The sequence below is a fragment of the Enterobacter cloacae complex sp. 394F7 genome (assembly GCF_057320385.1).
The window spans coordinates 455,200-512,870 of the sequence record NZ_JBXWCS010000001.1 but is presented as its reverse complement, the minus strand read 5'-3'; the positions used below and the strand labels follow the sequence as shown (position 1 = coordinate 512,870).

51 protein-coding genes (2 of these 51 only partly in view) are annotated in these 57,671 nt (G+C 55.2%); 17 read left to right on the top strand and 34 right to left on the bottom strand.

Annotated elements, in window-relative coordinates:
- From rcsF to proS, 3 genes are all read left to right on the top strand, one after another.
- Positions 1–349, top strand: partial view of an Rcs stress response system protein RcsF gene (gene rcsF, locus AC2FAK_RS02460; protein ID WP_023621752.1) — the 3' portion only. Its footprint begins 56 nt before the window's first position; the window shows 349 of its 405 coding nt (coding positions 57–405); the start codon falls outside the window, past its left edge; the stop codon is at positions 347–349.
- Positions 346–1,053, top strand: a complete 708-nt coding sequence (gene tsaA / locus AC2FAK_RS02455; protein WP_047352014.1) for a tRNA (N6-threonylcarbamoyladenosine(37)-N6)-methyltransferase TrmO — start codon at positions 346–348, stop codon at positions 1,051–1,053. The genes rcsF and tsaA overlap by 4 nt, the downstream gene beginning before the upstream one ends.
- Positions 1,054–1,166: 113 nt before the next feature.
- Entirely contained in the window at positions 1,167–2,885 is a 1,719-nt protein-coding gene (gene proS / locus AC2FAK_RS02450) for a proline--tRNA ligase (protein ID WP_038418725.1), read from the top strand.
- 49 nt (positions 2,886–2,934) lie between these two features.
- On the opposite strand, the gene nlpE is transcribed toward proS, so the two are convergent.
- Genes nlpE through AC2FAK_RS02435 form a run of 3 tightly spaced genes read right to left on the bottom strand, consistent with a single transcriptional unit; the run spans position 2,935 to position 4,631 of the window.
- Entirely contained in the window at positions 2,935–3,633 is a 699-nt protein-coding gene (gene nlpE / locus AC2FAK_RS02445) for an envelope stress response activation lipoprotein NlpE (protein ID WP_013095674.1), read from the bottom strand.
- A gap of 33 nt (positions 3,634–3,666) precedes the next feature.
- Positions 3,667–4,089, bottom strand: a complete 423-nt coding sequence (gene arfB, locus AC2FAK_RS02440) for an alternative ribosome rescue aminoacyl-tRNA hydrolase ArfB (RefSeq protein ID WP_020688557.1) — start codon at positions 4,087–4,089, stop codon at positions 3,667–3,669.
- Positions 4,086–4,631: a YaeQ family protein gene (locus AC2FAK_RS02435; RefSeq protein ID WP_020688556.1), complete on the bottom strand. Its 546-nt coding sequence runs from the start codon at positions 4,629–4,631 to the stop codon at positions 4,086–4,088. Before AC2FAK_RS02435 ends, arfB begins: the two co-directional genes overlap by 4 nt.
- Positions 4,632–4,827: 196 nt before the next feature.
- On the opposite strand from AC2FAK_RS02435, the gene AC2FAK_RS02430 reads away from it, so the two are divergent.
- Together AC2FAK_RS02430 and rof are read left to right on the top strand one after the other, a co-directional pair.
- Positions 4,828–5,028 (top strand): YaeP family protein, encoded by a 201-nt coding sequence (locus AC2FAK_RS02430; RefSeq protein WP_008501889.1) that lies wholly within the window; start codon positions 4,828–4,830, stop codon positions 5,026–5,028.
- A complete protein-coding gene (gene rof / locus AC2FAK_RS02425) occupies positions 5,015–5,275 on the top strand; it encodes a Rho-binding antiterminator (RefSeq protein ID WP_014830722.1) in 261 nt (86 codons plus the stop codon). The genes AC2FAK_RS02430 and rof overlap by 14 nt, the downstream gene beginning before the upstream one ends.
- Positions 5,276–5,303: 28 nt before the next feature.
- Here rof and tilS read toward each other — a convergent pair whose 3' ends face one another.
- The 20 genes from tilS to rpsB form a co-directional block, all read right to left on the bottom strand.
- Positions 5,304–6,590 carry a tRNA lysidine(34) synthetase TilS gene (tilS, locus tag AC2FAK_RS02420; protein ID WP_095455332.1) on the bottom strand — a complete coding sequence of 429 codons (1,287 nt, stop codon included), beginning with the start codon at positions 6,588–6,590 and terminating at the stop codon, positions 5,304–5,306.
- Positions 6,591–6,648: 58 nt separating this feature from the next.
- On the bottom strand, positions 6,649–7,038 hold the full coding sequence (locus AC2FAK_RS02415) for a VOC family protein (protein WP_013095668.1): 390 nt from the start codon (positions 7,036–7,038) through the stop codon (positions 6,649–6,651).
- A gap of 65 nt (positions 7,039–7,103) precedes the next feature.
- Positions 7,104–9,236, bottom strand: coding sequence for a lysine decarboxylase LdcC (locus AC2FAK_RS02410; RefSeq protein ID WP_095455333.1), 2,133 nt, complete (start codon positions 9,234–9,236; stop codon positions 7,104–7,106).
- Between the two features lie 100 nt (positions 9,237–9,336).
- The gene (gene accA, locus AC2FAK_RS02405) at positions 9,337–10,296 is read right to left on the bottom strand and encodes an acetyl-CoA carboxylase carboxyl transferase subunit alpha (RefSeq protein WP_013095666.1); all 960 of its coding nucleotides are present in this window, start codon (positions 10,294–10,296) and stop codon (positions 9,337–9,339) included.
- A gap of 12 nt (positions 10,297–10,308) precedes the next feature.
- A complete protein-coding gene (dnaE, locus tag AC2FAK_RS02400; RefSeq protein WP_095455334.1) occupies positions 10,309–13,791 on the bottom strand; it encodes a DNA polymerase III subunit alpha in 3,483 nt (1,160 codons plus the stop codon).
- Between the two features lie 38 nt (positions 13,792–13,829).
- Positions 13,830–14,426, bottom strand: coding sequence for a ribonuclease HII (gene rnhB, locus AC2FAK_RS02395; RefSeq protein ID WP_013095664.1), 597 nt, complete (start codon positions 14,424–14,426; stop codon positions 13,830–13,832).
- Complete coding sequence (gene lpxB / locus AC2FAK_RS02390) at positions 14,423–15,571, bottom strand: lipid-A-disaccharide synthase (protein ID WP_013095663.1); 1,149 nt, start codon at positions 15,569–15,571, stop codon at positions 14,423–14,425. Before lpxB ends, rnhB begins: the two co-directional genes overlap by 4 nt.
- Positions 15,571–16,359, bottom strand: a complete 789-nt coding sequence (lpxA, locus tag AC2FAK_RS02385; protein WP_013095662.1) for an acyl-ACP--UDP-N-acetylglucosamine O-acyltransferase — start codon at positions 16,357–16,359, stop codon at positions 15,571–15,573. Before lpxA ends, lpxB begins: the two co-directional genes overlap by 1 nt.
- 3 nt (positions 16,360–16,362) lie before the next feature.
- The gene (fabZ, locus tag AC2FAK_RS02380) at positions 16,363–16,818 is read right to left on the bottom strand and encodes a 3-hydroxyacyl-ACP dehydratase FabZ (protein WP_010426706.1); all 456 of its coding nucleotides are present in this window, start codon (positions 16,816–16,818) and stop codon (positions 16,363–16,365) included.
- Positions 16,819–16,922: 104 nt separating this feature from the next.
- On the bottom strand, positions 16,923–17,948 hold the full coding sequence (gene lpxD, locus AC2FAK_RS02375; protein WP_013095661.1) for a UDP-3-O-(3-hydroxymyristoyl)glucosamine N-acyltransferase: 1,026 nt from the start codon (positions 17,946–17,948) through the stop codon (positions 16,923–16,925).
- 3 nt (positions 17,949–17,951) lie between these two features.
- Entirely contained in the window at positions 17,952–18,446 is a 495-nt protein-coding gene (gene skp, locus AC2FAK_RS02370) for a molecular chaperone Skp (protein WP_013095660.1), read from the bottom strand.
- Positions 18,447–18,568: 122 nt separating this feature from the next.
- Positions 18,569–20,986: an outer membrane protein assembly factor BamA gene (bamA, locus tag AC2FAK_RS02365; protein ID WP_013095659.1), complete on the bottom strand. Its 2,418-nt coding sequence runs from the start codon at positions 20,984–20,986 to the stop codon at positions 18,569–18,571.
- A 31-nt stretch (positions 20,987–21,017) separates the two neighbouring features.
- Positions 21,018–22,370, bottom strand: coding sequence for a sigma E protease regulator RseP (gene rseP, locus AC2FAK_RS02360; RefSeq protein ID WP_014830712.1), 1,353 nt, complete (start codon positions 22,368–22,370; stop codon positions 21,018–21,020).
- An 11-nt stretch (positions 22,371–22,381) separates the two neighbouring features.
- A complete protein-coding gene (cdsA, locus tag AC2FAK_RS02355) occupies positions 22,382–23,239 on the bottom strand; it encodes a phosphatidate cytidylyltransferase (protein WP_013095657.1) in 858 nt (285 codons plus the stop codon).
- A gap of 12 nt (positions 23,240–23,251) precedes the next feature.
- Entirely contained in the window at positions 23,252–24,010 is a 759-nt protein-coding gene (ispU, locus tag AC2FAK_RS02350; RefSeq protein WP_095455335.1) for a (2E,6E)-farnesyl-diphosphate-specific ditrans,polycis-undecaprenyl-diphosphate synthase, read from the bottom strand.
- Between the two features lie 186 nt (positions 24,011–24,196).
- Positions 24,197–25,396, bottom strand: a complete 1,200-nt coding sequence (gene ispC / locus AC2FAK_RS02345) for a 1-deoxy-D-xylulose-5-phosphate reductoisomerase (protein WP_038981256.1) — start codon at positions 25,394–25,396, stop codon at positions 24,197–24,199.
- Between the two features lie 95 nt (positions 25,397–25,491).
- Positions 25,492–26,049, bottom strand: a complete 558-nt coding sequence (frr, locus tag AC2FAK_RS02340; RefSeq protein ID WP_008501909.1) for a ribosome recycling factor — start codon at positions 26,047–26,049, stop codon at positions 25,492–25,494.
- 167 nt (positions 26,050–26,216) lie between these two features.
- Positions 26,217–26,942, bottom strand: coding sequence for a UMP kinase (gene pyrH, locus AC2FAK_RS02335; protein ID WP_003856194.1), 726 nt, complete (start codon positions 26,940–26,942; stop codon positions 26,217–26,219).
- A 151-nt stretch (positions 26,943–27,093) separates the two neighbouring features.
- Complete coding sequence (tsf, locus tag AC2FAK_RS02330; protein WP_008501911.1) at positions 27,094–27,945, bottom strand: translation elongation factor Ts; 852 nt, start codon at positions 27,943–27,945, stop codon at positions 27,094–27,096.
- Positions 27,946–28,062: 117 nt separating this feature from the next.
- Entirely contained in the window at positions 28,063–28,788 is a 726-nt protein-coding gene (gene rpsB / locus AC2FAK_RS02325; protein WP_013095653.1) for a 30S ribosomal protein S2, read from the bottom strand.
- Between the two features lie 321 nt (positions 28,789–29,109).
- On the opposite strand from rpsB, the gene map reads away from it, so the two are divergent.
- From map to AC2FAK_RS02305, 4 genes are all read left to right on the top strand, one after another.
- On the top strand, positions 29,110–29,904 hold the full coding sequence (map, locus tag AC2FAK_RS02320; protein ID WP_013095652.1) for a type I methionyl aminopeptidase: 795 nt from the start codon (positions 29,110–29,112) through the stop codon (positions 29,902–29,904).
- 63 nt (positions 29,905–29,967) lie between these two features.
- Positions 29,968–32,643, top strand: a complete 2,676-nt coding sequence (glnD, locus tag AC2FAK_RS02315) for a bifunctional uridylyltransferase/uridylyl-removing protein GlnD (protein ID WP_013095651.1) — start codon at positions 29,968–29,970, stop codon at positions 32,641–32,643.
- Positions 32,644–32,675: 32 nt separating this feature from the next.
- Positions 32,676–33,500 (top strand): 2,3,4,5-tetrahydropyridine-2,6-dicarboxylate N-succinyltransferase, encoded by an 825-nt coding sequence (gene dapD / locus AC2FAK_RS02310; RefSeq protein ID WP_013095650.1) that lies wholly within the window; start codon positions 32,676–32,678, stop codon positions 33,498–33,500.
- Positions 33,501–33,611: 111 nt separating this feature from the next.
- Complete coding sequence (locus AC2FAK_RS02305) at positions 33,612–34,001, top strand: DUF3461 family protein (RefSeq protein WP_008501916.1); 390 nt, start codon at positions 33,612–33,614, stop codon at positions 33,999–34,001.
- A gap of 104 nt (positions 34,002–34,105) precedes the next feature.
- Here AC2FAK_RS02305 and cdaR read toward each other — a convergent pair whose 3' ends face one another.
- The 3 genes from cdaR to dgt form a co-directional block, all read right to left on the bottom strand.
- A complete protein-coding gene (cdaR, locus tag AC2FAK_RS02300; RefSeq protein ID WP_013095649.1) occupies positions 34,106–35,263 on the bottom strand; it encodes a DNA-binding transcriptional regulator CdaR in 1,158 nt (385 codons plus the stop codon).
- 153 nt (positions 35,264–35,416) lie between these two features.
- Positions 35,417–36,853, bottom strand: coding sequence for a serine endoprotease DegP (gene degP / locus AC2FAK_RS02295; RefSeq protein WP_013095648.1), 1,437 nt, complete (start codon positions 36,851–36,853; stop codon positions 35,417–35,419).
- 131 nt (positions 36,854–36,984) lie between these two features.
- A complete protein-coding gene (gene dgt / locus AC2FAK_RS02290; RefSeq protein WP_095455336.1) occupies positions 36,985–38,499 on the bottom strand; it encodes a dGTPase in 1,515 nt (504 codons plus the stop codon).
- Between the two features lie 82 nt (positions 38,500–38,581).
- Here dgt and mtnN point away from each other — a divergent pair, with 82 nt between their 5' ends.
- From mtnN to AC2FAK_RS02275, 3 genes are read left to right on the top strand one after another with little or no spacing between them, the layout of a single operon-like run.
- Positions 38,582–39,280: a 5'-methylthioadenosine/S-adenosylhomocysteine nucleosidase gene (gene mtnN / locus AC2FAK_RS02285; protein WP_013095646.1), complete on the top strand. Its 699-nt coding sequence runs from the start codon at positions 38,582–38,584 to the stop codon at positions 39,278–39,280.
- The gene (btuF, locus tag AC2FAK_RS02280; RefSeq protein WP_047023380.1) at positions 39,273–40,073 is read left to right on the top strand and encodes a vitamin B12 ABC transporter substrate-binding protein BtuF; all 801 of its coding nucleotides are present in this window, start codon (positions 39,273–39,275) and stop codon (positions 40,071–40,073) included. The genes mtnN and btuF overlap by 8 nt, the downstream gene beginning before the upstream one ends.
- A gap of 27 nt (positions 40,074–40,100) precedes the next feature.
- Entirely contained in the window at positions 40,101–40,724 is a 624-nt protein-coding gene (locus tag AC2FAK_RS02275) for a TRIC cation channel family protein (protein ID WP_013095644.1), read from the top strand.
- A 93-nt stretch (positions 40,725–40,817) separates the two neighbouring features.
- Here AC2FAK_RS02275 and erpA read toward each other — a convergent pair whose 3' ends face one another.
- Both erpA and clcA read right to left on the bottom strand, forming a co-directional pair.
- On the bottom strand, positions 40,818–41,162 hold the full coding sequence (gene erpA, locus AC2FAK_RS02270; protein WP_013095643.1) for an iron-sulfur cluster insertion protein ErpA: 345 nt from the start codon (positions 41,160–41,162) through the stop codon (positions 40,818–40,820).
- An 85-nt stretch (positions 41,163–41,247) separates the two neighbouring features.
- Entirely contained in the window at positions 41,248–42,648 is a 1,401-nt protein-coding gene (gene clcA, locus AC2FAK_RS02265; RefSeq protein WP_038418710.1) for a H(+)/Cl(-) exchange transporter ClcA, read from the bottom strand.
- 177 nt (positions 42,649–42,825) lie between these two features.
- Here clcA and hemL point away from each other — a divergent pair, with 177 nt between their 5' ends.
- Positions 42,826–44,106, top strand: a complete 1,281-nt coding sequence (gene hemL, locus AC2FAK_RS02260) for a glutamate-1-semialdehyde 2,1-aminomutase (RefSeq protein ID WP_061772297.1) — start codon at positions 42,826–42,828, stop codon at positions 44,104–44,106.
- A 94-nt stretch (positions 44,107–44,200) separates the two neighbouring features.
- On the opposite strand, the gene fhuB is transcribed toward hemL, so the two are convergent.
- From fhuB to hrpB, 6 genes are all read right to left on the bottom strand, one after another.
- Complete coding sequence (gene fhuB, locus AC2FAK_RS02255; RefSeq protein ID WP_095455337.1) at positions 44,201–46,183, bottom strand: Fe(3+)-hydroxamate ABC transporter permease FhuB; 1,983 nt, start codon at positions 46,181–46,183, stop codon at positions 44,201–44,203.
- Entirely contained in the window at positions 46,180–47,070 is an 891-nt protein-coding gene (fhuD, locus tag AC2FAK_RS02250; protein WP_095453624.1) for a Fe(3+)-hydroxamate ABC transporter substrate-binding protein FhuD, read from the bottom strand. The genes fhuB and fhuD overlap by 4 nt, the downstream gene beginning before the upstream one ends.
- On the bottom strand, positions 47,070–47,867 hold the full coding sequence (gene fhuC, locus AC2FAK_RS02245; protein ID WP_023620747.1) for a Fe3+-hydroxamate ABC transporter ATP-binding protein FhuC: 798 nt from the start codon (positions 47,865–47,867) through the stop codon (positions 47,070–47,072). Before fhuC ends, fhuD begins: the two co-directional genes overlap by 1 nt.
- 50 nt (positions 47,868–47,917) lie before the next feature.
- Complete coding sequence (fhuA, locus tag AC2FAK_RS02240) at positions 47,918–50,128, bottom strand: ferrichrome porin FhuA (RefSeq protein ID WP_038981238.1); 2,211 nt, start codon at positions 50,126–50,128, stop codon at positions 47,918–47,920.
- Positions 50,129–50,359: 231 nt separating this feature from the next.
- Positions 50,360–52,885, bottom strand: a complete 2,526-nt coding sequence (gene mrcB, locus AC2FAK_RS02235) for a bifunctional glycosyl transferase/transpeptidase (RefSeq protein WP_013095636.1) — start codon at positions 52,883–52,885, stop codon at positions 50,360–50,362.
- Between the two features lie 143 nt (positions 52,886–53,028).
- Positions 53,029–55,458, bottom strand: a complete 2,430-nt coding sequence (gene hrpB / locus AC2FAK_RS02230; RefSeq protein ID WP_095455338.1) for an ATP-dependent helicase HrpB — start codon at positions 55,456–55,458, stop codon at positions 53,029–53,031.
- Positions 55,459–55,531: 73 nt separating this feature from the next.
- Here hrpB and thpR point away from each other — a divergent pair, with 73 nt between their 5' ends.
- From thpR to gluQRS, 4 genes are all read left to right on the top strand, one after another.
- Positions 55,532–56,086, top strand: coding sequence for an RNA 2',3'-cyclic phosphodiesterase (gene thpR / locus AC2FAK_RS02225; RefSeq protein WP_095455339.1), 555 nt, complete (start codon positions 55,532–55,534; stop codon positions 56,084–56,086).
- Positions 56,076–56,780: a DNA/RNA nuclease SfsA gene (sfsA, locus tag AC2FAK_RS02220; RefSeq protein WP_013095633.1), complete on the top strand. Its 705-nt coding sequence runs from the start codon at positions 56,076–56,078 to the stop codon at positions 56,778–56,780. The genes thpR and sfsA overlap by 11 nt, the downstream gene beginning before the upstream one ends.
- Positions 56,781–56,956: 176 nt before the next feature.
- Positions 56,957–57,412, top strand: coding sequence for an RNA polymerase-binding protein DksA (gene dksA / locus AC2FAK_RS02215; protein WP_013095632.1), 456 nt, complete (start codon positions 56,957–56,959; stop codon positions 57,410–57,412).
- 59 nt (positions 57,413–57,471) lie between these two features.
- Positions 57,472–57,671, top strand: the 5' portion of a protein-coding gene (gene gluQRS, locus AC2FAK_RS02210) for a tRNA glutamyl-Q(34) synthetase GluQRS (RefSeq protein WP_095455340.1). It continues 691 nt past the right edge of the window; the window shows 200 of its 891 coding nt (coding positions 1–200); the start codon lies at positions 57,472–57,474; its stop codon lies beyond the right edge, outside the window.

Here is a 57,671-nt window from a genome sequence, read left to right as displayed (position 1 = left end):
AAGCAGATCTCCAGTTGAACCCGTTCAAAGCACTGCAACCCCGCCAAAAGCAGAGCCCGTTAAACCTAAAGCGCCTCGCCCTGCGCCGGTACGTATCATTACCAAAGCCGACGACCTCGTGGGCAAGCCTTTCCGTGAGCTCGGTGAGGTGAGCGGTGAATCCTGTCAGGCTACCAATCAGGACTCCCCACCCAACATTCCGACAGCCCGTAAACGTATGCAGATCAACGCGGCCAAAATGAAAGCTAACGCGGTACTGTTGCACAGCTGTGAGGTCACCAGCGGGACACCAGGCTGCTATCGTCAGGCGGTGTGTATTGGTTCGGCGCTGACCATTTCGGCGAAATGAGTGCCTTTCATTTCGAACAGATAGGCGTTATCCGCTCTCCTTACAAAGAGAAGTTTGCCGTGCCACGCCAGCCGGGTCTGGTCACCAGCGGCAGCGGTGAACTTCACTTGATTGCGCCCTATAATCAGGCCGATGCGGTGCGCGGGCTTGAGGCGTTCAGCCATTTATGGGTTGTTTTTGTGTTTCACCAGACGATGGACGGTGGCTGGCGTCCTACGGTGCGCCCTCCTCGTCTGGGCGGAAATGCCCGGATGGGGGTATTCGCGACCCGCTCAACCTTTCGTCCAAACCCGATCGGCATGTCGCTGGTTGAACTGAAAGGAATACGCTGTCAGAAAGATCAGGTGATACTGGAGTTAGGCAGCCTTGACCTGGTTGATGGCACCCCGGTTATCGACATTAAACCCTATCTGCCTTTTGCCGAAGCGTTGCCAGATGCCCGGGCCAGCTACGCCCAGCAAGCACCGCAGGCGGATATGCCTGTTCACTTTACGCCAGAGCTGCTTACGCAATTTGGCCAACTGGAAAAGCGCTATCCCCGTTTGCGGGACTTTATCGTAGACGTTCTGGCGCAGGATCCGCGTCCAGCCTACCGTAAAGAAGAGGAAGCCGGGAAAACCTACGCCGTCTGGCTGCTGGATTTTAATGTCCGCTGGCGCGTGACAGAGACCGGTTTTGAAGTGTTTGCCCTGGAACCCAGGTAATTTTCTTCTCCTCTCTTTTGGCATCTTTGCCACACTGGTAAACTAAACCACTTTTTTTTGTGTCAGGCTGGTGTTTCAGCCTGTTCCAATCGTCGAAATGGAACCGTAACAACATGCGTACTAGCCAATATCTGCTCTCCACACTGAAGGAGACACCTGCCGACGCCGAAGTCATCAGCCATCAGCTGATGCTGCGCGCCGGGATGATCCGCAAGCTGGCCTCCGGGTTGTACACCTGGCTGCCGACCGGCGTGCGCGTCCTGAAAAAAGTCGAAAACATCGTGCGTGAAGAGATGAATAACGCCGGTGCTATCGAGGTGTCCATGCCCGTGGTTCAGCCCGCTGACCTGTGGCAGGAGAGCGGCCGTTGGGAGCAATATGGCCCTGAACTGCTGCGCTTCGTTGACCGCGGCGAGCGTCCGTTCGTCCTCGGCCCGACGCATGAAGAAGTGATCACCGATCTGATTCGCAATGAGCTGAGCTCTTACAAACAGCTGCCGCTGAACTTCTTCCAGATCCAGACCAAGTTCCGTGACGAAGTTCGCCCACGTTTCGGCGTTATGCGTTCTCGCGAATTCCTGATGAAAGATGCTTACTCTTTCCATACTTCTCAGGAATCTCTGCAAGAGACCTACGACAAAATGTACGAGGCTTACAGCAAAATCTTCTCCCGCATGGGGCTGGATTTCCGTGCTGTGCAGGCCGATACCGGCTCTATCGGTGGTAGCGCGTCCCATGAGTTCCAGGTTCTGGCGCAGAGCGGTGAAGACGATGTGATCTTCTCTGACTCCTCTGACTACGCGGCAAACATTGAATTTGCTGAAGCACTGGCACCAAAAGAACCACGCGGCGCGGCAACCCAGGAAATGACGCTGGTTGACACGCCAAATGCCAAAACCATTGCCGAGCTGGTTGAGCAGTTTGCGCTGCCGATCGAAAAAACCGTTAAAACGCTGCTGGTGAAATCCACTGAAGGCAGTGCATATCCGCTGGTTGCCCTGCTGGTACGTGGTGATCACGAGCTGAACGAAGTGAAAGCTGAGAAGCTGCCACAGGTTGCCAGCCCACTGACCTTCGCAACGGAAGCAGAAATCCGCGCCGTCGTAAACGCAGGCCCAGGCTCTCTGGGTCCGGTGAATATGACTGTGCCTGTTGTGATTGACCGCACGGTTGCGGCGATGAGCGACTTCGCTGCAGGCGCTAATATTGATGGTAAACACTACTTTGGCATCAACTGGGATCGCGATGTGGCAACGCCAGAAGTGGCGGATATCCGCAACGTTGTTGCAGGCGATCCAAGCCCGGATGGCCAGGGCACCCTGATGATTAAACGCGGCATCGAAGTGGGGCATATCTTCCAGCTGGGCGATAAATATTCCCGTGCGCTGAACGCTGCCGTTCAGGGTGAAGATGGCCGTAACCAGATCCTGACCATGGGTTGCTACGGTATCGGGGTCACGCGCGTGGTGGCTGCGGCGATTGAGCAGAACTACGACGAGCGTGGCATTGTCTGGCCGGATAACATCGCGCCGTTCCAGGTGGCGATCCTGCCAATGAACATGCACAAGTCTTACCGTGTGCAGGAGCTGGCTGAGAAACTGTACGCAGAGCTGCGCGCGCAGGGTATCGAAGTGCTGATGGACGACCGTAAAGAACGTCCGGGCGTGATGTTTGCTGATATGGAACTGATTGGTATTCCTCATACCATCGTTATCGGTGACCGTAACCTCGACAGCGACGAGATTGAATATAAATACCGTCGTAGCGGCGAAAAACAGATGATTAAGACCGGTGATATCCTTGATTACCTGGTAAAAGCCATCAAAGGTTAAATAAAAAAACCCCGCTCAGGCGGGGTTTTTTCATGGCGCAAAGCCAGCGTTATTTACTGTTACAGTCTTTGCCTGCCGCGAACTTCGCATCTTTATCTGCCACAAGGGTTTTCACCAACTCGCCGCTATCCGGGTTTGGCTCCAGCGTAAAGTGACCGTCGACCGTCAATAATACCGGCTTACTGTCATTTCCGCGTGCGACCGCATAATCCCGTTCCAGCTGGGCATTGTTCGCCACGCTCACTTTCTTACCCGTTGCGCAATCTGTAAAGATGGCCGCATCAGCCATATAGAAATACATGCCCCGCATCGGCATCGGCGTGGCCGGCAGCGCCGCTTTCACCGGAGCCAGCGTGTAGTTGAACTGGGATTCAATCGGGTTGCCTTCACGGTCGAGCATCTCCATCCCCTCGCCTTTGGCGCGGAAATACGTTTTCTCGCCGCTCGTATCGGTCAACACCAGCTTCTCGGCCGTGCGTGCCCATGTCCCGTAAGTCGCAAAAGAGGAGGGTTCTTTCGCGCCCTGATACCGCTGATTCATGACCCACGTACCGTCTTTTTGCAGGAACAGCGACGTCTCAATGCCTTCACAGTCGGCACAAGGCAGTACGCCGCGCCAGCTCTGCTGCATTGGCTTTAACTCTTCATTCTGCGTGGGCTGCAGGACCTGCGTTTCCGAACGGTTGTTACATCCGAAAAGCGCAAAGAGCGTACTCACTGCCAACGCTGACCATAATGCTTTTTTCACAATGAATTCCTTATGAAATAGTGTTCCTTTTCGTCAATCCAAAGGGCGACGAACTTTACCGCGTAGTGCTTTCACTGTGGATTTCTGAGCCTTTGACGACAACCGACGCTCTTTCGATGCGCGGGTTGGCCGCGTTGCCCGACGGCTTTTTTGCACCGCAGTTAATTCTTTTATCACCGCCACCAGTCTGGCAATTGCCGCTTCCCGGTTTAACTCCTGGCTACGGTACTCCTGCGCCTTGATCACAATGACACCGTCACTGGTGATCAGATGATGGCTGGCAGCGAGCAGACTTTCCTTATAATACTCTGGCAGGCTTGAGGCCCGAATGTCAAAGCGCAAATGGATAGCGGTTGAAGCCTTGTTAACGTGCTGTCCCCCCGCCCCCTGCGCACGGATGGCGGTGATCTCCAGCTCATTGTCCGGGATGCTGACGTTTCGGGACAACACGATCATGAAGCAGGCTGCCACGCCGTCAGATGAATTTCCAGATTATTCTGAGAGTCAGAAAGCCAGATTGCGCCGTCCTGGATCGTCGCCTGCAGAGTCATCGTCCGGCTGGCAAATTCGCTCAGCTGCGCCAGTTGTTCATCATCCAGATACCAGACCGTGAGGTTTTTAAACTGACCGCACTTGCTCTTGTTTTGCTGCCACCAGATTTCCGCAGCGCGTTGGTTGTACGCGAATAGCGCCACTTCCGCAGACTGGGTACACGCCTTTTTGAGGCGGCGCTCATCCGGCAGACCAAGTTCAATCCATAAATCGATACCCAGATGATCGTTACGCAGCCAGGCTTCCGGCTCGTCTTCTGCGCTTAAGCCACGGGTAAACTGCAGACGCTCGTCGGCATATTTAATCCACGCCAGCAGGCGCAGCATCATGCGCTCCTGGGTTTCAGAGGGGTGACGCGCCAGCGTCAGTGACGCATCCAGAAACTGGTTGCGGTCAAGGTCAGCCACATTGACCACCGCTTTATAAATTGTCGCTTTCAGCGCCATGGGAGAACTCCTTTCGAATCAGGCGCACATTGTAGCGAAAACAGCGGCAAAAGGCTGTTACGCCGTGATGAATACGGCGCCATCAAGGCTCTGATATTGCTTAAATGAGTATGGTATAGTCACCTTGCTAAACCGAGTTTATCTTCGTAGGCTTAATGATATCTCACAGTAAGTCAGTGCGCTGGCGGGAGGGGATGTGAATAATTATTGTGAGCTAATTCGCAAACGGTATGCGGAAATCGCCAGCGGAGATCTGGGATATGTCCCGGATGCGTTGGGCTGTGTATTGAAAGTGCTTAATGAAGTGGCCTCTGATGAGAGCCTTTCAGAATCGGTCAGGGAAAAAGCAGCGTATGCTGCGGCGAATTTACTGGTGAGCGATTATGTCGATGAATGATACTTATCAACCCATCAATTGTGATGACTATGACAACCTCGAACTCGCCTGCCAGCATCATTTAATACTGACGCTGGAGTTAAAAGATGGCGAAGTGTTGAAGGCGAAAGCCAGCGACCTGGTTTCACGTAAGAATGTGGAATATCTGATAGTGGAAGACGCCGGTGCGACGCGTGAGCTACGCCTGGACAAAATTGCCAGCTTCAGCCACCCGCAAATCGGCACCGTCGTGGTGAGCGAATCCTGATGACACTAACGGGCAGCCTGGCTGCCCGTTACGCTTTCCACTCCAGACTCACGCCCGATTCTGCCCAGCCCTCTTCTGTAATGAACACCCCTGCCGCCGCAATCAGCGTTTCACCGTAAAAAAGTAACGGCGTGGTATCGCGCAACCAGGGCGGCACATTGCACTCCTGCCAGATTTTTTTGAGCTTCCTTCCACCGTTACGTCCGACAATGTGCAGCATACCGCTGGCCTTAAAGCGCACGGTGACCGGTTCATCGGCTTTCGGTAAACGCACATGGCCTGGCGTCTCCAGAGACAAGCTTCCCATATCCCAGGGCAACAGCAGCGGTTTCACAGGCGATGGCCAGCCGAGCACCACATCTGCAAGCGAGGGGGTCGATTTCACCCACCACAGCTGGCCTTTATAGCGCCTGACGTCAAAACCGTTCAGGTGCACGCACGGCGTTGCATCCTCCCGCGCCTGGGCGACTTCGTCCCAGATACGTCCCAGCATGACACGCGATGGCATCGTGGCACGGTGAGAGGCCAGCCAACGGCGCAGCAGCGCGGCCCGACGAACCGGACTCATCGCCTCCAGCGGTGCGATCGCCAACGCCCCGTTTACCGAAATCAGTTCAGCCAGTTCTTCACTCAGCAGTTCATCCAGCAGGCTCTCCTGTTCGGCACACAACAGGGCGCTTCGTGCTGTTGCGTCTGCAAAGTGCGGCCAGCGTGCGGTCAGTAACGGCAAAACACGCAGACGCAGGAAATTACGATCGTAGCCATCGTCCTGATTGCTCTCATCTTCAATCCAGCTCAGCTGATATTGCTGCGCCCAGGCTTCCAGCGATGCGCGCGACTCGCCAAGCAGCGGACGCAATAATTGCGTCCCGGCAAAATCAGAGCGTTCAGGCATGGCGGAGAGCCCCGCCGGGCCACTTCCCCGTTTTAACGCCAGCAAAAAGGTTTCGCACTGGTCGTCAAGGTGCTGTGCCGTGACCAGCGCTTCGCCGGGCTGTAATGCCGCGGTAAATGCGGCATAGCGCGCTTTACGCGCGTGCGCTTCAATACCGAGCCCTTCATCTCTGAGCACCACCCGTTTAATCTCAAGCGGGATCGCCCAGGCCGAGCACACCGCTTTACAGTGCGCAACCCAGGCGTCGGCATGAGGACTCAGCCCATGATGGATATGCATCGCCCGGAGCTGAACGTCAGGTTGCTGATCGCGCCAGAGCTTGAGGCGATGGAGCAACACCGTAGAATCCAGGCCACCGCTAAATCCCACCAGCAGCTGGCGGTACGGTGAAACGGCTTGCGCAATAGCGGGTAGGGTCATAGAGAATTACACATAAAAAATGCCCGAACAGAGCGGGCATTATCACACAGGATGGCGCTTACTGCTGGTAAAGCTCCAGCGGAAGACCGTCCGGATCGTTGAAAAAAGTAAAACGCTTGTCGGTAAACGGATCGACACGAATCGCTTCGCACTTCACGCCATGTTCTTCAAGATGTTTTACCGCACGGTCAAGATCATCCACGCTAAAAGCCAGATGGCGCAGGCCGCAGGCTTCCGGACGAGACGGACGCGCAGGCGGGAAAGGAAAAGAGAACAGTTCAATGACATACTGCCCGTTTAACGCCAGATCGCCTTTCCAGGAGTCGCGCTCCACACGATAGGCCTCGCTTAACAGCGTAAAGCCCAGAATGTCGCAATAAAAGGCCTTACTTTTGGCGTAATCGGTGGCAATGATCGCAATATGATGAACCTGTTTTAAACCCAGCATAGCTTCTCCTTTTTATGATGCCTGAACGTTACAACCGAAAACCCGCCCCTGGCAAGCAGCCACCTTTATTTTAGGACTCGCACCCAGTAAACCCCATTTTCATCACGTTTCGCACCGTGGATATCCGTCTCGAAGCCCGGGTAGTGACGCCCCACAGAACAGAGCATCAGCAGAAAATCGAGCACCGCACGGCTCTCTTCGGTGATCATCTCTCCCGGCATCAGCAGCGGTACGCCCGGCGGATAAGGCAGGATCATATTGGCCGAGACGCGTCCCACCAGATTTTCCAGCTCAACGGTTTCTACCTCCCCTTTCACCTGTCGCTGCCAGGCTTTGTACGGCGTCAGTTTCATCTCAGGCAAGACGTCAAACGCCTGCAGCATCAGGCGCGGCAGATCGTGCTGGCGGATCAGTTTGTGGATCCCCTGCGCCAGATCCTGTATACGCATATTGCGATAAAAATCAGGATCCTCCGCATAGAGATCCGGCAGCATGTTCTTCACGCGCAGGTTCAGATCGTACGCACGCTTAAACTCCATCAGCCCACGTAGCAGACCCATCGCACGGGTTTTATCAATCCCAATGCTGAACAGGAACAACAGGTTATACGGTCCGGTTTTCTCCACCACCACGCCGCGCTCATCAAGGAATTTCGCCACCAGCGCGGCCGGAATGCCTTCGTCGCTCATGTTGCCCTGTTCATCCATGCCCGGCGTCAGGATGGTCACTTTTACCGGGTCGAGGAACATGTGGTCGGCATCGGCATCACGGAAGCCGTGCCACTCTTCACCCGGCGCGACCGGCCAGCACTCCGCCTCGTCAATCTCTTCCGGCTGCCAGATATCAAAGAACCAGCCCTCAGCCTCATCTTTTAACCGCTGAACCTCTTTGCGGAAATGCAGCGCGCGCTCCACAGAGCGATTGATAAGACGTTTACCCGGATTGCCGCGCAGCATCGCCGCAGCCGTTTCAATGGAGGCCACCAGCGGATAACTTGGTGAGGTGGTGGTGTGCATCATAAACGCTTCGTTAAACGTCTCTTCGTCGTACTCACCTTTGATATGAATAAGCGAGGCCTGGGAAAACGCAGCCAGCATTTTGTGCGTCGATTGCGTTTCGAAAAACACTTTGCCCGGCACGCGTTCGCCACTCATCCCGCTTTTACCCGCGTAGATGGGGTGAAAATTGGTATAAGGCACCCACGCGGAATCAAAGTGGATCGAGGGGACATCCAGCGTCTGTTTGATCCAGTTAGTGTTATACAGCAATCCGTCATAGGTGGAGTTGGTGATCACCGCATGGATCGGCCAGCTTGCGCCGGGGATCGCCGCCACCTTATTTTCTATGGCTGAATGGGTGAATTCACGGCGCGGAATTCCCCCCAGGATCCCCAGCGCGTTACGCGTGGGTGACAGCCAGAGCGGCACGACATCGCTCATCATCAGCAGATGCGCCAGCGACTTATGGCAGTTACGGTCGATGAGTAACGTACTTCCGGCCGGGGCGGCATACATGCCGACGATTTTATTTGACGTCGACGTACCGTTGGTCACCATATAGCTCTGCTCGGCCCCAAAGGTGCGGGCAATGTACTCTTCGGCTTCCAGATGTGGACCGGTGTGATCCAGCAATGAGCCAAGCTCGGTAACCGAAATCGATACATCCGCTTTCAGGGTGTTGCCGCCGAAGAAATCATAGAACAGGCAACCAACCGGGCTTTTTTGATAAGCCGTTCCCGCCATATGACCTGGCGTGCAAAAGGTGTACTTCCCTTCCTTCACATAGGTAAACAGCGCCCGGGTAAACGGTGGCGTGATGTTATCCAGATACTCGCCGGTATATTGCTGAATGCGGGCCGCAATATCTTCGGCCACGCCGAGTGAGTATTCGAAAAACCACAGCGCCATCCGCATATCCTGGGCACTGACGTCCATGGTCGAGTGGGTATTGATAAACGCATACAGCGGGAGATATTCATTCAGCTTGTTGATATCGCTGCACAGCTCCAGGTCGTACTCATCCCAGTCGAAGATCACGCCACAGATCCGCGGGTTGTGCTCAATGAACTTCAGCAGGTCAGCGCTGTTGTGCGGCCAGATCAGCTGATAGCCACGTGACTGCAGGGCCTGCTCCAGCTCCTTGATGGGCTCATCTTTATAAAAGACGCCGTGTGGCCCCATAATGGCAATAATATTCACGGGCTTCCTCCTTAAAAAACATTAGCTAAGCATAGCCAGGGTAAACCGCAGGTATAAAAAAAGCCGCAACAGTGTGCGGCTTTTCAGATAATTGTGAAGCTTACGCGTAACCGTAGGTCATCAGACGCTGGTAACGACGATTGAGCAGGTCTTCTTTGCTCAGCACATCCAGGTCCGCCAGATCGGCCAGCAGCTGCGCTTTCAGGGAAGCGGCCATCACTTCCGGCTTACGATGCGCACCACCCAGAGGTTCAGGGATGACGGTATCGATCAGCTTCAGCTCTTTCAGGCGTGGGGCAATGATGCCCATCGCTTCTGCAGCCAGAGGCGCTTTATCGGCGCTCTTCCACAGGATAGAGGCACACCCTTCCGGAGAGATAACGGAATAGGTGCTGTACTGCAGCATATTCACTTTATCGCCCACGCCAATCGCCAGCGCACCACCGGAACCACCTTCACCGATGACGGTACAGATGACAGGCACCTTCAGGCGAGACATCTCACGCAGGTTACGTGCGATGGCTTCAGACTGACCGCGCTCTTCCGCGCCCACGCCTGGGTAAGCACCCGGGGTGTCGATAAAGGTGATGATGGGCATATTGAAACGCTCAGCCATCTCCATCAGACGCAGGGCTTTACGGTAGCCTTCTGGTGCCGGCATACCAAAGTTACGACGGATCTTCTCTTTGGTTTCACGGCCTTTCTGATGGCCAATGATCATCACCGGACGTCCATCCAGACGAGCGATACCGCCGACGATAGCTTTATCGTCAGCGTAAGCGCGGTCGCCTGCCAGTTCGTCAAATTCGTCAAACGCCAGGCGGACATAATCCAGGGTGTACGGACGCTGTGGGTGACGCGCCAACTGGGCGATCTGCCATGCGCCGAGATCGGCAAAGATTTTGCGCGTCAGTTCTACGCTTTTTTCGCGCAGACGATGCACTTCTTCATCGATGTTAATATCCAGTTTTTCATCCTGACGGCTTACCGCTGTCAGAGAATCGATTTTCGCTTCCAGCTCAGCAATCGGCTGTTCGAAATCAAGGAAATTCAGACTCATAGTATTCCTGTATTAGTCAAACTCCAGTTCCACCTGCTCCGAACCAATGAGGCCACGGAGATCGTTCAGTAAACGATCGCTCGGAGAGACACGCCACGTTGCACCAAAGCGCAACCGCGCACGTGCATCCGCCCTCTGATAGTAGAGATGTACTGGAATTGTCCCCGAGCGGTGGGGTTCCAGAGACTGACGGAGTCGGTTTAAAAGCTGGTCATCAATTTGCCTGTCCGTCAGCGAGATAGCAAGCCCGCGAGCATATTTTTCCCGGGCTTCGTCAATGTCCATCACTTCGCGGGCGGTCATTTTAAGCCCCCCGCTGAAGTCATCAAAGCTGACCTGTCCGCTGACGATAAGTATGCGGTCTTTTTCCAGCAATTGCTGGTATTTATCCAGCGCGTCGGTGAATAACATCACCTCCAGACGCCCGGAACGGTCATCCAGGGTACAGATGCCGATACGATTGCCGCGCTTGGTGACCATAACCCTTGCAGCAATCACGAGCCCCGCAGCCGTGGTGATTTTACCACGTTCTGTCGGATGCATGTCTTTCAGCCTGTAGCCTCCGACATAGCGCTCAATTTCTTTGATGTACTGATTGATCGGGTGCCCCGTCAGGTACAAGCCTAACGTTTCACGCTCACCATCCAGCACCACCTGTTCTGGCCACGGCAGACAGCTGGCGTAAGACTGCTCGATCTGCTCTGGCTCTTCCGCCAGCACGCCGAACATGTCCGCCTGGCCAATGGCTTCCGCTTTTGCATGCTGATCCGCGGCTTTAAGCGCGTCGCCAAGCGAGTTCATCAGCGCGGCGCGGTGCGGCCCCAGCCTGTCGAACGCACCGGACATGATCAGTTTTTCCAGCACGCGGCGGTTCAGTTTTTTGGTATCGGTACGGGCGCACAGATCAAACAGCTCGCGGAAATAACCGCCGTTATTACGCGCTTCGATGATCGCCTCGATCGGCCCTTCACCTACGCCTTTGATTGCGCCGATCCCGTACACGATCTCCCCGTCGTCGTTAACGTGGAAATGGTAAAGACCCGAGTTAATATCCGGCGGCAGGATCTTCAGTCCCATGCGCCAGCACTCATCCACCAGGCCAACCACCTTCTCGGTGTTATCCATATCGGCGGTCATTACCGCCGCCATAAATTCAGCGGGATAGTGCGCCTTCAGCCACAGGGTTTGATACGACACCAAAGCATAGGCGGCAGAGTGCGATTTGTTAAATCCGTACCCGGCGAATTTCTCCACCAGGTCGAAGATTTTCATTGCCAGTTCGCCGTCAATGCCGTTTTTCTTCGCGCCATCTTCAAAAATAGAGCGCTGCTTGGCCATCTCCTCCGGCTTTTTCTTACCCATTGCACGACGCAGCATATCCGCGCCGCCGAGGGTATAGCCGGAGAGCACCTGAGCAATCTGCATGACCTGTTCCTGATACAGGATGATGCCGTAGGTTGGCTCCAGTACCGGCTTCAGGCTTTCGTGCTGCCACTGAACGTCCGGGTAGGAAATCTCTTCCCGACCATGCTTACGGTCGATAAAGTTATCTACCATCCCCGACTGCAGCGGTCCCGGACGGAACAGCGCCACCAGTGCGATCATATCTTCGAAGCAGTCAGGCTGCAGACGTTTAATCAGATCTTTCATGCCGCGGGATTCAAGCTGGAAGACCGCGGTGGTCTCCGAGCGCTGCAGCATGTCGAAACTTTTCTTGTCATCCAGCGGGATAGCCGCGATATCCAGCGGCGGCTCGCCGTTCTTCTCGCGGCGGGCGTTGATCATCTCCAGCGCCCAGTTGATGATGGTAAGCGTACGCAGACCGAGGAAGTCGAACTTCACCAGCCCGGCGTATTCAACGTCGTTCTTATCAAACTGGGTAACCGGGTGCTGCCCCGCTTCGTCACAATAGAGCGGCGCAAAGTCGGTAATTTTGGTCGGGGCGATAACCACACCACCCGCGTGTTTACCGGCGTTACGCGTGACGCCTTCCAGCTTACGCGCCATGTCGATCAGCGCTTTGACTTCTTCGTCAGCTTCGTAGATTTCCGGCAGCTGCGGCTCGGCTTCAAACGCTTTTGCCAGCGTCATCCCCGGATCGGGCGGCACCAGCTTAGAGATGCGATCGACGAAGCCGTACGGATGCCCCAGCACGCGGCCCACGTCGCGGATAACCGCTTTCGCCGCCATCGTACCGAAGGTAATGATCTGCGAAACCGCGTCACGGCCATACATATCCGCCACGTGCTCAATAACCTGGTCACGTTTTTCCATACAGAAGTCGACGTCGAAGTCGGGCATGGAGACACGTTCCGGGTTAAGGAAACGTTCGAACAGCAGGTCAAATTCCAGCGGATCGAGGTCAGTGATCTTAAGCGCATAGGCCACCAGTGACCCGGCACCGGAACCACGTCCAGGACCAACCGGCACGCCGTTATCCTTCGACCACTGGATAAACTCCATTACGATCAGGAAGTAGCCCGGGAAGCCCATCTGGTTGATAACCTGAAGTTCGATATCCAGGCGCTCGTCATACTCCGGACGGCGTTTTTTACGCTCTTCTTCATCCGGGAAAAGGAACTCAAGACGTTCTTCCAGACCTTCTTTGGATTTCATGACCAGGAAGTCTTCCGTGGTCATTTCCCCGGTCGGGAACTGCGGCAGGAAATACTCACCCAAACGCACGGTAACGTTACAGCGCTTGGCGATTTCAACGCTGTTTTCCAGCGCTTCCGGGATGTCAGAGAAGAGTTCACACATCTCCTCTTCGCTGCGCATGAACTGCTGAGCAGAATAATTACGCGGGCGCTTCGGATCGTCGAGGGTGAAGCCATCATGGATCGCCACGCGAATCTCGTGAGCGTCGAAATCCCCGGCCTCAAGGAAGCGTACATCGTTGGTTGCCACCACGGGCAGCCCGCGCACTTCCGCAAGCGCCACAGCGGCATGGAGATAACTCTCTTCATCCGGGCGACCGGTGCGGATCAGCTCCAGATAATAACGATCCGGGAAGTACTCTTCATAGAATGATACGCACTGATCCACCAGCGCACTATTGCCGCGCAGCAGGCATTTGCCCACATCACCCATGCGGCCGCCGGAGATCAGCAATAACCCTTCGTTCAGCTCCGCCAGCCAGTCCCGGTCAATCCATGGCCCCAGGGCGCCGTAGCCTCGCTGGTAGGCTTTGGAGATAAGCAGGGTGAGATTCTGATAACCCGTGTTGTTCATCGCTAACACGGAAATTTGCGTCATTTCGTCGCCGAGCAGTTCGCTCTGCACATGAAAATCAGCTCCGACGATGGGTTTCATCCCCGCGCCATGCGCCGTTCCGTAGAACTTCACCAGACCACACAGGTTGGTAAAATCGGTGATCGCCAGCGCAGGCATACCCAGTGAGGCCGCCTTTTTTACCAGCGGCCCGGTTTTTGCCAGCCCATCGATCATGGAGTAGTCGCTATGCACCCGCAGGTGTACGAAACGTGGTTCAGCCATCTTCAGATTCCGCGTTACTTAATTGCTTGCGTATTGATTCAGGACACCAGTCCCAGCGCGCGTTTCACCGGGCCAAAACTGCGCCGGTGATGCTCGGTTGCGCCATGTTCAGCCAGCTTTTCCAGGTGGAAGGCTGTAGGATACCCTTTATGCTGAGCGAAGCCATACTGAGGGTAAGTGAGATCCAGCGCGGCCATTTCAGCATCGCGAGTCACTTTGGCAATAATAGAAGCCGCACTGATTTCCGCGACCCGGCTATCCCCTTTTACTACCGCCATGGAAGGCACTGGTAATGCAGGGCAACGGTTGCCGTCAATAAGAACATACTCCGGGGCAATTTTCAGCCCCGCCACCGCACGCTGCATCGCCAGCATTGTGGCATGCAGGATGTTCAGCTCGTCAATTTCATGCGGTTCAGCACGCCCAAGGCTCCAGGCTAATGCTTTTTCCTGAATCTCATCAAATAACGCCAGTCGGCGCTTTTCTGAAAGCTTTTTGGAGTCATTCAACCCGATAATCGGACGGGCAGGATCGAGGATCACCGCCGCGGTCACAACAGCGCCCACTAACGGGCCACGGCCCACTTCGTCCACACCCGCAACAAGGTGGGTGTGAGGATAAATAAATTCCATCATCTTGCTAACTCCAGCACCGCATCAGCCGCTTGCTCATCGGCATTACAGCGGATCTGCTGATGCAGTTCGCGGAACGTATCATGCATCTGGTGGCTGGTCTTGCCGTTGGCAAGCAGCGGTAGCAGGGCATCGGCCAGCGCCTGAGGCTGACACTCGTCCTGCAAAAGCTCTTTCACCAGTTCACGCCCGGCGAGCAGGTTTGGCAGCGAAACGTACTCCGTCTTCACCAGGCGTTTGGCCAGCCAGAAGGTGAACGGTTTCATGCGATAGCCTACCACCATCGGACATTTCGCCAGCATGCACTCCAGGGCTGCCGTACCGGAGGCCAGCAGCGCGGCATCGCTCGCGACCATCGCCTCACGGCCTTTTCCATCCAGCAGATGGATGTGAAGATCCGGTGCAACCTCGGCTTTGATACGCTCAAACTGCTCGCGGCGTTTGGCGTTCACCAGCGGCACAACCACTTCGAGATCGGGGTAGGTATCGCGCAGAATTTGCGCGGTTTTCAGGAAGTCCGCGCTAAGCATCTCTACTTCTGCGCCACGGCTACCCGGCAGAAGAGCCAGACAGTGCGCATCGTGAGGGATCCCCAGCACGTCACGCGCTGCGTTTTTATCCGGATCCAGCGGCATCGCATCCGCCATGGTATGCCCGATAAAACGGCACGGAACGTTAAATTTGTCGTAAAACGCTTTTTCGAAAGGCAGGAAAGCCAGCACCAGATTGGTTGACCGTCCGATTTTGAAAACGCGTTTCTGTCGCCACGCCCAGACGGACGGACTGACGTAGTGAATGGTTTTAATGCCCTGCTTTTTCAGATTCCCTTCGAGGGTAATGTTGAAGTCAGGCGCATCAATACCGACAAAGACATCGGGTTTGAGCTCGGTGAAGCGGCGGGTAAGATCGGCGCGGATATGCAGCAGACGACGCAGTCGCCCCAGCACCTCAACAATGCCCATCACGGCCAGCTCTTCCATTTCGTACCAGGCTTCGCAGCCTTCAGCCTGCATTAGCGGGCCTGCAACGCCAACAAAGCGAGCATCAGGTACGCGAGCCTTAAGCGCGCGGATAAGACCGGCACCAAGAATATCGCCGGAGGTTTCTCCGGCGACCAGGGCTATCGTAAGCGGACGACTGTCGACCATTAACGAATCAGACCCCTTGTGGAACGGTCAAAGAATTCCATGAACGCGTTCACTTCAGGGTGCTTTTCCGCCAGTTCGGCAATTTCCGGCTTCGCCTCTTCCAGCGTTTTGCCGCTACGGTACAGTAACTTATACGCGTTGCGGATAGCCGTAATCGCTTCGCGACTAAAGCCACGACGCTTGAGGCCTTCGATGTTCACGCCGAATGGCGTGGCATGGTTGCCCTGCGCAATTACATACGGTGGGACGTCCTGCGCCACACCGGAGCATCCGCCGACCATCACGTGTGCACCAATGATGCAGAACTGATGGACTGCGGTCATACCGCCAATAATTGCGAAATCATCAACCGATACGTGTCCTGCCAGCGTTGCGTTGTTGGCAAGAATACAGCGGTCACCTACGGTACAGTCGTGCGCGATGTGCGCATTAACCATAAACAGGTTATCGCTGCCCACCTTCGTCAACCCACCACCCTGTACTGTTCCACGATGAATGGTGACGCTTTCGCGGATACGGTTACGATCGCCAATTTCCAGACGGGTCGACTCACCAGCATATTTTAAATCCTGGTTAACTTCGCCGATGGAGGCGAACTGATAGATCTCATTGTTGCTGCCAATGGTCGTATGACCATTCACGACAACGTGAGATTTCAGTACTGTACCCTCACCAATTTCGACATGGGGACCAACAATACAGAATGGGCCAATGTGGACATTAGCACCAATAATGGCGCCGGTTTCCACAATAGCGGTAGGATGAATAAAGGCAGATTTATCAATCACGTATCAGGACTCCCGGCTACGAGCACACATCATCGTCGCTTCGCAAACAACTTTGCCGTCAACCAGCGCTACGCCTTTAAAGCGAGTCAGGCCACGACGCGTTTTTTCAAAAGTGACTTCCATGATCATCTGATCACCAGGCACGACAGGACGCTTGAAGCGCGCTTCATCGATACCCGCGAAGTAGTACAGTTCACCCGGCTCCAGTTTGCCTACGCTTTTAAACGCAAGAATACCGGTAGCTTGTGCCATCGCTTCCAGGATCAACACACCCGGGAAGATGGGTTTACCAGGGAAGTGCCCCTGGAAGAATGGCTCGTTAACGGAGACATTTTTCACTGCGCGCAGAAAACGACCTTCTTCAAAATCCAGCACACGGTCTACCAGCAAAAACGGGTAGCGGTGCGGCAGAAGTTCTAAAATCTCTTCAATATGCAGAGTATGAGTGTCGGTAGTCAAAATACTCTTCCTGTCAAAATGTACTGATTAGCAATAATAACACGGCCTGCCGGTTTAAAAGAAAGCCGACAGGCCGGGAAATTAAGCGTTAAAAAGATGAACGCTTAGTCTTGTTGATCGATCTTACGCTCAAGGGACTTGAGTCGCTTGCTCATATCATCAATATTCATCACCAGAGCTGCTGTTTTACGCCATACCTTGTTAGGTTGCAGCGGGATGCCTGAGGAATAGACGCCTGGCTCAGTGATAGGACGCATTACCATGCCCATTCCCGTCACGGTGACCTTGTCGCATATTTCCATATGACCATTGATCACGCTGGCACCGCCAATCATGCAGTAACGGCCAATTTTCAGACTGCCTGCCATGATGACGCCACCTGCAACCGCGGTATTGTCGCCAATCACAACGTTATGCGCAATCTGGCACTGATTATCGATAATAACACCGTTGCCGATAATGGTGTCGTCAAGCGCACCACGGTCAATGGTGGTGCAGGCTCCGATCTCAACGCGATCGCCAATGATAACGCGACCAAGTTGCGGGATCTTAACCCAATTACCACGATCGTTAGCGTAGCCAAAACCGTCAGAACCAATCACTGTGCTGGACTGAACGAGGCAATTTTCGCCGATTTCAACTTCGTGGTAGACGGACACATTGGCCCACAAACGGGTCCCGGCGCCGATTTTTGTGTTTTTCCCAACGAAGCAGCCCGGGCCGATGACGACGTTATCGCCCAGTACGACGCCAGACTCGATCACGGCATTTGCGCCGACTGCTACGTTGTTACCCAGCTGAGCCGTCGGATCGATTGCTGCACTGGCAGCAATGTTTTGCGCCGGCTGCGGCGTGGTATCAAGAATTTGTGCCATGCGAGCATACGTCAGGTAGGGATTTTTCACTACCAGTGCCGCACCAGTGGCAAACGGAAGATCGTCCTGCGTCAGAACAACAGCCGACGCCTGGCATTGAGCCAGATGTTCACGGTACTTAGGGCTTACCATGAAGGTAATATTGCCAGCTTTAGCAGATTGCATGGACGCAACAGCGGTGATGACGATATCGCCATCACCGTGTAATTCTGCATCCAACTGCTGAGCTAAATCAGCCAGTCGAATTGAAGGCATTACTTATTTAACCTGTTTCAGAACATCAGCGGTGATGTCTTTAACATCGCTGCTGTTGAAAGCAACGGCGTTCGCATCAACAACCAGATCGATGTTCTGATCGGCAGCAACTGCTTTAACAGCAGTCTGAATGCGAGTCACCAGCTTGCCACGCTCTTCGTTAGAACGACGCTGACGATCCTGCTCGAAAGCCTGCGCTTTCTGGGAGAACGTCTGGCGCTGAGCCATTACGTCTTTTTCCAGTTTGCTGCGCTCGCTTGATTTCATGGTAGAACCATCACGCTGCAGACGCTGCATTTTGGACTGAAGATCGTTTTCCATACCCTGCAGTTCGCTTGCACGGCCTTTGAATTCGTTTTCCAGAGTCGCAGAAACGCCAGTTTTCTGTGCAACCTGCTGGAACAAATTACCCATGTTGACGATTGCAATTTTGTCTGCTGCCTGAGCAGAAGTTGCCATCGCTAAACCGAGACCTGCAGCTAATAACCACTTTTTCACAATTAACTCCTTACCATCCCATTGGCACCAGAAGGTACCGTTCTTTGCGTGGCAAGGCGATCGTTTTACCGATCGCCGGTTGTCAGCGCTACACTGCCAACGCATTCCTTTGCCGCGGAGAATTACCAGGTTTTACCAATGTTAAACTGGAATTGCTCCGACTTATCTCCATCATATTTCTTAAACGGCTGGGCGTAAGAGAAGACCAACGGCCCCAGCGGTGACATCCATTGTAATGCGATACCTGCAGACATGCGAATATTGCCCGGATCGCTGTAGTCTGGAACACCTGCCGCACGCATCTGGGCAGTGTTCTCCCAGTTGGTATCCCACACGGTACCGGCATCCCAGAAGAAGGACGTACGGACTGAATTCGCGTATTTATCACTGATAAATGGCGTTGGCGTGATGAACTCAAGGCTCGCCACGGCCATGGCGTTACCGCCTACCGCATCATCAGAGCTACAAACCTGTTTTGGATCCCGGCTTGCGCAGTTATCTTCGTCATTACCGCCGTAATAAACCGCTTTCGGACCAATGTTGTTGGACTGGAAGCCACGAACGGTACTGGAACCACCGGCGTAGAAGTTCTCATAGAACGGCATCTCTTTGCCGCCTAAACCATCGCCATAGCCCCAACGGGTACGACCCAGAACCACCCACTTATGATCGTCATCGATCGGGAAGTACGAGGCAGTATCGAGCGTTAACTTGTAGAACTCGTTATCAGAACCAGGAATAGTCACTTTACCATTCAGGTTGACACGAGAACCTTCCGTTGGGAAGTAACCACGGTCAAGGCGGTTATACGTCCAACCGTAGTTGAAGGTGAAGTCATCCGCCGCAAAACCGTTGTTATCGCTGGAGGTGCTCGCCGACTGGCCGATAGAGTCGAGATAACGCCACATTGCCACCTGCGGTTGCATATTGGACAGGTCATTGTGCACGTAACCTAAGCCCGCACGCAGGGTGTTGTATTCGTTAACCGGGAATCCAAGCGTACCGTCTACACCGTAGCTCTTGTTGGTGTACGAGGACAGATCCGCGTCGTCTGCTTTAAAGTCGTTATAGAAGATACGACCACCCAGGCTCACACCGTCGACGGTGAAGTATGGGTTAGTGACAGAGAACTCAGAGTAGGTCTGGTAGTCGTTTTTGGTACCGTTGATACCCACCGAGTAACCCGTACCCAGCCAGTTATCCTGCTGAACGCCAACCTGGAAGCTCACGCCGCTTTCAGTACCGTAGCCCACACCGAAGTTAAAGCTACCGGTATTACGCTCTTTCACTTTGTACACGACATCAACCTGGTCCGGGCTGCCCGGCACACGCTGGGTATCGGTATCAACTGTCTCAAAATAGCCCAGACGGTTCAGACGCTCTTTACCCTGGTCAACGAGGTCGCTACCCAACCATGCCCCTTCCATCTGGCGCATTTCGCGACGCAGAACGGAATCTTTGGAGGTGTCGTTACCTTCGAAGCGGATCTTACGCACGTAGAAACGGTTGCCCGCATCAACGTTAACGTGAAGCTTAACGGTTTTATCCGCGTCGTTGATTTCCGGCTGAGTTTGCACACGCGGATAGGCATAACCATAGCGGCCGAGCAGCTTTTTAATGCCGTCTTCCATTTTGGTTACTTTAGAACCGCTGTACAGATCGCCTGGCTGAATTTTGGTCAGCGATTCGATCTCGGCAGAATGCCCCGCCAGGTTGCCACTTACTTCAACACCCGAAAGCTTGTACTGATCGCCTTCTGTGATGTTAATCGTAATGTAGATCCCTTTCTTGTCCGGGGTCAGACTCACCTGAGTCGAGTCGATGTTGAAACGGGCATAACCGCGATCCAGATAGTAGCTGCGCAGGGTTTCGAGGTCGCCCGCCAGTTTCTGTTTCTGGTATTTGCGATCGCCCACCACGTTCCACCACGGCACTTCGTCACGCAGTTGGAAGGTGGAGATCAGTTCGTCGGTAGTGAACGCGTGGTTCCCGACGATGTTGATCTGTTGGATCTTCGCCGAGACGCCTTCCTGGAAGACCAGCTTCAGGTCAACACGGTTACGCGGCAGCGGAGTCACCACCGCTTTCACGCTGGCGCTGTACTTACCGACGCTGTAATAGAAGTCTTCCAGACCTTTTTCAATGTCTGAAAGGGTGGTGCGGTCCAGAGATTCCCCCACACGAACACCGGATGCTTCAAGGTTCTGCTTGAGCATGTCATCTTTCACCGACTTGTTACCGGAGAAAGTGATACTGGCGATCGTTGGACGTTCTTTTACCTGAACCAGCAGCGTATCACCATCGCGCAGGACGCGGACATCCTCAAAGTTGCCGGTGGCAAACAGAGCACGGATGGTGTTACTGATGTCATCATCATTAACCGTATCGCCGGGGCGCACAGGCATACTGAGGAGGGCCGCACCAACGGCGACACGCTGAAGGCCTTCGAAATGAATGTCTTTCACTACGAACCCGTCAGCACCGTATACGGTGGCGCTGCTAAACAGCAGCGACGCTATGAGCAACTTTTTCATCGCCATCGTTATTATGCGTTCTTCCTAACTAACTCTCTTACAACCGAGAGAAATCATTGAAAAGTGCAAGCCCCATTAACAGCACCAGCAAAATCGAGCCAATGCGATAACTAAAGTCTTGAACTCGCTCGGATACCGGCCCGCCTTTTAGCTTTTCAATCGCTAAAAACAGCAGATGACCCCCGTCTAAAACGGGAAGCGGGAACAGGTTGATGATCCCAAGGTTCACGCTAATGAGCGCGAGAAACATGAGATAGTAAATCACCCCGAACTCCGCTGACATCCCAGCCCCCTGAGCTATCGAAATTGGCCCACTGAGGTTGTTCAGTTTCACATCACCGGTTATCAATTTCCCCAACATGTTTACCGTCAGCTTCATCAGTTGCCATGTTTTATCCGTGGCTTCAAGGATGGCGCTAAACGGCCCATACTGGCGTATTGTCTTGTACTCATCAGGCAGCGGGATCACTTTAGGCACAACGCCTGCAAACCCTTCTGCCTTTTTGCCGACCGATTTGCTATCCGGGATCAGCGTCAGCGAGAGTGGACTACCCTGCCTTTCAACTTCCAGCGCGAGCGACGTACCCGGATTATCGCGCACCAGAGTAACAAAGGTCATCCACTGTGTTAATGGCTGACCATCGACTTTAACGATCCTGTCGCCAGCTTGCAAACCCGCTTTGCTCGCCGCCGAATTTGCCTGAACTTCGGCTAATATCGGTTCGATCTGCGCACCACGTGGGCGAATCCCCAGCGCAGAGACGGGATCTTCTTTGTCTGGCTCGAAACTCCAGTGACGCAAATCCAGCACTTTATTCTGTCGCTGGTCAGAACCAAACGGTGACACGCTGACCGTGGTCTGCTCATCACCGATTTTGGCTACCAGTTGCAGTCGCACGGCATCCCAATCAGGGGTTTCGATACCATCAATCGCTTTAAGTTCCATCCCCGGCGTAATTTGCGCACTCGCCGCGATGGAATTGGGGGCGATTTCACCGACAACCGGACGCACGCCCGGAACGCCGATGATAAACACCAGCCAGTAAGCGAAGATAGCAAAGATGAAATTGGCTACCGGTCCGGCAGCAATGATGGCGGCACGTTGTCCAACGGTTTTGTTATTAAACGCGCTGTGTCGAAGCTCAGGGGCCACAGGCTCAACACGTTCGTCGAGCATTTTGACGTAGCCACCGAGCGGGATAAGGGCGATGACAAATTCCGTGCCGTGACGGTCAGTACGCGTCCAGAGTGATTTGCCAAAACCGATGGAGAACCGCTCTACGCGCACACCGCAACGGCGAGCAACCCAGAAATGGCCAAATTCATGCACGGTAATCAGTACACCCAGTGCAACAATGAACGCCGCCAGATTCCAGAGAATGCTCAGCATAAAACCTTCCGTTAAATCGTCCCGAATACCAGTAAAAGCAGACAAGCAAACACGGGAACAGCCGCTGTCAGGCTGTCAATGCGATCCAGTATCCCGCCATGCCCTGGAATCAGGTGTCCGCTGTCCTTAATCCCTGCTTCTCGCTTGAACATACTTTCGGTTAAATCACCGAGTACCGAGGCCAGCGCGGCAAAAATCGAACACACCAGCAGTATTGACGGTGCAATGTCCAGATTCGCCCAGACGCCATAGCCCCAGGAGATAATCGCTGCCGTAAACAGGCCGCCGATGAATCCTTGCCAGGTTTTACCGGGCGACACCTTCGGAGCCAGTTTATGTTTGCCGAACAGTTTACCAAACATATAGGCCCCAGAGTCAGCCCCCCAGACCAGAATCATCACATAAAGCAGCCAAATCGCACCGCTGTAGTGGTTTTCGTCGTAGTGCCAGGCGCGCAGAGCCACCATGCCCCAGAAAAAAGGCACGATGGTAAGAAGACCAAATATAAGGCGCAGCACTTTTGAATTGCGCCATAACGCCGCGGAGCCTGGATAAAAAAGCACCAAAACAAGGGCGGCGATCCACCAGGCCAACGATACCCACAGGGACCCGGCAACCAGTGGTTGGTGAATATCATGGTGATATTCCGGCAAGGTAAACAGCATCAGGGCCAGGATCAAGCCACAGAGTACCGCCAGCCATACCCGCTGACTGCGCGACGTAAAGCCGCTAAACTGTCCCCATTCCCACGCGGCCAGCATACACACCACCAGCGTGACAATAGCAAATCCCACCGGGGGCAGTAAAAACAGCGCCGCAATGACAATGGGTATTAATACAAAAGCGGAAATCAGGCGATACTTCAGCAAAAGCTACCCCCATCAGGCTTTGTCGCCACCAGGCTCGGTGCCGCCGAAACGACGCTCTCGATTGGCAAAGGCATGCAGCGCACCTTCAAAGTCTTGTTCATCAAAATCGGGCCAAAGCACATCCGTAAAGTAAAGTTCGGCATAGGCAATTTGCCACAGCAAAAAGTTACTTATGCGATGTTCTCCCCCTGTCCTAATTACCAAATCCACAGGTGCCAGTTCATTCATGCAGATTTGCTTGCTCAGCGCGTCTTCATCAATTTGGTCGGGCCTCAACAACCCTTCCTGAACCTGTTCGGCCAGGTACCGAACCCCCTGGATAATATCCCAGCGTCCACCGTAATTCGCCGCGATATTCAGCGTCAGACCCGTGTTATTTTCAGTCAGCGCTTCTGCTTTACGAATCCGTTCCTGCAAACGTGAGTTAAAACGACTGGTTTCGCCAATGACACGCAGGCGCACGTTGTGGCGGTGCAGGCTTTTTACTTCGCTGTCGAGCGCCCACACAAACAGTTCCATCAACGCAGTCACTTCCTGCGCAGGTCGATTCCAGTTTTCACTGCTAAAAGCATAGAGCGTTAACGCATCAATGCCGTTATTGGCGGCAAAAGAGACGGCGCGGCGAACAGATTTCGCCCCAGCTTTATGCCCAAAGGCTCGTATCTTCCCTTGTCTTTTCGCCCAGCGGCCATTGCCATCCATGATGATTGCTACATGACGGCAGCCATGAGCTGGCAAGTTTTCGCTTATTGGTTGATTCGCAGACAACATAACGCGTTTTTAGTCCCTGAAAAGGATTTAACGGTACTCAGGAATACTGAAGCCTATACGTAAAAAAGCCGTGTCAAACCACGGCTTACCTGACCACTTAAAGTCAAATACCTGCGATCAGGTGGCGCAGACTATATCACCGAAGCCCAACGCTAACAAATAGCACGACGACTGGTGCTTGCTTTATCACCAGCTTGCGAGACGTGTCACCTGTTTGCGCGCAATAATGCGAGCCTGCTCATCCACCGCCAGCACCTCTTCCACGCTTTGTGGTTCGCGCAGATCCATCAACTCCAGTACCGACAAATTCAGCATAGCGATATCGGTGAAACGGATCTGCTGATTCAGAAATGCTTCAACGGTAATTTCATTGGCTGCATTGAGTGCCGTCGTCGCCGCCTGCCCCTGGTCAAAGGCATTCATTGCAAGCTTAAGACACGGATAACGATCGTAGTCAGGTTCACTGAACGTCAGAGAACTCAGCTTGCAAAAATCGAGTGGCTTCACGCCAGATTTCACGCGTTCAGGCCATGCCATTGCATGTGCAATTGGCGTACGCATATCCGGCTCTCCCAGCTGTGCCAGCACGCTGCCGTCCTGATAGCGCACCATCGAGTGAATCACCGATTGCGGGTGGATCAGCACTTCCATCTGTTTCGCCGACGCGTTAAACAGCCAGCGAGCTTCAATGTATTCCAGACCTTTGTTCATCATAGTGGCAGAGTCAACGGAGATCTTACGCCCCATTGACCAGTTCGGATGACGGCACGCCTGATCCGGCGTCATTGCGCTCAGTTCAGACAGTGGCGTTTCACGGAACGGGCCACCAGACCCGGTAAGCAAAATCGATACAACTCCATTCTGCTCCAGGTCAGCGTACCCCAGGTTCTGCTGAAAAGGTTGCGGTAAACTCTGAAAAATGGCGTTGTGCTCGCTGTCGACCGGCAAAAGTCGTGCTCCGCGCTGCTTAACCGCCTCCATAAACAGACGTCCGCAGGTTACCAGCGACTCTTTATTCGCCAGCAGAACATCTTTACCGGCATCGATGGCGGCCAGCGTCGGCAGCAACCCGGCCGCGCCAACAATGGCGGCCATCACCTGATCGACCTCGTCCAGCGCGGCCATCTCACAGGCAGCCTGCTGCCCGCTCAGAACCTCAGTACGACTGCCCTTCTCTTGCAGAGCGGCTTTCAGCTGGCGGGCACTCTCTTCGTCATCCATTACCGCATAGCGGGGCGTAAACTCCAGACACTGCTCGACCATTCGCTGCACATTCTTCCCGGCCACCAGTGCTGTCACGGTGTAAAGCGCAGGGTTGTGGCGTACAACGTCGAGAGTGCTGCAACCGATAGATCCGGTTGAGCCAAGGAGAGTTAAATGCTTCATGAGATGCCCGAAAAAAGTTAGACCAGATAAAAGCAAAACGCCGCCAGCAAGACCCGAAGTCCCTCTGAACGGCGTTTATCAGTGTAAGACAGAAATCAGAACTGCATCAGTTCCGCTTCTTTATCTGCCAGCGCCGCATCAATTTTCTTGATGGCAGCGTCAGTCATTTTCTGAATATCGTCCTGTGAACGACGATCGTCATCTTCACTGATCTCTTTTTCTTTCAGCAGCGCTTTCACTTTATCGTTAGCGTCGCGACGGACGTTACGCACGGAAACACGACCCTGCTCAGCTTCGCCACGCACGACTTTGATCAGGTCTTTACGACGCTCTTCGGTCAGTGGAGGCAGTGGAACACGGATATCAGCACCCGCAGAGCTTGGGTTCAGACCGAGGTCAGATGCCATGATCGCTTTCTCAACTGCCGGGCCCATAGAGCGATCGAACACGTTGATTTTCAGCGTACGGGTATCTTCCACGGTCACGCTCGCCAGCTGGCGCAGAGGGGTAGGCGTACCGTAGTACTCTACGATGATGCCATCCAGCAGGCTTGGAGAAGCACGGCCAGTACGGATTTTGCTGATTTGGGTTTTGAACGCTTCTACGCATTTTTCCATGCGTACTTCAGCATCTTTTCTGATGTCGTTAATCACGTTACGAATCCTTGAAAACTTGTCTCAGGCAGACTATCCGCCAGCACAGTGCTACAGGTGTGCTAAGTATAGTCGCGTTTAATTCATGACAACGCCAATGGCGCGTCCGGGTAAGATACCACTTCAAAATAAAGCGGAATCTTACCTGTATTTATCGCCGACGGAAATTATTCCGTGATCAATGTGCCTTCTTTTTCGCCCATGACCACGCGGCGCAGTGCGCCAGGCTTATTCATATTGAAGACACGGATTGGCAGTTTGTGGTCGCGAGCCAGCGTGAAGGCGGCAAGATCCATCACTTTCAGCTCCTTTTCCAGCACTTCGCTGTAGGACAGCTGATCGTACATGGTGGCAGAGGGATCTTTTGCCGGGTCGGCGGTAAACACGCCATCCACTTTGGTTGCTTTCAGCACCACATCGGCTTCGATTTCGATACCGCGCAGGCAGGCAGCGGAATCGGTTGTAAAGAACGGGTTACCCGTACCGGCGGAGAGGATCACCACGCGGTTGTTGCGCAGCAGGCTGATCGCTTCTGCCCAGCTGTAGTTATCGCAAACGCCATTCAAAGGAATAGCGGACATCAGGCGGGCATTCACATAGGCACGATGCAACGCATCACGCATTGCCAGACCGTTCATCACGGTTGCCAGCATACCCATATGGTCGCCCACAACGCGGTTCATCCCCGCTTTCGCCAGACCAGCACCACGGAAAAGGTTGCCACCGCCAATGACCACGCCGACCTGAATACCCAGTTCGACAAGTTCTTTGATCTCCTGTGCCATGCGGTCGAGAATGCTTGCGTCAATACCGAAGCCTTCCGATCCCTGCAGCGCTTCGCCACTCAGCTTAAGCAGAATGCGTTTGTACACGGGTTTTGCATTGGTAGCCATGTTTCTTTCCTGAGACTGTCAACGATTAAGATGGGGGTTAATTCTGGCGACATAGTAAGTCGCATACCAGCACAGCGATACGGGATCCTGTCTGATTTTCGTCTGACGGGTGACAAAAAGAAGCCGCCCTCAGGCGGCTCCTTTTTCATCATTAAGACTGCTTGGACATTGCAGCAACTTCTGCTGCGAAGTCAGTCTCAACTTTCTCGATGCCTTCGCCCACTTCGAAGCGGATGAAGCCAGTTACGTCAGCGTTGTGCTCTTTCAGCAGCTGAGCAACGGATTTGCTTGGATCCATAACGAAAGGCTGGCCAGTCAGAGAAACTTCGCCGGTGAATTTCTTCATGCGGCCTTCAACCATTTTCTCTGCGATTTCTTTTGGCTTACCAGACTGCATCGCGATGTCCAGCTGAACCTGGTACTCTTTCTCTACCACTTCAGCAGACACGTCTTCTGGCTTAACGAATTCTGGTTTGCTTGCAGCGATGTGCATTGCCAGCTGTTTAACCAGCTCTTCGTCAGCGCCTTTAGCCGCAACCAGAACACCGATACGCGCACCGTGCTGGTAAGAACCCAGAACGTCGCCTTCCAGGGACGCTACGCGACGGATGTTGATGTTCTCACCGATTTTAGCAACCAGCGCAACACGTTCTTCTTCGAACTGTGCTTTCAGAACTTCAACGTCAGTGATTTTGCCAGCAACAGCTGCGTCCAGAACTTTGTTTGCAAATGCCTGGAAACCACCATCTTTAGCAACGAAGTCAGTCTGGCAGTTAACTTCCAGAATGATGCCGTAGTTGCCATCGATTTTAGTGATGATCACGCCGTCAGCAGCAACGTTGCCTGCTTTTTTAGCTGCTTTGATCGCACCGGATTTACGCATGTTTTCGATTGCCAGCTCGATGTCGCCGTTCGCTTCAGTCAGCGCTTTTTTGCAATCCATCATGCCTGCGCCAGTACGCTCGCGCAGCTCTTTTACCAGGGATGCGGTAATTTCAGCCATTCTTAAATCCTCGGGAGATGTGAACTGCCCGGCCTGCGGCCAAACAGTATAAATTGAAAAAAGGGGCCGATAATGGGCCCCTATTCATACACGGTACTAATAAGGGGTGAAACCTTATTATTCAGCTTCTACGAAGCTTTCTTCCGCCTGAGAAGCCAGATCCTGGGAACGGCCTTCACGAACGGTAGCAGCTACAGCGCTCAGGTACAGGCTAACAGCACGGATTGCGTCGTCGTTACCCGGGATAACGAAGTCAACACCGTCCGGATCGGAGTTGGTATCAACGATAGCGAATACCGGGATACCCAGGTTGTTAGCTTCTTTGATTGCGATGTGCTCGTGGTCTGCATCGATTACGAACAGCGCGTCTGGCAGGCCGCCCATATCTTTGATACCGCCCAGGCTGTTTTCCAGCTTGTCCAGCTCACGAGTGCGCATCAGCGCTTCTTTCTTAGTCAGCTTGTCGAAAGTACCGTCCTGAGACTGGGTTTCCAGATCTTTCAGGCGCTTGATGGACTGACGAACAGTTTTCCAGTTGGTCAGCATGCCGCCCAACCAGCGATGGTTCACGAAGAACTGGTCGCAGCTGTTAGCAGCATCTTTCACAGCTTCGCTTGCAGCGCGCTTAGTACCAACGAACAGAATCTTACCTTTACGGGAAGCGATCTTGTTCAGCTCAGCCAGGGCTTCGTTGAACATTGGTACAGTTTTCTCAAGGTTGATGATGTGAACTTTGTTACGCGCGCCGAAGATGAAAGGCTTCATTTTCGGGTTCCAGTAACGGGTCTGGTGACCGAAGTGAACACCAGCCTTGAGCATGTCGCGCATGGAAACAGTTGCCATGTTTAAAACCTCTATATTGAAAGTTGGGGTTATGCCTCCACGTATCCCATATTACCGACCCCGAAGGGCACCCCGGAATATGTGCCGATACGTGTGTGTTGTTACACAAAGTGAGATATATCGCTCCCGTCCAGCCTGTGTATCTGAGATGGATCGGAAGTCCGGCGCGCTTTATACCACAAATCACGACCAGAAACCAATAATTGTTGGCGTAGTGTGCTGTTAATGATTCTCAGTTTGGCACGGGGTGCGCCTGACTGATACCATTGACGGTACTTAGACTAGTATTGTCGAAAAAATCGACACCGATGGACAGATTACATGGCTATCTCTATTAAGACCCCTGAAGAAATTGAAAAGATGCGCGTCGCCGGTCGTCTGGCCGCGGAAGTGCTGGAAATGATCGAGCCGTTCGTGAAACCGGGCGTCAGCACCGGCGAACTGGACCGCATCTGTAACGACTATATCGTTAACGAGCAGCACGCGGTCTCCGCCTGCCTCGGCTACCACGGTTTCCCGAAATCCGTCTGCATTTCTATAAATGAAGTGGTGTGCCACGGTATTCCGGATGACGAAAAACTGCTGAAAGATGGCGACATCGTCAACATCGACGTCACCGTCATTAAAGATGATTACCACGGTGACACCTCGAAGATGTTTATCGTGGGCAAGCCAACCATCCTGGGTGAGCGCCTGTGTAAAGTGACGCAGGAGAGCCTCTACCTGGCGCTGAAGATGGTGAAACCGGGCATTCGCCTGCGCACCATTGGTGCCGCTATCCAGAAGTTTGTCGAAGCGGAAGGTTTCTCCGTAGTTCGCGAATATTGTGGTCACGGCATTGGCCGCGTCTTCCACGAAGAGCCGCAGGTTCTGCACTACGATGCGGATGACGGCGGCGTGGTGCTGCAAAAAGGGATGACCTTCACCATCGAGCCGATGGTCAACGCGGGTGACTACCGTATCCGTACCATGAAAGATGGCTGGACGGTGAAAACCAAAGACAGAAGCTTGTCTGCACAGTACGAGCATACTATTGTGGTAACAGACAACGGCTGCGAAATTATGACGTTGCGCAAGGATGACACCATCCCGGCAATACTGACGCACGATGAATGATAAAAAAGCCGGCAAATGCCGGCTTTTTTAATGGCGATAGCTTTTTCTTATGGGTGGCGCACGATGAGTAATCTATTACCCGAACAGTATGCTAACACAGCACTCCCCACCCTCCCCGACCAGCCCGATAACCCGGGCGTCTGGCCGCAGCACGAGCTGAGCTGTGCCGGCATCAAAGCCCATATGGATGTCTTCCAGCGCTGGCTGGGAAGCGCGTTTGACGCGGGCATTTCCGCCGAACAGCTCATTGAAGCGCGCACCGAATTTATTGACCAGCTTCTGCAACGCCTGTGGATTGAGTACGGGTTCGGGCAGGTCAGCGACGTGGCGCTGGTTGCCGTCGGGGGCTATGGCCGCGGTGAGCTGCATCCGCTTTCCGATATTGACCTGCTGATCCTAAGCCGCAAAAAGCTGCCGGACGAACAGGCGCAGAAGATTGGCGAATTGCTGACGCTGCTCTGGGATGTGAAACTGGAAGTCGGCCACAGCGTACGCACCCTGGAAGAGTGCCTGCTGGAGGGGCTATCGGATCTGACCGTTGCCACCAACCTGATTGAAACCCGCCTGCTGATCGGCGACGTCGCGCTGTTCCTGGAACTGCAAAAACACATTTTCAGCGACGGCTTCTGGCCATCAGAAAAGTTCTTCGCCGCTAAGGTCGAGGAACAAAATCAACGCCACCAGCGCTATCACGGGACAAGCTATAACCTTGAACCGGATATCAAAAGCAGCCCCGGCGGCCTGCGCGATATCCACACATTACAGTGGGTAGCCCGTCGCCACTTTGGCGCCACCTCGCTGGATGAAATGGTGGGTTTTGGCTTTTTAACCGAGGCCGAGCGAAACGAGCTCAACGAGTGTCTGCATCTACTGTGGCGCATTCGTTTTGCCCTCCATCTTGAACTTAATCGCTACGATAACCGTCTGTTGTTCGACCGCCAGCTCAGCGTGGCCCAGCGCCTTCACTACAGCGGCGAGGGTAACGAACCGGTTGAGCACATGATGAAGGATTTCTTCCGCGTGACCCGACGCGTTACCGAACTCAACCAGATGCTATTGCAGCTGTTCGACGAAGCTATTCTGGCGCTGACGGCCGACGAAAAACCGCGCCCCATTGATGACGAGTTTCAGCTACGCGGTACGCTTATCGATCTGCGTGACGAAACGCTGTTTATGCGGGAGCCGGAAGCGATCCTGCGGATGTTCTACACCATGGTCCGCAACAGCACGATCACCGGGATCTACTCCACCACCCTGCGCCATTTGCGCCATGCGCGACGCCATCTGACGCAGCCGCTGTGCTATATCCCGGAAGCGCGTTCGCTGTTCCTGAGCATGCTCCGCCATCCGGGCGCCGTCAGTCGCGGACTGCTGCCAATGCACCGTCACAGCGTACTGTGGGCCTATATGCCGCAATGGTCGCACATTGTCGGGCAGATGCAGTTCGATCTGTTCCATGCCTATACGGTGGATGAACACACGATCCGTGTCATGCTCAAGCTGGAGAGTTTTGCGAAAGAAGAGACGCGCTCCCGCCACCCGCTGTGCGTTGAGCTGTGGCCACGGCTGACCCATCCGGAGCTGATCCTGATTGCCGCCCTGTTCCACGATATCGCCAAAGGCCGCGGCGGTGACCACTCGGTGCTCGGCGCGCAGGACGTCCTGAAATTTGCCGAACTGCACGGTCTGAACTCACGTGAAACACAGCTGGTGGCCTGGCTGGTGCGCCATCACCTGCTGATGTCGGTCACCGCACAGCGTCGTGACATTCAGGACCCTGAAGTGATCAAGCAGTTTGCAGAAGAGGTACAAACAGAAAACCGTCTGCGCTATCTGGTCTGCCTGACGGTGGCCGATATCTGCGCCACCAACGAAACGCTGTGGAACAGCTGGAAGCAGAGCCTGCTGCGTGAACTGTACTTTGCGACCGAAAAACAGCTGCGCCGCGGCATGCAAAATACCCCGGACATGCGAGAGCGTGTTCGCCATCATCAGCTGCAGGCTCTGGCCCTGCTGCGGATGGACAACATTGATGAAGAGGCATTGCATCAGATTTGGGCCCGCTGTCGCGCCAACTACTTTGTCCGCCACAGCCCAAACCAGCTGGCCTGGCATGCGCGGCATCTGCTGCAGCATGATTTGTCGCAGCCGATGATCCTGCTCAGCCCGCAGGCGACGCGCGGTGGTACCGAGATCTTTATCTGGAGCCCGGACCGTCCTTATCTGTTTGCTGCGGTATGCGCTGAACTGGACAGACGAAACCTGAGCGTGCACGACGCGCAGATTTTTACCACCCGCGACGGCATGGCGATGGACACCTTTATTGTGCTGGAGCCGGACGGCAGCCCGCTGTCGTCGGATCGTCATGAAGGGATACGTTTTGGTCTGGAACAGGCCATCACCCAGCGCAGCTGGCAGCCACCACAGCCGCGTCGTCAGCCGGCAAAATTGCGCCACTTTACCGTCGATACCGAGGTCAATTTCCTGCCGACCCACACCGATCGTAAATCGTTCCTGGAGCTGATTGCCCTGGATCAGCCAGGACTGCTCGCCCGCGTCGGCCAGGTCTTTGCCGATCTGGGAATTTCGCTCCACGGAGCCCGAATTACAACCATTGGCGAGCGAGTAGAAGATTTATTTATAATCGCAACAGCGGACCGGCGTGCCCTTAATAATGACCTGCAACTTGAAGTGCAACAACGGTTGACAGCAGCCCTCAATCCAAACGATAAAGGGTGACGTGTTTTTTAGTGAAATGGAAAGAGTAAACAATGCAGCAGTTACAGAACGTTATTGAGTCCGCTTTTGAGCGTCGCGCCGAGATTACCCCGGCAAATGTGGATACCGTTACCCGCGAAGCGGTTAATCAGGTGATTTCTCTGCTGGATTCCGGCGCGCTGCGTGTAGCAGAAAAAATCGACGGTCAGTGGGTCACTCATCAATGGCTGAAGAAAGCCGTGCTGCTCTCTTTCCGTATCAACGATAACCAGGTTATCGACGGAGCTGAAAGCCGCTACTTCGATAAAGTGCCAATGAAATTCGCTGATTACGACGAAGCGCGTTTCCAGAAAGAAGGCTTCCGCGTAGTGCCACCTGCTGCGGTGCGTCAGGGCGCGTTCATCGCCCGTAACACCGTACTGATGCCGTCCTACGTAAACATCGGTGCCTATGTAGACGAAGGCACCATGGTGGACACCTGGGCTACCGTGGGCTCCTGCGCGCAGATCGGTAAAAACGTTCACCTGTCCGGCGGCGTCGGCATTGGTGGCGTACTGGAACCCCTGCAGGCTAACCCAACCATCATCGAAGACAACTGCTTCATCGGCGCGCGCTCTGAAGTGGTAGAAGGCGTGATCGTTGAAGAAGGTTCAGTAATCTCTATGGGCGTTTACATCGGTCAGAGCACCCGTATTTACGACCGTGAAACCGGCGAAATCCATTACGGCCGCGTTCCGGCGGGCTCCGTGGTTGTTTCCGGCAACCTGCCGTCTAAAGATGGTAAGTACAGCCTGTACTGTGCGGTTATCGTGAAGAAAGTGGACGCGAAAACCCGCGGTAAAGTGGGCATCAACGAATTGCTGCGCACCATCGATTAATCGGATATAACAAAAAGCGGGGGCAACCCCGCTTTTTTCATATCTGAGGGTGGCGAAAATAGATTTTTTCGTTAATTATTCAAAGGTTATGTTGAGATCAAGGGTACCTCTATGTACGATAATCTGAAAAGTCTGGGCATTACCAATCCTGATGAAATTGATCGTTACAGCCTTCGCCAGGAAGCCAACAACGACATTTTAAAAATCTATTTTCACAAGGACAAAGGAGAGTTTTTCGCCAAGAGCGTGAAGTTTAAATATCCACGCCAGCGTAAGACCGTCGTCGCAGACGGTGTAGGACAGGGATACAAAGAGGTTCAGGAAATCAGCCCCAACCTGCGCTATGTGATCGATGAACTCGATCAGATCTGCCAGCGCGACCGTACCGAAGTCGATCTCAAGCGTAAGATCCTTGACGATCTGCGTCACCTTGAAAGCGTTGTGACTAATAAGATCAGCGAGATTGAAGCGGATCTTGAGAAATTAACGCGTAACAAATAAGTTGGGTGCGGCCTGATGCCCTCACCCCGGCCCTCTCCCACAGGGAGAGGGAGAAAACCATCATGTAGGCCGGGTAAGGCGAAGCCGCCACCCGGCAAACAGCATCATCGCTGTTCATCCAGCTGCAACGCCACATACAGCAGCAGCCTGTCGTCAAAACTTCCCAGATCCAGCCCTGTCAGCTCCGAAATCCGGTTGAGCCGATACTCCAGCGTGTTGCGGTGAATGAACAGCGCTTTCGACGTCGCCAGCGGCTGCACGTTATGCCGGAACCACGCCTGTAGCGTCCGGCGCAGCAGGCCATTGTTGTCCATCGCTTTCAGACGCGCGAGCGGACGCGCCAGCTCATTGGCCTGCCAGCCACCGCGCAGGCTGTCGAGCAGTACCGGCAGCATCAGATCCTGATAAAAATAGCTGCGGCTTTCCGGCATTCGCTGTTTACCCACCATCATCGTGGTACGCGCCGTACGCCATGAGCGGGCGATACTGCCAGGCCCGGTAAAGTAATTCCCCAGGGCGACGCGAAAACGCAGCTGGCCATTCTCTTTCATACGGGAAATTAACTGCTCCACACGACGACGGTGATCTTCCGCATCCCAGCGACCAAACGCATTAAGCGCCGGCTTGAGTACCACCATTTCCGTCAGGGATACAATCGCCACCAGGTTGTCGCGCTCCGGCGTTGCCAGCGCGTTTTGTAGCTGCTGCAATTCAGCCATCGCGCTATCGACCCCCAACTGGCCGCTATCCACCTCAATCACCGCCACGACGCGCGGTTGGTTCAGGTCAATACCCAGACGCTGCGCCCACTCGCTCAGCGCAGGCGTATGCTCCTCTGCCTGAATCAGATTCATCACCAGCTCTTCGCGCAGACGGCTGTCCTGGGCCAGCAGGTGCATCAGGCGCGACTGCTCCAGCATCATCTCCGCCGTCATGCAGACCAGCTCGCCATATTTACGCAGTGATTCGGGTTCACCGGTCAGGCCTATTACGCCAACAATTTCCCCTTCAAGGCGCAGCGGTAAATTGATGCCCTGACGGACGCCGTGCAGGTGTTTCGCCACGGCATCATCGATATCCACGACCCGCCCCTGGGAAAGCACCAGCAGTGCACCTTCGTGCAATTCCCCAATACGCTCGCGATCGCCGCTGCCAATAATGCGCCCGCGGGCATCCATTACGTTGATATTGGTATCGATGATGCGCATGGTGCGCGCCACGATATCCTGCGCCATTTTGGTATCAAGATGCCAGCCAGCCATGTAACCCTCCTGTGAGCAGAGCTCAAGCATAGGGGAGTTCGGTTACGGTCGCATTGTGCGAATGCACAAAATCAGGCAGTGAAGTATGGACTTGTGGGAAGGGTCACAGAAACAAAAAAGCCCCTGCTTACATCACGCAGGGGCTTACGAGGATTATTGCATCAGGAGGTAGATAGAGGTATCACCACGCTGAATATTCAGCGCCAGCACGGATGGTTTGCTGTCGAGAATTTTACGCAGTTCAGCGATGTTTTTCACTGGCTGCTGGTTAGCACCCATGATCACATCACCTTTTTTCAGGCCGATACGGGCTGCCGGGGAATTCGCTTTCACGTTATTCACCACCACGCCTTTATCTGCACCTTTGTTGCTCATCTCCGCCCCTTCAATACCGCTGAAGATGGTGCTGGAATCAACCTGATTCTGGCTGCTCTGCTGCAGCTCCAGACTCACGTTAACCGCCTTACCGTCACGCAGCAGGCCAAGGGTGACTTTGCTGCCAATCGGCATTGAGCCCACTTCGGCACGCAGGGCGGCAAAGCTGCTGATCGGTTTACCGTTCAGGGAGGTGATCACATCCCCGGCTTTAATCCCCGCTTTTGCTGCGGAGGAGTTAGGCATAACCTGGCTCACGAACGCGCCGCGCTGGGCGTCAACTTTCATCGCTTTCGCCAGCTCAGAGTTCAGCTCGGTACCCATGATACCCAGCTCACCGCGTTTCACCTGGCCGTACTGCACCATCTGCGCGGTCAGGTTTTTCACCATATTACTTGGGATAGCAAAACCGATACCGATGTTGCCGCCGTCCGGTGCCAGGATGGCAGTGTTAATACCAATCAGCTCACCGTTCAGGTTCACCAGCGCACCGCCGGAGTTACCGCGGTTGATCGCCGCATCCGTCTGGATGAAGTTTTCATAGTTCTCCGCGTTCAGACCGCTACGGCCCAGCGCTGAAACAATCCCCGAGGTCACGGTTTCGCCCAGACCGAACGGGTTACCGATGGCCACGGTGTAGTCACCGACACGCAGCGCGTCGGAGTCGGCAATTTTAATCGCCGTCAGGTTTTTAGGATCCTGAATCTGGATCAGTGCGATATCAGAGCGTGGGTCCTTGCCCACCACTTTGGCGTCAAATTTACGCCCGTCGCTCAGCTGAACCTTAATGCTGTTGGCGTTATCCACCACGTGGTTGTTGGTAACGACATACCCTTTCGCGGCATCAATAATAACCCCCGAGCCAAGCGCCATGAATTTCTGCTGCTGGCCGCCGCCCTGGCCGTCATCCCCTGCGCCACCGCCCTGACAGAACGGAGAACTCTGGAATGGCGAACCGTCCTGGCAGAACGGCGAGTTATCGCCGAAGAACTGCTGGAAGTTACGCGGCATACGCGGCGTATTGACGGTCGTGCTGCCCTCAACGTTAATACTCACCACCGATGGCATCACTTTTTCGAGCATCGGTGCCAGGCTTGGCATCTGCTGCGCGGTTGCTGCCGACGACGCGGTCTCGGCTGCAGTAGCAGTCAGAGGAGACAGCGCTAAACCTAAACTCAGAGCCAGTGCACTCATTGCTAATGTGGTTTTTTTCATGTTTCTCAATCTCGATTTACAGATAACGCAAAATTGCTGTGTAACTCAGATTCGTTTTATACCGCTTAGTTCCGGCGATAAGTTTATGGAAAAAGTAAAAATTTATTGGTCGTCTTTACAAAACTCCGGGATTATTCCACCGCCATCAGCTTGCGGTACTCATCCCAGGCATACAAATCGGTCATTCCGCTGATATAGTCCTGGATGAGACGACAGCGATAATAATATTCGAGCACCGACCACTGCGGTGAGTGGCGATCCAGTTTGCCGATGGCTTCAAGGTAAGCCAGACGATGACGGGTAGAAAGTTTCTGATAAAGCCGGGACTCAATCGGTATTCGTCGCACGCGCTCTTGTTCCACCAGATCGCTGAATTCATCGACCGACAATTGCAGCAGAGGGCGATATATTTCCAGTAAGCCGCTGATTACCCGGTATCCCTGCAGCTCTAACTGTTCAACATCCGGGTGGCTGAATACATGACGCATCGCGACATGTTTATATAACTCAAGCAACTGGCTGAAGCTACTGTCATCCTCCAGCAAGGCATGATTGAACTCGCCGCTAAAAATCATCGGCAAATTATCAATAAAGCGCGAGGCGGCGTAAGGCACCAGTTTATTTAATGTATTGACCCGCAAATACATAAAGAACTGATCTTCGGTGCTCCGGCTTAATGTATTTGCACGCGATTTTTCCCAGGCATTTTCGACCACCTGGGCAAACAGCGAACCTTTTTCATGTTTCCCCCATGCATCATAAAGATGCTGATAAAGCTCCTCGACGCTAAATATTCTTTTTTCAACCGCGTCTTCCAGGTCAGCAACGCAATAGGAGATGTCATCGGCGGCTTCCATAATCCACGTCAACGGGAAGCGGCCATTTGCAGTCAATGAAAGTTCTTTACGTAACCGCTCAATATAGGCCTCTTCGGAGAGATAATAGCCCGGCTTTTTCATCAGATAGCTGTGCGAAGCGGGCGTTTCGCCCATCCACCAGGCGGGACGGGTATATTTGAGGATGCATCCCACCTGTGCCCAGGTCAGATTCATGCGCATCAGGGAGTGCACCAGCCTGATCCCCTGCGCATTGCCTTCAAAATGACAGAGATCCTGACGCACTTTACGACGCAGATCGTTTAGCCCGTCTTCGCCTTCACGCAGACGTAAATCCCGCACCACGCAGCGGTCATCACTGAGCGGCTGGCTGACGGCATCCGACGGGAAGAGTCGCTGCCTGAACCAGTCGTTGATCGCCGCCTCGCCAAAGTGACCAAACGGGGGATTGCCGATGTCGTGCATCAGGCAGGCCATCTCAACAATACTTTCAAAGGGCCCGGTCAACTCATCCAGACCGTAGGTTTCCAGCAAGCGCTGCTCTTTGAGACGGCTTAAAATCTCTTTGGCAATATAGCGCCCCACCTGCTGAACTTCCATTGAGTGGGTAAGGCGTGTGCGCACGGCAGCGTTACGCTCAAGCGGAAACACCTGGGTCTTTTGCTGCAGACGACGAATGGCAGGCGAGTTAATGATCCGCCCGCGATCGCTTTCGAAGATACGCAGGATCTCATGTTCGCTCTTTTCACCCTGCGGCGAACGGAAACGTCGGTGCCAGTTAATTTTGGTGCGAAAATCGATCTGTGACATGTGCTCCCCCGCGTGAGAATGCGTTTCCCCTTAAGCGCATGATAGACTATGCATCTTAACAAGGCACATCGCGAGTAAATCTATGAAAATCGGCATTATTGGTGCAATGGAAGAAGAAGTTACGCTGCTGCGTGACAAAATTGAGAACCGTCAGACTCTCTCTCTGGGGGGTTGTGAGATCTATACCGGTCAACTGAACGGTGTTGACGTGGCTCTGCTGAAATCAGGCATCGGTAAGGTTGCTGCTGCGCTGGGCGCAACGCTGTTGCTTGAGCGCTGTAAGCCAGACGTGATCGTTAACACCGGCTCTGCAGGCGGTCTGGCACCGACCCTGAAAGTGGGTGATATCGTCGTCTCCGATGAAGCGCGTTACCACGATGCAGACGTTACCGCATTCGGCTACGAATACGGTCAGCTTCCAGGTTGCCCGGCCGGCTTTAAGGCCGACGATAAGCTGGTTGCGGCGGCAGAAGAGTGCATTGCTGAACTGAACCTCAACGCCGTACGCGGCCTGATTGTGAGCGGTGATGCCTTCATCAATGGCTCCGTCGGCCTGGCAAAAATCCGTCACAACTTCCCGCAGGCTATCGCCGTTGAGATGGAAGCGACCGCGATTGCCCACGTTTGCCATAATTTCAACGTCCCGTTCGTGGTGGTCCGCGCCATCTCTGACGTGGCCGATCAGCAGTCTCATATCAGCTTCGACGAATTCCTGGTTGTCGCGGCAAAACAGTCCACCGTGATGGTGGAGAGCCTTGTGCAGAAACTGGCTCGTGGCTAAACATGCCATCAGGGCGCTGGTCGCCCTGCTTCTGCTAGCACCGGCCTGGCTCTGCGCCGCGCCGCGTGTGATTACCCTCTCCCCCGCTAACACCGAACTGGCGTTTGCCGCCGGCATCACCCCCGTTGGTGTAAGCAGCTTTTCCAATTACCCACCGCAGGCCGCACAAATTGAACAGGTCGCAACCTGGCAAGGGATGAATCTTGAGCGCATCGTGGCGCTTAAGCCCGATCTCGTGCTCGCCTGGCGTGGCGGCAATGCAGAGCGGCAGGTTAATCAACTGACGTCGCTTGGGATCAAGGTCATGTGGGTGGATGCCGTGAGCATTGAGCAGGTCGCTCAGGCGTTACGCGCTCTGGCGCCCTACAGCCCAACCCCGGCTAAAGCCGAGGATGCGGCAAAACAACTGCTTAGCGACTATGCGGCACTTAAAGCAAAATACGATACCCCCGTTAAAAAGCGCATCTTTCTGCAGTTTGGCAGCCAGCCGCTGTTCACCACCGGGAAAGGCTCCATTCAGAATCAGGTCCTGGAAGTGTGCGGCGGAGAAAATATCTTTGCGGCCAGCCGGATACCGTGGCCTCAGGTCAGTCGGGAACAGGTACTGGCTCGCCGACCACAGGCGATCGTTGTGGTCGGAAATGCGAGCGAGATTCCTAAAATTGAACAATTCTGGCAAAGCCAGCTAAAAATTCCGGTGATCCCTCTCACCAGCGACTGGTTTGAACGCGCCAGCCCGCGTATTATCCTCGCCGCAAAACAACTCTGTGCCGCACTGGCCGAGAGTCATTAACATAAGACCCCCTTCGAGGATTTAACGATGCTCGTTTATTGGCTGGATATTCTTGGCACAGCCGTTTTTGCTATCTCCGGCGTCCTGCTCGCCGGAAAGCTGCGCATGGATCCGTTTGGTGTGCTGGTGCTTGGCGTGGTGACCGCCGTAGGCGGTGGAACGATCCGCGATATGGCGCTGGATAATGGCCCGGTATTTTGGGTGAAAGATCCCACCGATCTGGTAGTGGCGATGGTCACCTGCCTGTTAACCATCGTGCTGGTTCGCCAGCCCCGCCGCTTACCAAAATGGATCCTCCCGGTGCTGGATGCCGTCGGGCTGGCTGTGTTTGTCGGCATTGGGGTGAATAAAGCCTTTAATGCGGGTACAGGGCCCATGGTTGCCATCTGCATGGGCGTGCTGACTGGCGTAGGCGGCGGAATTATTCGCGATATTCTGGCACGAGAAGTGCCGATGATCCTGCGTACCGAAATCTATGCTACGGCCTGCATTATTGGCGGGATTGTACACGCCACGGCGTACTATACCTTTGCGATACCGCTGGAAAATTCAGCCATGCTGGGAATGGTGGTGACGCTGGCGATACGTCTGGCGGCGATACGCTGGCACCTTAAATTGCCGACGTTCGCGCTGGATGAGAATGGAAGATAAACGCAAAACGGTAACCGCAAGGTTACCGTTTTTAATCTTTTCTCCCTCTCCCGGTGGGAGAGGGCCGGTGTGAGGGCATCAGCCCGCCCCCGCTTAAATACTGAACGAAGACCCACACCCGCAGGTGCTGGTGGCATTTGGGTTCGTCACCACAAAGCGTGAACCTTCCAGACCTTCTGTGTAATCTACCGAACCGCCCACCAGATATTGCAGGCTCATCGGGTCAACCACCAGCGCGACGCCCTGTTTCTCGATAGTCATATCGCCGTCGTTAACCTGGTCGTCAAAGGTAAAACCATACTGGAAGCCGCTGCAGCCGCCACCGGTAATATAGACACGCAGTTTCAGATCCGGATTGTCTTCGTCGGCAATCAGGGTTTTCACTTTGTTGGCTGCTGCTTCGGTAAACTCCAGCGGCAACGCTACGTCATCACTCATCTTATGCTCCCATGAATACTGCTACTGCAATTGGGTAAAATTCACCCAATTCTTTTTGTCATTATCTAATACCCTGGTAATTCATTCAAGTATTCTGCATTGCGGCCCGTTCTGCCTCCTGCTTCGCCAGGGTGCGTGCAAGAATGGTGGAGTATAGCGGTTTTCCACCCAGGAATTGGGCTAATAGTGTCGCGCCGAGACAGGTAATGATCATTGGCAAAATGAGCTGGTAATTATCCGTCATCTCCAGCACCAGCACGATGCCGGTGAGCGGCGCGCGCAGGGAGGCCGCCAGCAGCGCTCCCATCCCGGCAACGGCAAAGGTACCCGCATCCAGATGGTATGCCGGAAAACCGACCTCAGCGGCCATGCCAAAGGCAGTACCAAGCAGCGTCCCCAGCGCCAGCATCGGAGCAAAGATACCGCCAGGCGCACCGGAGGAAAAACAGAGCACCGTCGTGATGACGCGAGAAATAAACATAAACAGAAGCAGACCCACGCTGAAGTTGCCCGCAGCTGCAATCGGGATCAGCCCGAACCCGCCCCCCGCCGCGTTCGGTTCAATGAACCCCAGCACGCCGCACAGGCCGCCCAGCAGACCGCCCATCAACACCCACTTCGTGGTATTCCCGCCGTGGATGCGCTGGAACATATCCTGCATACGCAGAATAAAGGTGTTAAACAGCGGGCCGACAATGCCGAATATCATGCCGAGGATCAGGTACAGCCACAGCGTGTTGACCGGCGCATTGGTCAGTTTGCCCACTTCGATCACCGGGCTTTCGCCATTGAAAATGCGAAACACAATGCTCGACATGATCACACCGGTAAAGACCGCTTTGATCGAGATAAGGTTGTAACGGAACTGGGCGCGCATCTCTTCGATGATAAACAGGATCCCCGCCAGCGGCGCGTTAAACGCCGCCGAAAGCCCCGCTGCGGCACCTGTCGCCAGCAGCGTATGGCGCGCTTCCGCGCTGCGCATCCGGAACAGATCTCCCACCATACGCCCGACGTTCCCGCCCAACTGCACGGTTGGCCCCTCTCGGCCCAGCACCATACCCGCACCAAGCGTTCCCATGCCGCCGATAAACTTCACCGGGATGACGCGCCACCAGCGCACCGGGCGCAGCTCTTCCAGCGCGCCTTCAATTTCAGGGATCCCGGAACCGCCCGCTTCCGGCGCAAATTTACGCACCAGAAAGTAGCCCACCATGGCAAATAGCGCGGACAACCCGAACGCCCAGACCCAGACCAGCCATCCTTTGTCGGCGAAACCGGCCACCGTACCAATACGCCAGTTCAGCACCGCATTGACTGCCTTTTCAAAGGCGACGCCCGCCAGCCCGGCGAGCGTACCGACTACAGCGGCGGCCAGTAAAATTGCCAGCGGTGTCTTATCGCGGTTGAGCAAGCGCCGGATACTGATCCGGTGTTGCGCACGTCGGAACTGTTGTTCTTCAAAAGAGGGAGAGTCTGCTTTCATTACCATGTCTTTTCGTCATACAAATCGCCGCAGGGATTTTACCAGAGTGCGTCAGGTCGTCCCGTGAAAAATACTTAAAAATTGTTTAGCAATGAAAGGGGGCAAAAATTTCATTACCTTCCGCGGATCACTTAGAATAGTGTGCTTAATCATTTTATACGAACCAGGAACGACGCCATGAGCAAGTCTGAAAACCTCTACAGTGCAGCCCGCGAGCTTATCCCGGGCGGCGTGAACTCGCCTGTTCGCGCCTTTACCGGCGTAGGCGGAACGCCGCTGTTTATTGAACGTGCTGATGGCGCGTACCTGTTTGATGTCGACGGCAAGGCCTATATCGATTACGTCGGCTCCTGGGGCCCGATGGTGCTGGGTCATAACCACCCTGCCATCCGCAATGCGGTGATTGAAGCGGCCCAGCGCGGCCTGAGCTTCGGCGCGCCTACCGAGATGGAAGTCAAAATGGCGGAGCTGGTGACCGAGCTGGTGCCAACCATGGACATGGTGCGTATGGTGAACTCCGGTACCGAAGCCACCATGAGCGCTATTCGTCTGGCGCGCGGCTTTACCGGTCGTGACAAAATCATCAAATTTGAAGGCTGCTACCACGGCCATGCGGACTGCCTGCTGGTGAAAGCGGGTTCCGGCGCACTGACCCTTGGCCAGCCAAACTCCCCGGGCGTACCGGCTGATTTCGCGAAACACACCCTGACCTGCACCTATAACGATCTGAACACCGTTCGTGCGGCATTCGAGCAGTATCCACAGGAGATCGCCTGCATCATCGTTGAGCCGGTTGCGGGCAACATGAACTGCATTCCACCGCAGCCCGATTTCCTGCCGGGCCTGCGCGCCCTGTGCGATGAATTTGGCGCGCTGCTGATTATCGACGAAGTGATGACCGGTTTCCGCGTCGCGCTCGCGGGTGCCCAGTCTTATTACGGCGTAGAGCCGGATCTGACCTGTCTCGGCAAAATCATCGGCGGCGGTATGCCGGTGGGCGCATTCGGGGGGCGCAAGGATGTGATGGAAGCCCTGGCACCAACAGGGCCGGTTTACCAGGCGGGTACGCTCTCCGGTAACCCGATTGCTATGGCGGCGGGCTTCGCCTGCCTGACAGAAGTCTCCCAGCCGGGCATTCACGAAACCCTGACTGAGCGCACGACGCAGCTGGCAAACGGTCTGCTGGAAGCGGCAGAAGAGGCGGGTATTCCGCTGGTGGTAAACCACGTGGGCGGGATGTTCGGGATCTTCTTCACGGAAGCCCAAGCCGTGACAAGCTATCAGGATGTGGTGAAGTGCGACGTTGAACGCTTCAAGCGTTTCTTCCACCTGATGCTGGAAGAAGGCGTCTACCTGGCGCCGTCTGCTTTTGAAGCTGGCTTTATGTCCGTGGCGCACAGCGAAGAGGATATCAATAACACCATCGACGCGGCGCGTAAGGTGTTTGCGAAGTTGTAAGCACGTGCGGCGTGATGCCCTCACCCCGGCCCTCTCCCCGTGGGAGAGGGAGCAAACCCTAAAACGTCAATCTTAGGATTGACGTTTACTTTTATTACCGACTCTGCTTTCTCAACAGATAAATAAAATACGGCGCGCCGATAAAGGTCGACAGCAAACCCGCCGGGATCTGATACGGGAACAGCACCATTCTTCCGCACCAGTCCGCCACCACCAGCATCACCCCGCCCGTCAGGGCAGACATCACGATATGCGGCATCGTCCGACGGAATCCCATCATTCTGGCGATATGCGGCGCCATCAACCCAACAAAACTCAGTGGACCAATGGTCATGGTGGCCGTGGCCGTCAGGCACGCCGCCAGCAGTAACAGCGCGACGCGCGTTGGCGTTAACGCCATGCCGACCGCACGTGCGGTTTCGCCCCCCAGCGGCAGGATCGTCATCCAGCGGCGGCACAGGGGCACAATCGCCAGCAGCACGATCATCACGATCCCGGAATGCACCACCTGACTACCGGTGGCGTTGTACGTTGAGCCGGAGATCCAGGTCAGGATCTTCGCCATACGCGGATCGCCGCTCGCCTGCAGCATCATCAGCAGCATGGTAAAGGCGGTGCTGAGCGCCATCCCGGCCAGCAGCATCCGGTGAGGCGAAAACCCGCCGCGGCCTGACGCAATCAGAATGATCATCAGCGTCACCGCCGCCCCGATGCTTCCGGCAGGCATCAGCCAGCCAAAGGCATTTCCCGGCACAAGGAACAGCATCAGCACCACGCCAAACGCGGCTCCCGAACTGATACCCAGCACTTCCGGGCTGGCCATCGGGTTGCCGGTCAGGCGCTGGATAATACAGCCCGCGACCGCCAGCATCACCCCGGCAATCAACGCCGAGAGGATCCGCGGCCAGCGCCACTGCAGCAGTTCATGGAGCAAATCGCCCGTTGCCCAGTGCCAACCCGTCGCATCGCGCCCGAAAGCAAGCGCCACAAACGAGACGATGATCAGCACCGCCAGCCCGGCGAGGCTGAACCACAGCACCGACTGACGCTCGGCATAAACTTTATCCCCCGCGTCCATCGCGGGAGCGCTCATGCTGCGCAGACGTGGCAACAGCCACAGCAACAGCGGCGCGCCAACCAGTGCCGTTACCGACCCGGTAGAGACTTCCATCCAGACGCGCGCCAGCCAGAGAATGATTTGATCGGAAAGCCAGAGGATCAGCGCTCCAATTAGCGGGGCCAGCAGCAGTCGCGCCAGCAGGCGACGCGCACCGAGCATTTTTGCCAGCAGCGGGGCAAACAGTCCGATAAAGCCGATAATCCCAACCGCATTAACCAGCAATGCGCTGAGGACAATCGCCAGCGTCAGCGCCGCCAGACGCGCCAGGGAGAGCGCCAGCCCCAGATTGCGGGCTACACCGTCATCCAGCCCCATCAGCGTCAGCGGACGTAACAACAGCAGCGTCAACATGGCGCCGCCAACAAGCTGCGGCCACAGGCGCTGCACAATACTCCAGTCGGTCTGGGTCAGCGTGCCGGTACTCCACAGGAACATGCTTTGCAGCTGATCGTGATGAAACAGCACCAGCAGCTGGTTGATTGCCCCACAGTAGAGGCTCACCACCAGCCCTGCGAGGATCAGCGTCACTGGCGAGAGGCGTTTCCCCCACGCCACGCCGAAGACCAGCGCGCCTACCACGCACGCGCCTGCAAGCGCGGCAAACTGCGAGGTTAACGCGCCAGGCAGTGCCCACAGCGTGGTCACCGTGATCCCAAGCTGGGCGCCGGTCGCGACGCCAAGCGTTGTAGGCTCGGCCAGCGGGTTACGCAAAACCTGCTGGAACAGGACGCCCACCAGCCCTAACCCGGCCCCGACCAGCAGCGAAATCGCCAGACGCGGCAGCAGGCTGTGGTGGAACAGCATTTGCTGAATATTATCGATATCCGGCGTAGCCAGGGCCGCGCTCCACTGCCCGCGCGGTAAGGCGGTCGAGAGGTTAAACCAGGTCAAAGCCAGCGCGGTCAGGAAAATCAGAGCCAGCAACAGCGCCGGGAAACGGGCAATACGCGTACTCATGCTTTTCCTCCCAGCGCGTTATCCAGCACCCGGGCGAAGTGCATGGCCGACAGCGTCGCGCCGTAGAACCAGACCGCCGGTGCACGCGTAAAGCGTTGCTCACGCACGAACGGCATCGCCTGCCACAACGGTGTCGCCATCAGCGCCTGCATTTCACGCTCGTTGCCGTGATCGAAGCACAATACGTCCACATCGCGGAACGCCGCCAGACGGTCGATACCGACGGCGGTGCTGCCCCAGAAGGTCATCTCCCCTTCCCAGGCATTAGGAATGCCAAAGCTATCGAGCACTTCCTGGAACAGACAGTTTTTGCCGAAGACCAGCATATGGCGCGCATCCAGCAGCGTCACCATCAGCAGCGGGCGGTCTCCGCGATGGGCAAAACGCGGCTTCAGGGCGTCAATCAGAGCATCAAACTCAGCGAAATGTTGTTTGGCTTCCGCCTCACGGTTGAGGAAATGCGCCATCTCGTTGATGGAGTTTTTCGCCATCGTCAGCGGTTTTTTACCGTCACTGAAGGAGAACCCCCGCCCAGGGGCAATACGCGCCATTGTCTCTTCTGACGGGCCATAACCCGCGGACCAGAACAGAAATGACGGCTTCATCTGCGTCAGCAGCTCAAGATTAGGCTCTGTTCGCAGACCAATATCAATGACCGAATCGGGTAGCGCCGGCTCGTTCACCCACAGCCGGTAGTTGGGAATATCGGCCACGCCATACGGCGTGACGCCCAGCGCCATCATCAGTTCAACAGGCAGCCACTCCAGCGCCACAATACGGTGCGGATCGACGGCAGCAGCCCGCGCGAGGTTCATCTTTAACAGCAGCGGTGAAATTGCCATGGCCGTCAGCAGGCGACGGCGGCTCAACAAGGTAGAATTCAGCATCAGTAAACAAAGCTCACCGGAGCAGCCCCGCCAGGATGAGGCAGGATCCCCATAGGAATACCGTAGATGTGTTCCAGCGTTTCGCTCCGCATCAGTTCAGACGGCGAACCCTCGGCAATCATCTCCCCGCCGCGAAGGGCGACAAGATAATCACAGTAGCGCGCCGCCATGTTGATATCGTGCAGCACTGCAATAACCGTCAGGCCACGCTGCTGGCTCAGGCGGTGCACCAGCGCGAGAACATCAACCTGGTGAGCAATATCCAGTGCGGAAGTGGGTTCGTCGAGCAGCAGGCAGCGGCTGTCCTGCGCGACCAGCATCGCAATCCACGCGCGCTGACGTTCGCCCCCGGAAAGGCTGTCGACCAGACGGTGCGCCAGCGGCTTTAATCCCACCAGCGCAATCGCCTCTTCCACTTTCTCTCTGTCGGCGACACCGAAGCGCCCGAGTGCGCCATGCCACGGATAACGCCCGATTGCCACCAGCTCACGCACCGTCATCCCTTCTGCCTGAGGCAATTGCTGCGGCAGATAGGCGACTTTGCGCGCAAAGGCTTTACTGCTCCAGCTCTCCAGAGGCTGTTCGTCCAGCAAAATATCCCCTTCAGAAGGCGGCTGATGACGGCCCAGCATTTTAAGTAACGTCGATTTACCGGAACCATTGTGACCAATCAGGCCGGTAACTTTACCTGCGGGGAACGTCAACGAGAGCGGATGCAGCAAGGTGCGCCCGGGAACACGAAAGGAGAGTTGATTGAGCGTAAAGGTGGTATCGGATTGCGTTTTATTATCCTGCATATCAGCCAACTTAAATAAAAAGGGCACGGCGAACCGTGCCCGAAGAGAGATTAGAAGCGGAAGGTCGCGGTAGCCACAACCTGACGTCCTGCTCCCCAGTAGCATGCGTATTCGCTATAGCAGCTGGAAACGTACTCGCGGTCAAAGATATTGTTCACGTTAACGCCAACTGAAGAGCCTGGCAGCCCAAAACGCGCCAGATCGTATTTCACCGTCGCGTCCGCCAGCGCGTAACCCGCGACGTTAAACGATTCGTAGGCTTTCGGAGACGTTGAGGAGTAGTAGGAAACGGTGTTGCCGATATAGCGCGCACCCGCCCCCAGCGTCAGACCGCTCAGTGCCGTCTCGTGGAAGGTGTAATCCGCCCACAGAGAGGCCATGTTACGTGGCACTTCCGCCGGGCGGCGGCCTTCAAACCAGGTATCGTGAGTGTATTTCGCATCGGTGAAGCTGTACGAAGCCGTTACGTTCACGTTAGCAGACACGGCCGCTTTCGCTTCCAGCTCAACACCACGGGAACGAATTTCGCCCCCTTGTACGCTGAAGCCGCTGGTCGGGTTGGCCGGATCGGCCGTCAGGTTATTGTTTTTGGTCAGCTGATACACCGCTGCCGTGACCACAACAGGCAGATCTTTCGGTACGTATTTCACACCGGCTTCATACTGCTTGCCGCGTGCCGGATCGAACGGTTTTCCGCCCTGAGTGGTACCCGAAATCGGTTCGAATGATTCGCTATAGCTGAAGTACGGCGTGATACCGTTGTCGAACAGGTAGTTAATCCCGCCGCGCCAGGTGAATGCCTGATCGTTAATTTCCGCGGTAGTACCGGTAGTACGGGTCAGCGCAGAGGTTTTCGCAAAATCATAGCGACCACCCATTGTCAGTACCCACTTATCCCACTCAGCCTGATCCTGAGCGTACAGACCAGTTTGTTCCTGACGATTAAGCACTTTGTACAGGTAGTAAACATCGACGTTCGGATTGCCGTACGCAGGCTTTGTCATGCTGATCGGATCGGCAGTACCGTAGTCTGCGTTGATGTCATTACGCATACGAAGGTAATCGACCCCGGTTAAGAGGGTATGATCCACAGCGCCGGTCGCGAATTTTGACTGAAGCTGAGTATCCACGGTGAACGAGTTGAGATCTTCGTCTGAACGTACATACGCGCGGCTGATTTGCGCCGGGGCAATATAGCCGTTGCCGTAGACGGAACGATACAGCGTGTTGATTTTGGTGTAGCGCAGGTTTTGACGCAGGGTAAAGGTGTCATCAAACGCATGCGAGAAGCTGTATCCCACCATTTTCTGGCGACGGGCGATCTTATTGTCCTCTTCCCCTTCGTTGAAATTGGTCGGCAGCTTGTGCGCTTTACCGTTGGCATCATAGTAAGGCACAACGGTACCTTCCCGCGGCAGCCAGCCGTAATAGCCCGCATCCGGATCGCTCTGGAAGTTGCTCAGGAAAGTGAAATCGGTTTTATCGTCAGGACGCCAGCTGAAAGCCGGTGCAATGGCATAGCGGGTGGATTTGGCCATCTCCTGCTGCGCATTTTCACTGCGGCCCAGACCGGTCAGGCGGTATGACCACACGCCGTCATCATCAATTGCATCGCTGAAATCAAACCCGGTCTGCCACAGGTTATCGGTGCCCATCTTGAACTGAATTTCTTTCAGCGGCTCAGTGGTCGGTCGCTTGCTGACCATGCTCACAACACCGCCCGGATGGCTTTTGCCGTACAGTACAGATGTTGGGCCACGCAGCAGCTCCACGCGCTCAAGGAAGTACGGATCCATGGACGCTTCAGAATAGTTATCGCCCTGCAGCTTCATCCCATCGAGATACTGGTTGGTATTCACGGTGCTGGAAGTGGTGAAACCACGAATCGACACCACATCATATGTCGTTGAGGCGCCGCGGGTGGCAAAAACGCTCGGCGTATAAGCCAGCGCTTGCTTCACCGTTCCCGGCTGCTTCATGTCAATTTCTTCACGCGTGACGACGGAAATCGACTGCGGCGTCTTTTCTATAGGTGTATCGGTCTTGGTTGCCGTTGCGGTACGTTTTGCCGCAATCGTTGGTGCAGGCCCCCAGGCACTTTCCTGTGCAGCCGGAGCGGCAGTGACAGTGATGGTTTCTTCTTTTTTCGGGGTTTCGGCAGCATGGGTATAAGCAGACATGCCGGCAACCGCTGTGGCTACGACAACTGCGATTTTACGCAGCGACGTGTTAATTGGCTGAGCAGTATTGGAAAGCGCCATGGTGTATCTCTGATAGAAAAGTGAATGATAACGTAAACGAGAATTATTATTATGACCGCAGCATAATAGGCGAAACGTTGGCTGCATAGCAAGCAGGAAGCGGCCCTACGAGAATTAAGGGTTTAAGAAATAACCAGGAGAAAACGAAGGGTTAATCAGAATTAAAACGAGGGTTAATAAAATGGGGAAAACGGGTAAAAAAATCCCCCCTTTCGGGGGGACCTTGAACGGTTAGTTACCGCCGAACATATCTCTAATCCAGCCCGCGACACCGTCGCTGTCTTTCTTCTCGTTCTGCTGCTGCGGCTGTTGTTGCTGCGGCTGCTGAGGCTGAGAAGACTGGTCGAACGGGTTGCCCGTCGGCTGCTCTGGCTGGCTCTGCTGGCACAGGGAATCCGGGTTCGTTGTCCAGACAGGCAAGGTACGCATACCGCCGCCACAGACAAAGTTTCCGGAACTGTCCACGCCCATATCCACGATATCCTCCGGTGCAACCAGGTTTAGCGGCACCGGAGACTGATTCGCCAGATAACGCTGGTAAATCGACATCGCCCCGCTCGCACCATACAGTTTGGTTGGCTGGTTGTTGTCGCGGCCCACCCAGGTGATCACCACTTCACGACCATCGATACCGGCAAACCAGGTATCAACGTTGTTGTTGGTCGTCCCGGTTTTGCCCGCCAGATGCAGGCCCGGATACTTCGCCCCCAGCTGACGGCCGGTACCACGCTGCACAACCTGCTGCATCGTCCACAGCGTCATGTAGGCTGCCTGCGCCGGAACGGCGCGTTCCGCCTGCGGGAAGCTCTGATACAGCACGGAGCCATCTTCGGCAATCACCGAGCGCAGGGCTGACAGCGGTGCACGGTTACCACCGCTGGCAATGGTCTGGAACGCCTGTGCCACTTCGATTGGCGTCAGGTTTAACGCCCCCAGGATCATGGCTGGCACAGGGTGCAGCTGATCTTTGGCGACGCCCAGTTTCTGCCAGGTATCAACTATCGCAGGCAGACCCAGTGCCATCCCCAGGTTTACCGTCGGCACGTTCATGGAGCGGGTCAACGCATCCACCAGCATTACCTGGCCGCTGAACTGTTTATCATCGTTCTGCGGTGACCAGACCTGGCCGTTAGGCTGACGCAGGGAGATCGGCGCGTCGGCAATCCAGGTATTCAGGCGATACAGATTTGGCTGGCTCAGGGCAGTGAGATAGGTTGCTGGCTTCGCCAGTGAACCTATCGAACGACGCGCCTGCATAGCACGGTTGTAACCTGCAAACTGCGGCTCAGCCCCGCCCACCATCGCACGGACTTCACCCGTGTTACGGTCAACCACCACCATCGCGGTTTCCAGGTCGCTTAGCTTACGCTGTTTCTTCAGCGCCGGAATGCCCTCAACGGCCGCTTTTTCTGCCGCATCCTGCGCCACGGAGTCAAAGGTGGTAAAGATCTTCACGCCGGAGAGATCTTTCACTTTATCACCGAGCTTGCTCTGCAGCTCCTGACGCACCAGCTGCATAAACGCAGGCTGAGGCGAAATCACACCGCCGCGCGGCTGCACGCCAAGCGGACGTGCGCTCAGCATGTCGTACAGCTCCTGGTCAATCACCTGCTGTTGTTGCAGCAGACGCAACACGAGGTTACGACGCTCCAGCGCCAGTTTCGGGTTACGCCACGGGTTATAGATGGACGCCCCTTTCACCATGCCCACCAGCAGGGCCTGCTGGTCCAGGCTCAGCTCTTCCACCGGACGGCCAAAGTAGTACAGGCTCGCCAGCGGGAAACCGCGGATTTCGTTATCACCGCTCTGACCGAGATAGACCTCGTTCATATACAGCTCAAGGATACGATCCTTGCTGTAACGCGCATCCATCAGCACGGCCATGTACGCTTCGTTGGCTTTACGCCAGTAAGAGCGCTCGCTGGAGAGGAACAGGTTCTTCACCAGCTGCTGGGTAAGCGTACTCGCCCCCTGTACCGTACGGCCCGCCGTCAGGTTGGCCAGCACCGCACGACCAATGGAGTAGAGGCTGATACCATCGTGCTCATAGAAGTGACGGTCTTCGGTTGCCAGCAGCGTGTCCACCAGCAGGTCCGGGAAACCGTTACGGGCGACGAACAGACGCTGTTCACCATTCGCCGAAGAGAGCATGGTGATAAGACGCGGATCGAGACGGAAGAAACCGAACTGGCGGTTGTTATCCATGTTCTCGATGGTTTCCAGACGATCGCCGTCAAAGGTCAGACGCGCACGCACCTGCCCCTCTTTGCTGTCCGGGAAATCGAACGGACGACGGATCATCTCAATGCTTTTCGCCTGCACGGTAAATTCGCCAGGACGCGTCATTTTCGACACCTGACGATACTGGGTGGCCTCCAGCAGTTTCACCATCTCGTTCTTACTGATCGACATGTCAGGCTCAAGGTTTACCATGCGGCCATACACTGCCGCAGGCAATTGCCAGACTTTTCCGTCGATACGGCTGCGGATCTTCTGATCCAGATAAACGCCGTAGATCGCCATCAGTACAACAAAAACAATGAACAGCTTCAGCAGCAGCCAGAACCAGCCGCGTTTACCCCGAGGCTTACGCCCTTTGCCTTTTCCTTTACGCGGCATCGGTTCTTCATCCTCATAATCGTCTTCATAGTCATCGTCATAATCCTCATCTCTGAGGCGACGACGGCTCACCTTTTCTTTGGCCGGACGCGTTGGTTTTCCCTTACGCCCAATTGGCTCGCGGTCATTCCCCGCCATGCTTTTTCTCCGCAACGTTCAGGCGCAAAGGCCCGATTCTCATTTCTTCCACTGACCTGTGAAAGAAGAAATCTCTCAAAATTGCTTTTCTCCCTCTCCCTGTGGGAGAGGGCCGGGGTGAGGGCATCAGGCCGCACTCCCCTTTACGAATATTTCTTCGTCCGCCGTGTCGGTGCCGTATTCGCCGGATCGTCCGGCCAGACATGTTTGGGATAACGCCCTTTCATCTCTTTTTGCACTTCACGGTAGCTCCCCGCCCAGAATGCGCCCAGATCGCGGGTAATCTGCAGCGGGCGATGCGCAGGTGACAACAGCTCAAGCACCACGGGCACGCGCCCTTCGGCAATGGATGGCGTGGTCGCCTCGCCAAACATCTCCTGCATCCGTACCGCCAGCGCCGGTGGATTATCCTCGTGATAACGAATGGCAATCCGGCTGCCGGTCGGCACAGTGTAATGCCCTGGCAGTTCACTATCCAGACGTTGACGTAACGACCAGTCGAGTAAATTCTGTAACGCGACCTTAACATCAAGCGCTTTTAACGCCCGCAGCGAGTGTACACCGCTCATTTGCGGCAGGAGCCAGCTTTCCAGCGACGCAAGTAACGAGTCATCATCCACCGCCGGCCAGACATACTCCGGCAACCAGCGCGCGGCACAGTGCAGACGAATACGGTACTGTTCGGCCTCCGGGGTCCAGTTCAGAACACCTAAACCTTTTTCGCGAATACCGTTTAGCATCGCCTGGTGCAACTCCTCTTCCGATGGCTTTGCCAACGGCTTCGTCCCCAGGGTCAGTTTACCTATCTGGCTACGACGAAATGCCTTCAGGGTACCCTGCGCATCATCCCACTCGACGATGTCGGACTGCTGAAGCAGCTGCGGACAGGCGCGCGTGAGGGCATCGATATCCACAGCCACGGCCTGCAAAATTCGGGCATCGGGCGAGTGACTACCCTGCAACAAGAGCGGCGCAATCAGCCATTCATGGCGCGTCAGGGCGTCATCGCTGTCCAGCATCGCACCCATGCCGTTTGCAAGCTGGTAGCGTCCATCCAGCCCGCGACGACGCGCGATCCTGTCGGCAAATGCCTGCGCCAGGAGAGGCGCAATGCTGTCAGCGTCCGGCGTACCACCACGGCTGTTAAGCCGTTTACAGAGCTGCTGCGCGCGCTGCTGCCAGTTCCCCTGATTACGTGAAAAGGCCTGCGCCAGATCGCAATTTGCACCACGAGGCGGCTCCTCAAGGATAGCCGCCAGTTTCGCCGCCGTAGCAATTTCATCATCCCCCTGAGCGGCCACCAGCATCGCGGCCAGCCGGGGATCGTTACCCAGCGCGGCCATTTTCTGCCCACGTGATGATAGCCTTTCGCCGTCCAGCGCCCCGAGCTGGGTCAGCAACGCGCGCGCCGCCGCCAGGTTTACCGCGGGAGGCGCATTGAGCCAGGTTAACTGCGCGGGATCGGGGCAACCCCACTGCAACAGTTCCATGATCAGCCCCGAAAGATCGCTTTGTAAAATTTCCGGCGTGCTCTGCACAGCCGCGCGTTCGGCCTGGTCTGCACTGATGAGATGCAAACAGATGCCTGGCTCAAGGCGCCCGGCACGGCCAGCTCGCTGAACCATCGATGCCTGGCTGATGCGTTGCGTCAGCAGCTTTGTCAGCCCGGTGCGCGGGTCAAAACTGGCTACCCTCTCCTGGGCGCTGTCCACCACCAGGCGAATGCCTTCAATGGTCAGACTGGTTTCGGCAATATTGGTGGCCAGTACCACTTTACGCTGCCCCGTCGGCGCGGGAAGTATCGCCTTGCGCTGGTCACTCAACGACAGTGCGCCATAGAGCGGGCAGAGTATTACGTCGCTGCCCACGCGGGCGGCAAGCTGCTCCTGCACCCGCTGGATTTCGCCAACGCCCGGTAAAAACAGCAGCAGCGAACCGGATTCCTGACGAAGCAAGTCAGCGGTGGCGATCGCCACCGCTTCATCGAAACGCTGATGGGCAGGAAGCGGCTGATAGCGGCGCTCAACCGGAAACGCGCGCCCTTCGGAGGTGATGACCGGCGCATCCGGTAACGTCTGCTGTAGCCGCTCGTTATCGAGCGTGGCCGACATGATGAGCAGTCGGAGATCGTCCCGTAACCCCTGCTGGACGTCCAGCAACAGCGCCAGCGCCAGATCCGCCTGCAGGCTGCGCTCGTGGAACTCATCCAGAATCACCAGCCCGATGCCGGACAGTTCCGGATCGTTTTGCAGCATACGGGTGAGGATCCCTTCGGTCACCACTTCAAGCCGCGTGGACGGGCCGACGCAGGTTTCGGCGCGCATACGGTAGCCTACCGTCTCGCCCGGTTTTTCATTCAGCAGTTCCGCCAGGCGCTGCGCCACGTTGCGCGCAGCCAGCCTGCGCGGCTCCAGCAGGATAATCTTCCCGCTGATAATGCCTGCGTTGAGAATGTGCAGCGGTAGCCAGGTGGATTTACCGGCACCCGTAGGGGCGTTAAGTAAAACCTGCGGGGCATCCTGCAAGGCAGCGAGCAGTTCAGGAAGGACGACGGCGACCGGCAATGAGGACACTAACAGCTCCAGAGGGTTAACATTAGTCGGCGTACATTGTAGCATCGGCGCATATCATTACCGAGTCCCCTGTATGTCTGAGTCGAAACGACTGTTTTTCGCCATTGAGCTGCCCGCGCCGATCCAACGGCAAATTGTTCGCTGGCGCGCCGAACACTTCCCGCCCGAAGCGGGCCGCCCGGTTGCTGCGCCAAACCTCCACCTGACGCTGGCTTTTCTGGGCGACGTCAGCGGCGAGAAACAGCGTGCCCTGGCGGCGATGGCCGGTCGGATTTCCCAGACGGGATTTACGCTGCCCCTTGACGATGCGGGGCAGTGGCTCCGCTCCCGCGTCGTCTGGCTGGGCACGCGCCAGCCGCCGCGCGGATTATTACAGCTTGCGAATATGCTGCGCGCCCAGGCGGCACGCAGCGGCTGTTACCAGAGCCCGCAGCCGTTTCATCCTCACATTACGCTACTGCGCGATGCCGGTCAGGCCGTTGCTATCCCGCCACCGGGCTTTCACTGGGCCTTTCCGGTGACCTCTTTCGCGCTGTACGAATCTGTTTTTTCACAAGGACGCACCCGCTATACGCCGCTCCAGCGCTGGACGCTGGGCGATACCCTAAGGAATTCTGATGAAGTTTAGTCCTGCACTGCAACACGCCACGCTTATTCAACGCTACAAGCGTTTTCTCGCTGATGTCGTCACCCCTGAAGGGGAGCCATTAACGCTGCACTGCCCCAACACCGGGGCAATGACGGGATGTGCGACACCGGGTGACACGGTCTGGTATTCCACTTCAGAAAATACTAAACGCAAATATCCTCACACCTGGGAAATGACGCAAACCCAACAAGGGGCTTTTATTTGCGTTAACACCCTGCGCGCGAATCAATTAGTTAAGGAGGCTCTGACTAACGGAACCCTTCCCGAACTGGTAGGTTATGGCACCCATAAATCTGAAGTGAAATATGGCGATGAAGGCAGCAGAATTGACTTTATGTTACAGGCGGAAGACCGTCCCGAGTGCTATATTGAAGTCAAATCAGTCACGTTAGCGGATCAGGAAAACGGCTATTTCCCGGATGCAGTCACGCTACGGGGACAAAAGCATCTGCGGGAGCTGATGAGTGTTGCGGCGGCGGGCAAACGCGCCGTACTGCTGTTTGCGGTTTTGCACTCAGCCATTGAACGGTTTTCTCCAGCCCGCCATATTGATCTCAAATACGCGCAATTGTTGAATGAGGCACAAAAGCAGGGGGTAGAGGTTTTGGCTTATAAAGCGGAACTTTCTGCCGATAATATGACTCTGAGATCCTCTCTTCCCATTGTCTTATAAGGGAATAGACGATTGATGAATAAGTGTTCTGGCCGCGTGCGCAAATACGCTTTTCCTCACAGGCTTGTCAAGTGTTACGTTTAGATAATTGCCATACGGAAAAGCATCTGCTATTTATAGCGACCTGATTTTTCCCCCAACACGGGGATCGATAGTGCGTGTTAAGGAGAAGCAACATGCAAGAAGGGCAAAACCGTAAAACATCGTCCCTGAGTATTCTCGCCATCGCTGGGGTGGAGCCGTATCAAGAGAAACCGGGCGAAGAGTATATGAATGAAGCCCAGCTGTCGCACTTCAAGCGTATTCTTGAAGCATGGCGTAATCAACTCAGGGATGAAGTCGATCGCACCGTTAGTCATATGCAGGATGAAGCGGCTAACTTCCCGGATCCGGTAGACCGTGCCGCTCAGGAAGAAGAGTTCAGCCTTGAACTGCGTAACCGTGACCGCGAGCGCAAACTGATCAAAAAGATCGAAAAAACGCTGAAGAAGGTCGAGGACGAAGATTTTGGCTACTGCGAATCCTGTGGTGTTGAAATTGGCATTCGTCGCCTGGAAGCGCGTCCGACCGCCGATCTGTGCATCGACTGTAAAACGCTGGCAGAAATCCGCGAAAAACAGATGGCGGGTTAATCCCGGTCCTGTTTACCCACTCCAAAGGCGGGAGTCTCTCCCGCCTTATTACTGTTGATATGTCTGAATCTCACTATATCGGGCGCTTCGCGCCATCCCCCTCCGGTGAATTACATTTCGGCTCGTTAATTGCCGCTCTCGGCAGCTACCTGCAGGCTCGCGCACGCCTGGGTAAATGGCTCGTCCGCATTGAAGATATTGATCCTCCACGTGAAGTTCCCGGTGCAGCAGACACCATTCTGCGTCAGCTGGAACATTA

Coding starts and splice junctions, on each gene's coding strand:
- AC2FAK_RS02305 (WP_008501916.1), top strand. CDS start 33,612: ATGTACGATAATCTGAAAAGTCTGGGCATTACCAATCCTGATGAAATT.
- mtnN (WP_013095646.1), top strand. CDS start 38,582: ATGAAAATCGGCATTATTGGTGCAATGGAAGAAGAAGTTACGCTGCTG.
- tsaA (WP_047352014.1), top strand. CDS start 346: ATGAGTGCCTTTCATTTCGAACAGATAGGCGTTATCCGCTCTCCTTAC.
- AC2FAK_RS02435 (WP_020688556.1), bottom strand. CDS start 4,631: ATGGCGCTGAAAGCGACAATTTATAAAGCGGTGGTCAATGTGGCTGAC.
- lpxD (WP_013095661.1), bottom strand. CDS start 17,948: ATGCCTTCAATTCGACTGGCTGATTTAGCTCAGCAGTTGGATGCAGAA.
- cdaR (WP_013095649.1), bottom strand. CDS start 35,263: ATGGCTGGCTGGCATCTTGATACCAAAATGGCGCAGGATATCGTGGCG.
- tilS (WP_095455332.1), bottom strand. CDS start 6,590: ATGACCCTACCCGCTATTGCGCAAGCCGTTTCACCGTACCGCCAGCTG.
- degP (WP_013095648.1), bottom strand. CDS start 36,853: ATGAAAAAAACCACATTAGCAATGAGTGCACTGGCTCTGAGTTTAGGT.
- thpR (WP_095455339.1), top strand. CDS start 55,532: ATGTCTGAGTCGAAACGACTGTTTTTCGCCATTGAGCTGCCCGCGCCG.
- lpxB (WP_013095663.1), bottom strand. CDS start 15,571: ATGGTCGACAGTCGTCCGCTTACGATAGCCCTGGTCGCCGGAGAAACC.
- hemL (WP_061772297.1), top strand. CDS start 42,826: ATGAGCAAGTCTGAAAACCTCTACAGTGCAGCCCGCGAGCTTATCCCG.
- AC2FAK_RS02415 (WP_013095668.1), bottom strand. CDS start 7,038: ATGCTGGGTTTAAAACAGGTTCATCATATTGCGATCATTGCCACCGAT.
- pyrH (WP_003856194.1), bottom strand. CDS start 26,942: ATGGCTACCAATGCAAAACCCGTGTACAAACGCATTCTGCTTAAGCTG.
- dapD (WP_013095650.1), top strand. CDS start 32,676: ATGCAGCAGTTACAGAACGTTATTGAGTCCGCTTTTGAGCGTCGCGCC.
- accA (WP_013095666.1), bottom strand. CDS start 10,296: ATGAGTCTGAATTTCCTTGATTTCGAACAGCCGATTGCTGAGCTGGAA.
- fhuB (WP_095455337.1), bottom strand. CDS start 46,183: ATGAGTACGCGTATTGCCCGTTTCCCGGCGCTGTTGCTGGCTCTGATT.
- clcA (WP_038418710.1), bottom strand. CDS start 42,648: ATGAAAGCAGACTCTCCCTCTTTTGAAGAACAACAGTTCCGACGTGCG.
- rpsB (WP_013095653.1), bottom strand. CDS start 28,788: ATGGCAACTGTTTCCATGCGCGACATGCTCAAGGCTGGTGTTCACTTC.
- rseP (WP_014830712.1), bottom strand. CDS start 22,370: ATGCTGAGCATTCTCTGGAATCTGGCGGCGTTCATTGTTGCACTGGGT.
- dnaE (WP_095455334.1), bottom strand. CDS start 13,791: ATGGCTGAACCACGTTTCGTACACCTGCGGGTGCATAGCGACTACTCC.
- ispC (WP_038981256.1), bottom strand. CDS start 25,396: ATGAAGCATTTAACTCTCCTTGGCTCAACCGGATCTATCGGTTGCAGC.
- mrcB (WP_013095636.1), bottom strand. CDS start 52,885: ATGGCGGGGAATGACCGCGAGCCAATTGGGCGTAAGGGAAAACCAACG.
- sfsA (WP_013095633.1), top strand. CDS start 56,076: ATGAAGTTTAGTCCTGCACTGCAACACGCCACGCTTATTCAACGCTAC.
- AC2FAK_RS02275 (WP_013095644.1), top strand. CDS start 40,101: ATGCTCGTTTATTGGCTGGATATTCTTGGCACAGCCGTTTTTGCTATC.
- fhuA (WP_038981238.1), bottom strand. CDS start 50,128: ATGGCGCTTTCCAATACTGCTCAGCCAATTAACACGTCGCTGCGTAAA.
- dgt (WP_095455336.1), bottom strand. CDS start 38,499: ATGTCACAGATCGATTTTCGCACCAAAATTAACTGGCACCGACGTTTC.
- fhuD (WP_095453624.1), bottom strand. CDS start 47,070: ATGCTGAATTCTACCTTGTTGAGCCGCCGTCGCCTGCTGACGGCCATG.
- map (WP_013095652.1), top strand. CDS start 29,110: ATGGCTATCTCTATTAAGACCCCTGAAGAAATTGAAAAGATGCGCGTC.
- proS (WP_038418725.1), top strand. CDS start 1,167: ATGCGTACTAGCCAATATCTGCTCTCCACACTGAAGGAGACACCTGCC.
- rnhB (WP_013095664.1), bottom strand. CDS start 14,426: ATGATGGAATTTATTTATCCTCACACCCACCTTGTTGCGGGTGTGGAC.
- ispU (WP_095455335.1), bottom strand. CDS start 24,010: ATGTTGTCTGCGAATCAACCAATAAGCGAAAACTTGCCAGCTCATGGC.
- fhuC (WP_023620747.1), bottom strand. CDS start 47,867: ATGCAGGATAATAAAACGCAATCCGATACCACCTTTACGCTCAATCAA.
- rof (WP_014830722.1), top strand. CDS start 5,015: ATGTCGATGAATGATACTTATCAACCCATCAATTGTGATGACTATGAC.
- tsf (WP_008501911.1), bottom strand. CDS start 27,945: ATGGCTGAAATTACCGCATCCCTGGTAAAAGAGCTGCGCGAGCGTACT.
- arfB (WP_020688557.1), bottom strand. CDS start 4,089: ATGATCGTGTTGTCCCGAAACGTCAGCATCCCGGACAATGAGCTGGAG.
- dksA (WP_013095632.1), top strand. CDS start 56,957: ATGCAAGAAGGGCAAAACCGTAAAACATCGTCCCTGAGTATTCTCGCC.
- bamA (WP_013095659.1), bottom strand. CDS start 20,986: ATGGCGATGAAAAAGTTGCTCATAGCGTCGCTGCTGTTTAGCAGCGCC.
- glnD (WP_013095651.1), top strand. CDS start 29,968: ATGAGTAATCTATTACCCGAACAGTATGCTAACACAGCACTCCCCACC.
- erpA (WP_013095643.1), bottom strand. CDS start 41,162: ATGAGTGATGACGTAGCGTTGCCGCTGGAGTTTACCGAAGCAGCAGCC.